The organism is Vibrio hepatarius (assembly GCF_018860525.1).
Taxonomy (GTDB): Bacteria; Pseudomonadota; Gammaproteobacteria; order Enterobacterales; family Vibrionaceae; genus Vibrio; species Vibrio hepatarius_B.
The window spans coordinates 57,672-99,949 of the sequence record NZ_JAHKPM010000050.1; the positions used below are offsets into that span (position 1 = coordinate 57,672).

Genomic DNA, 42,278 nt, shown 5'->3' on the forward strand with positions numbered 1-42,278 from the left:
TGCTAGTTGGTATATACGTGCATGCTCTCAAGCTATGGATAAAAGGTGCCCCATTTTATTCTCATCCCAAATATAAGCAGAGCGATGAAGCTCAATCCAATAGAAGTGCAAAAGTTGAAAAATAATTAGGAGCTGACTAAATGATTAATTCACAAACGCTACCTTTGCCAAAGCCATTGACGTCAATGCAGAAAACAGCGAGAAATATCGCGTTTACTTGTCTAAATAGGCTTCAACATGGCTCATTAACTGTGATTGAATCATTTGACTCGCAGGTGTCTGAAGGCGCAATGAATTATTTTGGTAGTCATGTTGACGAGAGAAATAAGGCTGTTATCGAAGTAAAACACCCCGCTTTTTACGCCCGACTGTTAAAGGGTGGCAGTATTGCGGCAGGTGAGGCCTATATGGATGGGTGGTGGGAAAGCCCAGATCTTACAACTCTGATGAAGCTAATGGCAATGAATTTATCTACACTTGATGAGATAGAAAAGAAAAGCAGCCTACTATCAACCATTATGTATCAGTTGGGTCATTGGCTAAATCGTAATACGATGTCTAACTCTGCCAAAAACATCCAAGCTCACTATGACTTGAGCAATGACCTATACCAAACATTTTTAGATAGAGAAATGCTTTATTCTTCAGGTGTTTACAATAAAAACTCAGATACCCTAGAACAAGCCCAAATTAATAAGATGGAACGTTTGTGCCAACAACTCAACCTCAGTGAGAACGATTCAGTTATTGAGATCGGAACAGGGTGGGGTGCAATGGCCATATACATGGCTGAACGATATGGCTGTCACGTTACAACTACTACCATTTCAAGTCAGCAGTACCAGTACGCAAAGGAGCAGATCGAGAGTAGGGGGCTTGACGGTAAAATCACACTGCTTAAGAAAGATTATCGCTTACTTGAAGGCAAATATGACAAGCTGGTATCCATTGAAATGATAGAAGCCGTGGGTAAGCAATTTTTGAATTCATACGTCGAAAAGTGCCAATCATTACTTAAATCTGGTGGCTTAATGGCTATTCAAGCAATTACTATTGCCGATCAACGCTATGCTGATTACAGCAGCGGTGTCGACTTTATCCAAAAATACATCTTTCCAGGCGGGTTCTTGCCCTCTATCACCGCTATTACTTTTGCGACAACAAAACACACAGACTTAGTTCTCAGAGATTTGTTTGATATCGGTCAAGATTATGCTCGAACGCTCAAAGACTGGTATATACGCTTCAACCAAGCCGAAAAGCAGGTATTGACATTGGGGTTTGATGACAGGTTTATCCGGATGTGGAATTACTACTTTTGCTATTGTGAGGGAGGATTTCAAGCTAGATCTATTAGTACTGTTCACATGACGTTTCAACGCCCCTAGCGATGAGAAGTTTAAGGTAAATATATGAAACGTTTTATTATTATTTCCACTTGGTTCCAGATAATATGGTTTTGTGCTGTGTTGGGTAATTACGAGTGGCAGTACCTGAGCTTATTATTTGTTGTGGGAACAATAGCAATTTCTGTTGTAAAAACGGAGATGAATTGGTTTAAGTGGTTAGGTATCGTTGCGGTTGGAGTTGTTATCGATTTTTCCAATACGGCTTTGGGCCTATTTGAGTTTCAGTATGAAGGCTTTCCTTTATGGCTTATCGCTTTATGGATGATCTTCGCTTGGTATGGGTATTTTTTGTACCCACTAGTGAGCCAATACCCCTCATTAATCGTATCAATAGTTGGAGGGATCGCTGGAGCACTTAGCTATCTGGCTGGAGAGAAATTTGGCGCAGTTACTTTTGGGCTGCCTTTCTTTACAGTTGCATGGGTGTTGTTTCTCGAGTGGTTCCTTATTATCGCATTGATACTAAGGATATATGGGTATGAAGTTCGTAACAATGGTGGGAATTTACCTAACGCTGATAGGTAGTGTAAACGCTTCAGTTGCTTTAGGAAATAATACTAAAGGTTGGGATACTTGGTCGAGCGTAGGACAGGCCCAGTTGACGATGTTTTTCTTCGATGTATATCAATCGCAGCTTTTTAGCCCTGATGGTGGTTATTTAATTGATGAAGATATTACCCCACACCCTCTTGCATTATCTATCACTTATCAAAGAGATATATCTCAAAAGCAGTTGCTTGATGCCACTGTTGAACAGTGGGAGATGCTTGGTTATGAGCAAAGTTTAACAAGCCAATGGGAACGAAGACTTGGAACAATATTTCCAGATATCAAAGAAGGAAGTAATCTTACCTATGTAACTGATGGCTTTCAGGGGAAGTTTTATTATTCCCAAGCGGGCGATGTTGTCGAGTTGATTGGTCATATTGAAGAAGAAGATTTCAACGATGCTTTTCTTGCTATTTGGTTGTCCCCGGAGACTGAGTTCCCGACTTTAAGGAAGAATTTAATTGGGAGATATTAATGTTGAAGCAGATAAGGCGTGTTCTCGTTTCATTTTTTACTTGCCTAACCATAGTCGCCTGTACAGCTGACATAGATGATTATAGAGATACCCAGCCTAATTTTGAGCTTTTTGAATACTTTAATGGAAAATCAACGGCATGGGGTATGATACAAGATTACACTGCACTTCAAACTCGTCGTTTTGAAGTGTCAATCATTGGTACGGTTGATGGTAATACACTAACCCTCGTCGAGGATTTCGTGTTCGATGATGGTGAAGAGACGCAACGAATCTGGCAAATTGAGCGTCTTGCTTCTGGTCAGTATCAAGGCAGGGCAGATGATATTATTGGTATCGCTACAGGTATAGTAGAAGGTAACGCACTTCGCTGGCAATATGATTTTGAGCTTCAACTTGAAGATTCGAGTGTCGTGGTTGCTTTTGATGATTGGTTATATCGCCAAGATGAAAATCATGTTTTCAATCTAACCAAAATTAAGAAATTTGGTATTGAGGTTGGACAAATAACATTACTTTTCCAAAAAGTATCTCAATAGCTGGGGCTCGATATGTAACAAAGAAAAAGGATGGCGTGACAGCCATCCTTTTTATATTGGTTCTTTAAAGTGCTTAAAGTTGATCTGTTAGCTCAATCGCTTGACCGATGTAGTTTGCAGGCGTCATTTTCTTAAGACGCTCTTTTTCTTCTTCTGGTAATGCTAACCCATCGATAAACATTCGCATAGCTTCACCGTCAACACGTTTGCCACGAGTCAATTCTTTGAGTTTTTCGTATGGTTTTTCAATGCCATAACGACGCATTACTGTTTGAATTGGCTCAGCAAGAACCTCCCAGTTTTGATCAAGTTCAGAAAGAAGCGCTTCGCGGTTAACTTCTAATTTACTGATACCCTTAAGTGTCGACGTATAGGCAATGATCGCGTAGCCAACACCAACACCCAAATTACGTAATACAGTTGAGTCAGTAAGATCACGCTGCCAACGAGAAATGGGTAGTTTTTGTGCTAAATGAGCAAAAACGGCATTTGCTAGCCCCAGATTTCCTTCTGAATTTTCAAAGTCGATTGGGTTAACTTTATGCGGCATGGTTGACGAGCCAATTTCACCTGCGATTGTTTTTTGTTTAAAGTGACCAAGAGCAATATAACCCCAGATATCTCGGTCAAAATCAATCAATATAGTGTTGAATCTCGCAATAGCATCAAATAACTCTGCAATATAATCGTGCGGCTCAATCTGAGTTGTGTACGGGTTCCAATTAACGCCAAGGGATTCCGTAACGAACTTCTCAGAAAACTGGTGCCAGTCTAATTCTGGGTAGGCTGATAAATGGGCATTGTAATTACCCACTGCTCCATTAATTTTTGCTAGGATTTCGACATTAGTAATTTGTCTGTACTGACGTTCCATTCGGTAGGCAACATTGGCCATTTCTTTACCCACAGTAGATGGCGAAGCAGGTTGACCATGGGTTCGTGATAGTAAAGGAATATCCCGATATTCAACTGCAAGTGCTTTAACCGCGTCGATTATGTTGCGTATTTCTGGAATAATAACGGTTTCACGAGCTTCTTTTAGCATCAGTGCGTGAGAAGTGTTATTGATGTCTTCAGAAGTACATGCGAAATGAAAGAACTCATTGACAGCATGTAATTCAGGAAAATCTGCGACTTTTTCTTTCAGGAAATATTCAACGGCTTTTACATCATGGTTTGTCGTACGCTCAATATCCTTTATACGACGTGCATCGGCTTCAGAGAAATTGGTAGCGATCTCGTTTAGGAATTGGTTTGCCTCTGCGCTGAAAGCTGGTACTTCTGTAATTTCAGTAGTATCAGCAAGTTTTTGTAACCAACGAATTTCTACGATAGTACGGTATTTGAGCAGGCCGTATTCACTAAAAATGTCGCGTAGCGCAATAGTCTTGCTTCCATAACGGCCGTCTACTGGCGAAACAGCAGTCAATGCTGACAGTTCCATGATGTTCTCCTGAATTGAATGTCTAAATGTCGTGAGGGTTATACCAATAACTAATGCAATTGTCACGCATATCGCGCAAACGTTTGCTTAGAGAGGGTTTTTATTGAAAAATTCAGCTCATCTTTGCTTGAATCGTGATTTTTATAATCTTGCCAATAGTATTTGAGCTTGTTCAACCATTTTCTTTCTTCCGAAAATAAGCTGTCGTCTTTTGCCACCGACTTGGTGCCACAAAACGGTGCTACGAATACCTGATAGCAACAGAGCTCTAACTTTATCCTGATTACTTGTTTGTTGTAATACAGACGGTGTACCCGTTACTTGTATTCTCGGTCCTATTGGGCTGATCACATCAAGGTATATACTGGCTAAATTGCTAAGCATTTGAGCGTCGAGTAACTCAAAATGGTTGAGCTGTCTTTCAAGCATTTGGATGCGATCACCCAGCTGGGACATCGCATCTTTACGTGCCCTTAATTTACGCTCAAGAGCCATCAAACTGATGATGTAGCGAGTTATCTCACTACCGGATGGCGTGCTGTCAATGCCTTTTACGAGATATTCAAGGCCTATTTTTAAGTTTGATTCTTCACCGTAAACACCCAAAGTATTAACTGGGTTAGTGTTTAAGATAGCTTTTAATGATGCTTCAAACGCGTCAGAGTCACAGTGACCATTTTGCGCGACTTGTTGGACAAGTGCCACAGCTTGGCAAATTCCAGCAAATGCAATAGTTCGGTCGTAAAGTGCATTAGTCACAGATATTACTCCTCAAATACGTTGCTTAAATACGTTCTTTGATGATGCCACCACCGAGACATACATCCCCTTGGTAAAATACTGCCGATTGACCGGGCGTGACAGCAATTTGAGGTTCATCAAAGATGACTTTAATTGTAGTGTCATCGATTGGAATTATGGTGCATGAAATATCAGTCTGGCGATAGCGTGTTTTCACGGAACATTGTTGTGGTGATGTGATAGTTTGACGATTAACCCAATGGAGCTGTGATGCAATTAAGCCTTGAGACTTTAATAAAGGATGATCAGCACCTTGGACAGCAATAAGAACATTTCGCTTTAGATTTTTATCTGCAACATACCAAGGTTCTTCGGTACCTGTGCCACCTTTTTGGCCACCTATGTGTAACCCCTTTCTCTGACCAAGTGTATGATACATTAGGCCTTGGTGTTCGCCGACAACTTTACCTTCTGGAGTCTCAATTTTCCCAGGTTGAGCAGGTAGATAACGTGATAAAAAGTCAGTAAATTTACGTTCACCAATAAAACAAATCCCGGTTGAATCCTTTTTCTTTGCCGTAATAAGGCCTTGTTCTTCGGCTATTTTTCTCACTTCTAGTTTGTCTAGTTCACCTACAGGGAAAAGGCTACGAGATATTTGCTCGCAGCTTAAAGTATACAAAAAATAACTTTGATCTTTGTTGCCGTCCAAACCTCGCAGCATTTTTATTTCTTCCAGATTGTCTGAAAAAGTCCGACGTACATAATGACCCATAGCAATGAAATCGGCGTCAAGCACTTCATCAGAAAATTCAAGAAAAGCTTTGAATTTTATTTCCTTATTACAAAGGATATCGGGATTTGGAGTTCGGCCAGCCTTATATTCTGCTAGGAAGTATTCGAATACATTGTCCCAATATTCTGCAGCAAAGTTTATTTTGTGCAGGTGGATATCTAGTTTGTCACAGACTGCTTGCGCGTCTGCTAAATCTTCAGCAGCAGTACAGTACTCTTCATTGTCATCTTCTTCCCAATTTTTCATAAACAGACCTTCAACCTGATAGCCCTGTTGCTTGAGAAGGTAGGCGGAAACGGATGAGTCGACTCCACCAGACATACCCACGATGACTTTCTTTTTACTGTTATCAGTACAGTTCTGAGACATTACAAAACACCACATAAATTAGCTGGAGGCAAATCTTAACAGAAAGCGTTAAAAGGTGACAGGTTCTCGAATCAAATCACAAATCATTTCGATATTTAGTAAAGCTTTTGAGCAAATGGTTTAAAAAAATGAGCTGATTATATTTGATTAACAAGAGCAAACGTTTGCTCTTGTTGTAGTAGTTGCCGAGTTTGATAGTGCGCGGTAGAATCCAGACCCTTTTTACCTCTTACTCAGAATAAGTTTGTTATGAAGTTCCCAGGTCAACGAAAATCTAAGCACTATTTTCCTGTGCATGCCCGAGATCCCTTGGTTAGTCAGTCTCAACAAAATAAGAAAGTGTCGAGTACTCATATCATAGGTATTGATCAGACTTTGGTTGATATTGAAGCAAAAGTTAATTCGGAACTTATTGATAGATATAAGCTGAGCAAAGGGCACTCACTGGTTATCGATGATGATACAGCTGAAGCTTTATACAATGAACTGAAAGAAAATAATTTTATTACCAATGAGTATGCAGGTGGCACTATTGGTAATACATTGCATAATTACTCGGTGCTTGCTGATGATCGTTCAACACTTTTGGGTGTAATGAGTCAAGATATTAGAATCGGTAGTTATGGCTTTAGGTATTTGTGCAACACTTCAAGTCGTATGGATTTAAATTATCTGCAGGGAGTTGATGGCGCTATCGGTAGATGTTTTGCCTTAATTTCAGATGATGGTGAGCGGACATTTGCAATTAGTGAAGGGCAGATGAATCAACTTCACGCAAGTAATATTCCGGAGTCTATCTTTAGAAATGCATCTGCATTAGTGCTCACTGCTTACTTGGTTCGTTGTAAAGATGGCGATCCGATGCCAAAGGCAACGATGCAAGCTATTAAGTATGCTAAAAAGTATAGCGTTCCTGTTGTTTTAACCTTAGGCACTAAATACGTTATTCAAAATGACCCTATTTTTTGGCAGGATTTCTTGCGTGATCATGTGAGTGTAGTGGCGATGAATGAAGATGAGGCAGAAGCATTAACCGGCGAATCCGATCCGCTTATTGCATCGGATAAAACGTTGGAGTGGGTTGATTTGGTATTATGCACTGCTGGGCCAGTGGGTTTATTCATGGCTGGTTACACTGAGGATGCAGCTAAACGAGTCACTTCTTTACCTTTACTGCCAGGTAGTATTGCTGAATTTAACCGTTATGAATTTAGTCGTCCGGCTGAAAAGTCAGCTTGTGAAAATCCAATTAAGGTTTATTCTCATATTTCACCTTATATGGGGGGACCAGAAAAAATTAAAAACACAAATGGAGCAGGTGACGCAGCCCTTTCTGCGTTACTGCATGATATGGCCGCAAATAAACACCATAAAGAAAATGTGCCTAATTCTAGCAAGCATGCCCATACTTTTTTGACATACTCATCATTTTCACAGGTATGTAAATATTCTAATCGTGCTAGTTATGAAGTATTAGTTCAACACTCTCCACGTTTATCAAGAGGATTACCTGAGCGTGAAGATAGCTTAGAAGAAGCATACTGGGAACGTTAACTTATTGATGATAATAAAAAAGCCTCAAATTATGAGGCTTTTTTATTATTATATAATTACATATTTAAAATGTATTTATAAATTTAATTAGATTAGGAAGTTATCTAAAGATTTACCTGAATCTAATTTCTCTTGGATTGCAGAAGGAGTGCGGCCTTGACCAGTCCAAGTTTTCTGCTCACCATTATTATCAACATACTTATATTTTGCAGGGCGAGGGGCACGCTTGGACTTTTGCTTACTTGCTGATTCTCCAGCTAGAGCAGAAATAACCATATTCTTATCTAGTCCAAGCTGCTTAATTTGATCAGCAATATCAGCTAATTTAGCTTCTTGCGCCGCTTTTTCAGCAAGCTCTACTTCTTCTGCATCTTTACGTTCAGTAACGACTGTTGATAGTTTATCAAGTGCTTCTTCAAGTTGTTCCAGTGTTAGCTCACGAGCAAATGCACGTAGGCTACGAATGTTTAATAAAGTTTTTGTTAGTTCCGACATATAGTTTCTCACTTAATTAAGGAGCCGATGGAATAAATATTAAACCCGTATTATCTGCAATACAATATTTTCTAGTTAAATTCTTATAAAAAGTTATTATTTAATGTCTTAACATTAGAATAATGAGACCTTTCTTATTAACTGATTAAAATTTGTTACATAAAATATCGAAGCTTTTGTGATTATGACAATACTTATTGCCAATAAGTTTCATAAGAGGGTGACAATTATTTACACAATTATGTTATTAAGTGCTACCCACTTCGCTGAGAATTATCATGATAGTAACAAATCTTCAGCAAATTACTTTTTTACCGTCTATTAATCATATTTTTGACTGAAAAAACATGAAAGGATACTAATTGCATAATTAACAAAGATGTTTCTTCATGATTTTATCAAACATTCTATTATAGCACCTATGTATAAATAAGTAGGCATATTCAATATTTATTAAAAATCCAATGCTAGTGTTGGTAGTTATTCAACTGAATGTGTTGAAATCAACGCTTAGATAAGTACAATGGCCCCACCTAATGTGGTGTTTACCTAAACGGTCGTTAATTACTTGACGTCGTTTTTAAACGTTAAGCATCGCGGTAGAGGCGCAAAATAAATCAGTATGACTTGTTGGGGTGATGCCAATGAACAAGTTCGAAAGGTTGTTTTGCCGAAGTGAGCTTCTATATCAAAAGAACTTGCTGGTGTTACACCTGAAAAGGGTTAACACTGCCATAGTCTATATTTTTTAACACTATGGAGCGCTACTGTAGGGCCAAGGCGAAGTATTTGCTCGCCTTTCGCTTCGTTCAACACTTATTGCTCTGGATTATTTCCTTCAATTTGTTTGCAGTAGATCTCTAACCATCTATTACTGGTTTTTGAAGATCATGAATTTAACTGACTTTGCATCATCTCCTATATCGCTCTTACCACCTTTAGTGGCTTTGAGTTTGGCTATCATTACTCGACATGTACTTTTATCATTGGGGGTGGGCATTGTTCTCGGTGCTACACTTCTAAGCGATTACTCAATCAGTAATACAATGAGTTACATGATCTCAACGGTGTCTAATGTATTCGTTGAAGATGGTGGTATAAATACTTGGAATATGAGTATTCTAGCTTTCTTAGTCTTATTAGGCATGATGACCGCACTCCTTACCCTGTCTGGAGGGACTTTAGCCTTTGCTGAGTGGGCTCAGTCGAGAGTAAAAAGTAAGCGTGGCTCAAAACTGCTTGCTGCTTTTTTGGGTGTTTTTATTTTCGTTGACGATTATTTCAATAGTCTGGCTGTTGGTGCTATTTCTCGCCCAGTAACTGATCGCTTTTATGTTTCTCGTGCAAAACTCGCTTATATACTTGACTCTACCGCAGCACCAATGTGCGTAATTATGCCTGCATCAAGTTGGGGTGCTTATATAATAACGATTATTGGTGGAATCTTGGTTTCGCATGGTGTTACTGAATATTCAGCACTTGGTGCGTATGTTCGTTTGATACCAATGAATTTTTATGCGGTCTTTGCGTTGTTAATGGTTTTTGCTGTTGCTTGGTTTGGGCTCGATGTTGGTAAAATGCGGAAACATGAAATCGCAGCATCGCAAGGTTATGGATATGGTCAAGAGCAAGCCGAAAACGTTCAGCAGGCACACGAAATAAATGAAGAATTGGATATTGCCCAAAGTGAAAAGGGTAAGGTTACTGATTTAGTTCTACCAATCGTTTGTCTCATCATCGCCACTGTTGCTTCAATGTTGTATACGGGTGGGCAATCTCTGAGTACTGATGGTAAAGAATTTACTGTTCTTGGTGCATTTGAAAACACAGATGTTGGAACATCGCTGGTTTATGGTGGTCTCGTTGGGTTAGCTTTGGCTTTATTCACAGTCTTCAAACAAAGTATTGCTTTGGTCGAAATATCTCGTACTTTATGGATTGGCGCTAAATCAATGTTTGGTGCGATTCTGATTCTGGTATTTGCCTGGACCATTGGTTCAATTATCGGAGATATGAATACGGGTAAATATCTATCAACGCTCGCACAAGGTAATATTGCTGTTCACTGGTTGCCAGTTATCCTTTTCCTACTCGCTGGTTTGATGGCTTTTTCTACAGGAACGTCTTGGGGGACATTCGGTATTATGTTGCCTATTGCTGGAGATATGGCAGCGGCGACAGAGATAGGTTTAATGCTACCTATGCTAAGTGCAGTTCTCGCAGGTTCTGTGTTTGGTGATCATTGCTCGCCGATCTCAGACACGACCATTCTATCGTCGACTGGTGCACGTTGTGATCATATCGATCATGTTTCTACTCAGTTGCCATACGCGTTGTCTGTTGCTGCAGTATCAAGTATTGGATTTATCGCTTTGGGGATGACTTCCTCCGTAGGCATTTCATTCGCTATTTCCTTTGTGGCCTTTGTTATCGTATGTGTATTACTCTCTTCATTGTCTAAATCGAAGATGACAAGTTGTGCTGATTCTTAAGTATACTCAGTTTTAAAGGGAGCAAATGCTCCCTTTTTATTTGTCCTATACAAATTTAGAAAATCTTTAATTTTTAGTTGAAAAATAATTTATCCTTGGTTAATGTGGTTACCAAGCAACCCAACTGAATAATTTATAAGTATGCGTAATTTTGTAATGAACATTCATCACCATCATCACCCAATATAGTCTTTCGGGAGATGTGCGCATACCCGGGAGGCAAGAGGCTCCCGGTGGAATAAATCGCTAAAACAAGATTTTAACCCTCGGGAGATAACACTCCCGAGGGTTTTTTGGTTTTTTGGTTTTTTGGTTTTGATGATTTGAGATTAGTTTTATACAGGGATATAAGTAATGACAACACAGCGTTTGAGAATAGCGATTCAAAAAAAAGGCCGTTTAAGTAAAGAATGCCAAGAGTTACTAAAAAAGTGCGGGGTGAACTTTAATATCATGGGCGAACGCCTGGTTGTTCATTCTTTGAACATGCCGATTGACCTTCTTCTCGTCCGTGATGACGATATACCTGGTCTTATTATGGATGGTGTTGTGGACCTTGGCTTCATTGGTGAAAATGAACTTGAAGAAGTACGTTTAGATCGCAAGGCACTTGGTGAGCCTAGTGCGTTTATTCCACTTAGACGCCTTGATTTTGGTGGTTGTCGTTTATCTATAGCAATAGATAAAGATGAAGAATATAACGGTCCTCAAGATCTCGCAGGGAAACGTATTGCTACCACTTATCCTCAACTTCTTAAGGCTTATATGGATGAACAAGGCGTGACATTTTCCACCTGCATGTTGACGGGTTCAGTAGAAGTTGCACCGCGCGCTGGATTAGCAGATGCCATTGCAGATCTCGTTTCCACTGGAGCAACTCTAGAAGCGAATGGCTTGAAAGAAGTCGCCGTGATTTTTAAATCAAAAGCGACACTGATTCAACGAACGGGTGATTTTGACTTAGACAAAATGGCCTTAATAGAAAAGCTTCTCACTCGGATGCAAGGTGTACAGCAGGCAAAAGAATCCAAATACATTATGTTGCATGCGCCTGTAAGCCAGCTTGAACAGGTGAAAGCCTTACTCCCTGGTGCCGAGGATCCCACGGTTCTTCCGTTATCATCAGACAAAGAAAAAGTAGCGGTACACCTCGTTAGTACTGAAAATCTGTTCTGGGAGACCATGGAACAGCTTAAGGAACTCGGGGCCAGCTCGATTTTAGTTCTACCAATTGAAAAAATGATGGGGTAGTGATGATGAAAACCGTCGTTTGGCAATCGTTGAGTGAGTCGCAGCAAGACTCGATTTTGAAACGTCCTGCAATGCTTGAAGGTGCAAACATCACTGCGGCAGTTTCTGGCGTAATTGCACAAGTTAGGGAGGGTGGCGATACAGCTTTGTTAGCACTCACCGAGCAATTTGATCGTATTAAACCAGAGACAATACGTGTTTCTGCTGCTGATATTGACCAAGCTTCAGAGCGACTTTCGATCAAGATGAAAGCTGCACTTGAGCAAGCTTATGAGAATATCTTTAAGTTTCACAAAGCACAAAAGTCTCAGCCGATTAAAGTTGAAACTCAAGTTGGTGTGGTTTGTGAGCAGTTAACACGCCCAATTCAAAAAGTCGGTTTATATATTCCAGGCGGCAGTGCGCCGTTACCATCAACGGTTTTGATGCTTGGTGTACCGGCTAAAATTGCAGGTTGTCGTAAAGTTGTTCTTTGTTCTCCTCCACCTATTGCCGATGAGATTCTTTATGTTGCCAAACTGTGTGGTGTTGATGAAGTATACAACATAGGGGGGGCTCAAGCTGTAGCTGCGATGGCTTACGGGACAGACACGGTGTCTAAAGTCGATAAGGTCTTTGGTCCTGGAAATGCCTATGTCACAGAAGCAAAACGTCAAGTAAGTAATGATTTTCGTGGTGCTGCGATTGATATGCCAGCAGGACCATCAGAAGTGCTTGTTATTGCAGATGAAACAGCTGACCCCGATTTTGTTGCAGCCGACTTGTTAAGTCAGGCGGAACATGGCCCAGATTCTCAAGTAATACTCGTCACACCTTCACCTATCATTGCAGATCAAGTTATCGATGCGATTCAATGTCAACTCAAACAACTATCGCGCGCAACAATTGCTGAGCAAGCTCTAGCTTCTAGCTTAGTTATTATCTCAGAGTCTTTAACTCAAGCCGTTTCAATCTCAAACTATTACGGTCCTGAGCACTTAATTGTTCAAACTAAGAACCCTCGTGAGCTGCTTCCTTTATTGGATAATGCGGGTTCAATTTTTTTAGGTGAGTGGTCTCCAGAATCAGCAGGCGATTATGCATCAGGAACAAATCACGTTCTGCCAACATATGGATATACGCGTACACACTCAAGCCTAGGTTTGGCCGACTTTTCCAAGCGAATGACGGTTCAAGAGTTATCTGCACAGGGTTTACAAAACCTAGCTTCGACTGTGGTAACAATGGCAGAAGCCGAAGGATTAGATGCGCATAAACGTGCGGTAACTATTCGAGTCGACAAGTTAAATTTGAAAGGATAAAGACAGTGGAAAAGCTAGCAAGAAAACGAGTCCAAACGCTTACACCATATTTGTCAGCTCGACGGATTGGAGGCACTGGAGACGTGTGGTTAAATGCCAATGAATCACCATTCGATAATGAATATAGAACGAATTTCACCCGCCTTAACCGGTATAGTGAATGTCAGCCGCAAGCGTTGATATCCACCTATGCGGCTTATGCCGGCGTAGGAAAAGAACAAACTTTAGTTTCCCGTGGTGCTGATGAAGGTATTGAGTTGTTGATACGAGCGTTTTGTGAACCGAGCGAGGATGCAATTTTATACTGCCCGCCGACTTATGGCATGTACTCAATCAGTGCTGAAACTCATGGTGTCGAGCAAAAAACGGTACCATTAACGTCTGATTGGCAGCTTGATTTGTCAGATATTGAAGCCAATCTTGATAGAGTTAAGCTCGTGTTTGTTTGTTCGCCAAACAACCCCACGGGAAATTTAATCAAGCGTGAAGATATAGTTTCTTTACTCAAGCTAACGAAAGATCGAGCAATTGTAGTTATGGATGAAGCTTACATCGATTTTTGTCCAGAAGCATCAATGGTTGATTTGCTCGATCAATACCCTAATTTGGCAATTTTACGTACCTTGTCGAAAGCGTTTGCACTTGCTGGTCTGCGTTGCGGATTTACGCTTGCTAACGAAAAGATAATTAATATTCTACTTAAAGTTATCGCACCATATCCAGTCCCCATTCCAGTTACTGATATTGCTATACAAGCGTTGTCTCAAGCTGGTTTAGCCCGAGCAAAGTTTCAAGTACTCGATTTGAACGCTAATCGTGCTTATATGCAGGTAGGGCTTTCGATGATCCCTGACCTAGACGTTTTTGAAGGTTGGGGGAACTACTTATTGGTTAAATTCCCAGATGGTGACGCTTTTTTCAAAGCAGCTTGGGACACGGGGATCATCTTGCGTAATTCACCCATTGAGAATTGTGTACGAATTAGTATCGGTAACCGTGAAGAGTGCGAGAAAACCCTTGGTTTTATAAGAAACTACTACTCATAAGTAGTCATGAATTCATTGTACTCACAGAAGAGTGAGTGCTAAAAATTGTAATAAGGAAGTTCGAGTGAGCAAACAGAAAAAAATCCTTTTTATTGACCGTGATGGTACCTTAATTGTGGAGCCGCCAAGTGATTTTCAAGTCGACCGCTTAGACAAGCTAAAACTAGAGCCATTTGTCATTCCAAGTTTATTATCCTTGCAAGATGCTGGGTATAGGCTTGTTATGGTGACCAATCAAGATGGCCTAGGTACGGACAGTTACCCACAAGAAGATTTCGATGCACCACACAATATGATGATGGAAATTTTCGAGTCTCAAGGTGTGATGTTTGATGATGTACTGATTTGTCCGCACTTTGAAGAAGATAACTGTTCATGTCGCAAGCCAAAGCTTGGGTTGGTAAAAGAATACCTGCAAGCAGGTAAAGTCGATTTTCAAAACTCTGTGGTCATTGGTGATCGCCACACGGATCTTCAACTAGCGGAAAACATGGCCATTCGGGGTATTCAATACAATCCAGAGACCATGAATTGGAAGCAGATTTTAAAAGACCTGACGGTAAAAGCACGCATTTCAGATGTAGTACGTACCACCAAAGAAACGGACATTAAAGTTACCGTTAATCTTGATGAGCAAGGTGGTAATGATATCTCAACTGGCTTAGGTTTTTTTGATCATATGCTGGATCAAATCGCGACTCATGGTGGGTTTCAGATGGTGTGTAAAGTGGAAGGTGATTTGCACATTGATGATCACCACACAATTGAAGATACTGCTTTAGCCCTCGGTCAGGCGCTAAAAGAGGCGTTAGGTGACAAGCGTGGAATTGGCCGTTTTGGTTTTAGCCTGCCGATGGATGAATGTTTAGCACAATGTGCGCTTGACTTATCTGGGCGCCCTTACCTGAAGTTTGATGCCAAATTTGGCCGTGAGCAAGTCGGCGACCTATCGACTGAGATGGTTGTGCATTTTTTTAGATCGTTAACTGACACATTAGCATGCACGCTGCATCTATCTTCATGTGGTGATAATGATCACCACATCATTGAAAGTCTATTTAAAGCCTTTGGTCGAACATTACGCCAAGCAGTCAAAGTTGATGGCAAAGAACTACCAAGCAGCAAAGGTGTTCTTTAAAGGAGAGTCGTGCAATGACTGAACAGAAAGTTGTCATTATAGATACAGGCTGTGCCAATGTGTCTTCGGTAAAGTTTGCCATTGAGCGTTTGGGTTATAGCGTCACTATTTCAAAAGATCCTCAAGTGGTGTTATCAGCTGATAAGCTATTTTTGCCAGGGGTTGGTACCGCAAGTGAAGCGATGAAAAACTTAGCAGAACGTGATCTTATCTGTTTGGTTAAACAAGTAGAAAAGCCGTTACTAGGTATTTGTTTGGGGATGCAGCTTTTGGGTAAAGTATCGCAAGAGAAAGGTCAAAAATCCGATGATCGAGTCGAATGCCTTGGGCTTTGTGATGGTGAAGTAATACGACTCCGTGCAGGCGATTTGCCATTACCTCATATGGGCTGGAATACAGTGTCTGCAGAAAGAAGTCACCCTCTTTTTCAAGGTATTGATGAGGGCGAATATTTTTACTTTGTGCACAGCTTTGCAATGCCAGTCTGTGAAGATACTATCGCGCAAAGTACTTACGGTAATCCGTTTACGGCAGCAGTTCAATGTGGTAACTACTACGGTGTACAGTTTCATCCGGAACGTTCTTCAAGAGCGGGTGCCAAGCTTATTCAAAACTTCTTAGAACTATAAAGGGACGTAGTGTGATTATTCCAGCTCTTGATTTAATTGAAGGCCAGGTCGTTCGCCTTTATCAAGGTGATTATGGCCAAGTAACCGAATACAAAGTCGATCCAGCAGAGCAGTTCAACTTATACCATCAAGCAGGTGCAAATTGGCTTCACTTAGTTGATTTAACGGGTGCCAAGGACACGACTGCGCGCCAACTTGAGCTTATTGCTAAATTACTTGCAAGTACGCCAGCCAATATCCAAATTGGTGGTGGGGTTAGGGAAGAACAAGATGTGGTTGATTTATTAGAAGCGGGTGCGCAGCGCGTTGTTGTGGGTTCTACTGCGGTAAAACATCCAGAGCTTGTAAAAGGTTGGATGGAAAAATATGGTGCTGAAAAAATCGTTTTAGCGCTCGATATCAACATTGACCAAGACGGAATCCGTAATGTTGCGATTTCTGGCTGGCAAGAAGATTCAGGCATTACCATCGAAGCCTTGATCAACGATTTCTTAACCGTTGGGCTCAAACACGTGCTCTGTACTGACATCTCTCGCGACGGCACGTTAGAAGGCTCAAATGTTGAGCTTTATGTTGATCTATGCCGACAGTATCCACAGGTTCAGTTCCAGTCTTCTGGCGGTATCGGTTCATTAGCAGATATCGAAGCATTAAAAGGCAGTGGGGTTGCTGGTGTGATTGTTGGTAGAGCGTTGCTTGATGGTAAGTTCACAGCGAAGGAGGCATTTGTATGTTGGCAAAGCGAATAATCCCATGCCTTGACGTACGTGATGGGCAAGTGGTGAAGGGGGTTAAATTTCGCAATCACGAAATTATTGGTGATATCGTACCCTTGGCGAAACGGTATGCTGAAGAAGGCGCTGATGAACTGGTATTTTACGATATTACTGCATCAAGTGATGGTCGTGTAGTAGATAAAAGCTGGGTGGAGAGAGTTGCTGAAGTAATTGATATCCCATTTTGCGTTGCTGGAGGTATTAAATCAGTACAAGATGCAGCACGTATTCTTAAATTTGGCGCTGACAAAGTCTCTATTAATTCTCCAGCATTAGCAAACCCAGAATTGATCACTAAACTTGCCGATAAATTTGGCGTTCAATGTATTGTCGTTGGGGTTGACTCATACTACGACGAAGAAACAGGAAAATATCAGGTTTATCAGTTTACTGGCGATGAGGAGCGCACCAAAGCAACCCAATGGGAGACGAGTGATTGGGTGCAAGAAGTGCAGAGCCGTGGTGCAGGGGAAATTGTATTAAATATGATGAACCAAGATGGAGTACGTAATGGGTACGATATCAAACAACTAAATACGGTCCGAAAAATATGCAGAGTACCGCTCATTGCGTCCGGTGGTGCTGGTACAATGGAACATTTTGCACAAGCGTATCAGCGAGCAAATGTTGATGGTGCGTTGGCGGCATCCGTATTCCATAAGCAGGTCATCAATATTGATAAATTAAAACAATATTTAAAACAACAAGGTATAGAGGTGCGTTTATGAATTTCAAAGCAGATGAAGCTAGGTTGCTGGTGGGACGAATTAACTGGGAAAAAGTGAATGGCCTAGTACCTTCTATTGTGCAAGATTTCCAATCGAGCCAAGTTCTGATGATGGGATACATGAATCACGATGCTTTGGAAAAAACTTACGAAACTGGTCAGGTGACGTTTTTCTCTCGTACTAAAGAACGCCTTTGGACGAAAGGAGAGTCTTCAGGCAATGTATTACAGCTCGTTAATATGTCTTTGGATTGCGATAATGATACCTTACTTATTAAAGTTAATCCTATTGGACCTACATGTCATTTGGGAAATACTTCTTGTTGGAATGATGATACTAAAGAAGAGTCGCAAATGGTGTGGCTTAGCCAACTAGAACAGTTGCTTGCTTCGAGAAAAAAAGCCGATCCAGAATCATCCTATACTGCCAGTCTTTATGCTCGTGGTACTAAGCGTATTTCACAAAAAGTGGGTGAAGAAGGTGTTGAAGTTGCACTTGCGGCAACATCGGGGGATAAGGCTGAGTTAGTCTGTGAGTCGGCAGATTTGGTGTACCATTTGCTGGTGTTACTTCAAGATCAGGGACTTTCGCTGAATGATGTTATCAACAAATTAAAACAGCGACATAACTAGCTAAATTCGTTACCTAATCTACTTATGTGGTGACAAGATCACCGATTTTAGGCTATTTACCTTCTGTACATAGTATTGTCGAATGGAAGGTAAATAGTGATTATTTAATACTTTCTACTAACTGATACTTATAATACTAATAAATCAGAGCCTATAATTGCCTTAAGCGTTTATCGAGAAAGAGATAATGAGAAACTACTTAAAGGCAACTCCACTTTTGACAAGACTTGTTCTCACGTCTATTTCATTTGTTCTACCTGTAGTGCTTGGCACTATTCTTCTGTTTGTTTTGGCTCAGAATAGCTTACAGCGTGAAATGAACCGTTCTCTTGAATCTGGAGTGGTATTACTTGATAGACTTCTCTGGAATGCAGATGCGGCCGCGCAACGTGCGTATCCTTTTACTCAAGGGCAATGTGATGAGGTCTTACCTTATATTCGCGATTTGGTGGTGATCATTCCAGATGTCAGGATGCTCACTCTTATTAAAAATGGGAGAATATATTGCAGCTCTTTACTTGGAGAAGTCGATACGCCATTACCAGACTATAAGCTAGTTGATAATTCCCTGGTTCTTATGCCAAGTTCTCCGATAACGCCTAAAGAATCGGCTCTGAGTTTCGTCATGACGAATGGAGAGATTAGCGTTGCGTCTTCCATCTCTGGATATTATTTAAAAAACATTTTGACCTTGACTAGTCAAGAAAAAATGATTCACCTACAAATTGGTGAGACATGGATAGATAAAACAGGTCATGTCAGTACAAGCCCAATAAAAAGTACCTTAAGAGTAAACTCTAAACATTATGCTTATTCTTTGAGCGTGTGGCTTTCAGGAGATGATTATTTAGATTTTATGGTCTCCCACAAACAATCGGCAATGCTTATTTTGATTGGATTTTGTGCGGTAATGGCTTGGTATACGTACTGGATCACTGGTAAGCCTGAGTCAATGAAAGACAAAATTAACCGAGCCATTTACAACAAAGAGTTCGTTCCCTACGTTCAGCCTTATGTCGATAGCGATTATAATATTGTTGGCGCGGAAGTATTAATGCGTTGGAACGATCCTCAAGAAGGTCTTATACGTCCTGATCTTTTTATTCCATTAGCGGAAGAGTCGGGATTGATTATCCCCATGACTAAATTAATTATGGCTCAGGTAGGGGAACAACTGTCGTTACACCAAGATTTGTTGGGAGAAGGGTTTACTGTCTCATTTAATATATCGGCAAAGCATTGTATTAACTCTGACCTACTTGAAGATAGTTTGAGTTTTCTCAACGCTTTTTCACCGGGGAAAGCTCGATTGTGCTTAGAGCTTACAGAGCGAGAGTTAATAGAAAATACTGAGGAAGCTCAAAACTTATTTACGGCATTACATGAAAACAATATTCAGTTAGCAATTGACGATTTTGGTACCGGGCATTCGAGCTTGCGATATTTACATCAATTTCGGTTTGATGTGTTGAAAATCGATCAAAGTTTCATTCGTATGATTGGTAATGACTCTGTATCTGCCCATATCGTTGAAAACTTGCTGGATCTAGCCTCTCGGCTTGGAATGAAAACGGTGGCTGAAGGTGTAGAAACACTTAAGCAAGTCGAATACCTTGCCCAGCATAAGGTTCACTGCCTTCAAGGTTATTATTTTGCTAAGCCGATGCCAATTAAAGCGTTTATCGATTCAATATCAAACCAGTCGTAAACAGGTGTAATATTACATTTCAAATACAAAGTAATATGCATAACCAACCACTAGAGCTGGAAGTGCAGAATAGAGAGTTGCAACCAGCGCGGCTTTTGGTGCAAGTGCAATAGCAGGGAATAGAGCATCACCATCATTTGAAATTGCATTAGCTAACTGAGTTGAAAGTGGTACCGCCCCTGATATATATAAACTAGTGACAAGTATTTGTGGACCACACCCAGGAAGGATCCCCACGGCAAGCCCAACGAAAGGCATCCATACTCCCCAGCCAGAGAACGCGCTGACAAGATCAATATCACCAATTGTTGTTAATAGCTCAAAGGACATGAATGCCAAGATTACCCAAGCTGTAACAAAGTTGGTATCTTGAGCTGCTTTTTGCAATGGGTGTGAGGTGATGGTTTTCGCATCCTCAGAAACGGTAGAGCGGTAATCTTTTATTTCTTTTGTTAATGACCATAGGAGCATACTAATCACAATAAGAACGGCTCCAATCCATTCTACAGTTTCAGCAGGAAGCACCAGCAATTGGTTGATATCAACTTGAAAGGATCCTAAGAAAGCGACTATCGTGGCGGGAATGATAAGCCATTTCCAAAATGCTCCTTGGAGGTTAATGGCTTTTTTCTCGAAGTTAGTCTGTGGGCTGGGATCTGACTGGCAAGTATACTTAATATCAGAGGTTTCTCTGTTTTTGGGGCGTAAAAAACTGTCTGGATGGATAGCATTAACTGCCCAGCCAGTGATACACCCTATGACAATACCTATTGCGACAACGAGTATACCGATATCGGGCTTACTGGCGAGAAGCAAAAAGGCCGCATCCCCCATTGTTGATGTCAATACAGCGACTATCGCTCCAAACCCAACTCGGCCACTGACAAATTGAGTTGTCACTATAATAGCGCCTCCGCATCCAGGTAGGGCACCGAGCAGTGATGCAAATAATACTTGGCAATGACGGGAGCTTTTATAGAGGTTGACTATCTTGTTGTCTTTATTCATCCAAAGAGAAAGATAATGATAGATAGCAAGAGTAAAGGCGACATAAGCAGAAACAGCCCAAAAGGCATCAGAAAGCGTTGTTACTGTTAAGGATCGAGAAGATTCATTAAGTATTAATGCGATGAGAGTGGCAGGTAGCAGGAGCCTTTTGTATGCAGGACGAAACTGAGAGAATTTAAGCCAGCTAGGTATAGAGAAGGAAAGTCGAATCGAATTCATTATTTACTAAATCTAAATGATAATGGTTATCAATTTAGATTTGTGTGCCACTATTTGCAACCAAAATTTGTGATTTAGCTATTTATTTTTTCTAACCCATGACAAATTTCAAAATTCAGGTAAAGTATCTGGCTTTGTGGGTAATTGCCCAGTATGGGTTTATTGAAGTCGTATAGGAAAAAAGATGATTCTAGTTGTAGGTCACAAGAACCCTGATAGTGACAGTATTTGTAGTGCCTTAGTGGCAACCGAACTACTTAACGCGCGTGGTGTTGAAGCCATGCCGATCCGGCAAGGTGAAATCAACCGCGAAACTCAGCATATTCTTGATGTTGCTGGAGCCGAACTGCCAGAGCTTCGCACCTCTGTAGCAGGCGAAAAAATTTGGTTAGTTGATTATTCTGATCTTGCTCAAGCACCGGATGATGTGGCTGAAGCTGAAATCTTGGGTATCGTAGATCACCATAGATTAGGTGATGTGATGACCATTAACCCGATGGAAGCTTGGATTTGGCCTGTTGGTTGTACCAACACTATCCTTTTCAATATGTTTAAAATTGAAGGCCATGAGATTTCACCAAAAATTGCTAAGCTGATGATGTCGGCTATTTTGTCTGATACTGTTGGTTTTGCTTCACCGACATGTACCCAGAAAGACAAAGATGCAATCGAAGAATTGGCTAAAATCGCCGATGTATGTGACATCGATGCTTTCATTAAAGACTTGCTGATTGCGAAAACCAATATTGAAGGACTCTCTGCTGCACAATTGGTAGAGAAAGATCTCAAGGGTTACCCATTTAATGGTCGTGACGTTGTTGTTGGTCAGGTTGAACTCGCCACATTAGAACAAGTTGATGATATGATTGGTGCACTAGAGTTGGATCTCGAACGTCGATGTGCTGAAGAGAACTTAGCTTTTGCAGCCGTGATGTTGACAGATATTACAACGGCTAACACTCGCCTATTATACAGAGGTGAGTGGGCAGAAAAGCTGACCAAGCATGAACGTGACGGTATGCTAATGATGGAAAATACTTTGAGTCGTAAGAAGCAAGGTTGGCCTTGGCTTCAAACTGAGCTAGTTTAAGCGACTCGGTCATTGATCATAGCACCCACTTCAACGTGGGTGTTTTATTGAAGGAATAAGTAAATGCCGCAACCACTCTCGCAGCAAGAGATAGAATCTGTCCAGAAAATGCTTGAAGATGAACGATTTAATTACGCAGTAAACGAAATCGCTAAGCACAAAAATGTTTGGATTCTCACTGACGAACATGGCTGTGTAATGCTCAATACAGAAGATGAAGACTGTGTACCAATCTGGCCGCATCAAGAGTTTGCTAACCAGTGGGCTAACGGGGATTGGGAACACTGTAAAGCGGAATGTATTTCTACTGCCAAATGGTTTAGCCGTTGGACTCATGGCCTTGAAGATGATGAGTTGTCAGTTGTGGTCTTTCCAAACCACAATGAAGAAGGCTTAGTACTTTTCCCAGAAGAATTTGAGTCAGAGTTAAAAAAAGCCGATAAAAAGCACAAGCGCTAGTTTGCTGTAGCCATGTTATTAAATATTAATATCCGACAAGTTGAAATAATTCTGTCGACTTAGCTATAGTAACCGCTTGGGTTAGCACACCTTGGCTCTGGTAGCGGCTAAGTATGGCGTCGACGGCTTGCTGAGTTTGAGCTAAGTTCATACCAGACCTTAATTCCGGCTCGTAGAGCATTTTTAATAAAATAACATCTAGGGGTGAGAGCAAATTCTCAGGTGTTTCATCATTAAAAATGGATGGGTAAGCCGCTTTTGTATCATTTGGAAGTCCCAGTGTTTGTGTGATTTCTTCGACAATACATGCAAGTAGCTTCCCGTGTTCTCTTGCTTGGTCAACAGGGATGATGATGACAGCAGAGTCAATTTCATTGGTTACTTTATTTGTTTGATAGCCAGCCTTACATATTGCACCATGAGTGTATTTTAGAGCACCTGCTCCGAGTTCTTTTTCAATATCACCTTCCCATTTTGATTTCTGGGTATATACCCACACAATATTTGCTTTGTCTCGTTTTGTGACTCGTTTGATTGAATGCCCAGTGATAGTAGATAAATCTCTCAGGTGGGTATTGGTTAATTGGTCATGTAGGGCTTGGTCAGCAACTTTATGTTGGACCCAAACTTTAATTGGTTTCTCCCACTTAGTGAGATGTCGAGTTCCTTGAGAATATTCATTCTTTAGCGCCACTTCTAGAAAGGCTTGTTTGACAAAGTTCGGGTCTAGCCAAGTCTGCGTCAAAGCATAACTGCTTTTAGCCGTACTACAATTGAGTAGGAGACCCATCGCTATCCTTAGCATAAGGTTTTTCATTGGCTAAATCTTGCTACCTGAAGCAGGTTGCTTTATTAAAGTGGCTTTCAACCAGTCGTTGAGTAATCACGTTGGCTGGACAGGTTAAGATTTGTTGAGTTTCTCCAGCTTCGACTACTTGACCATCGTGCATGACCATGACTTTATCAGTAATATGTTTCACCACACCTAAATGTTGTGATACATAAATAAATGATACCCCCATCTCTTCTTGTAGTTCTAAAAAGAGGTTAATGATCTGGGAACGCATTGCCATATCTAAGCCATTAAGTGCTTCATCAGCCACAATAACGGAAGGTTGTAAAATTAATGCACGTGCGAGGCATATCCGTTGTTTTTGTCCGGCAGCCAACATTTGAGGATAAAAATAAGCGTGCTCGGGAAGTAAGCCAACTTTGAGCAATACATTTTTCACTCTTGACACCCGTGCCTCTGGCGTCATTTCTGTATTTCTTTTAAGCGGCCCTTCAAGAATGCGCCCAATTTGGAGGCGTGGATTAAGTGAAGTATTAGGATCTTGAAAAATCATTCGAATCAACTTACACCGTGTGGAATAATCTTGGTGTTCTAATCGTTCGCCATTAACTTTTATCTCGCCTTTTGTTGGTTCGATGACACCTGCCAACATTCGCGCTAGAGTCGACTTACCTGAGCTATTTTGACCAATTAAACCTAGGGTTTGCCCAGCTTCTAATGTGAAACTGACCGGTTTAACAGCTTGGTAGACTTTTTTATGAAACAACCCTGACCTAGTGACAAACGTTTTGCTTAATTCGTTGACTTCCAGCAATGAACTCATACTTTATTCTTCTCCATATTTAGAGGGAAATGGCAGGCGAATTTGTGAGTTTTTACTCGGTTCGTTTTGGGCATTTCGACGCATTGGCGTTGCGCGTACGGGCAGCGAGGTCCAAGTCTACATCCAATAGGTAAGTGCTGCAGTGGTGGAATTGTTCCAGGTAAAGATTCCAACTTTTGTTTGTGGGGAATTTTTTCACTGAAGTCTGGCATTGCTTTAAGCAGAGCGACAGTATACGGGTGTTTGGGTTGGCCGAGAATTTTTTTTGTGTCAGCTGATTCAACAGACTGACCACAGTACATAACGGTAATTCTGGTTGCCCATTGCGTTATCGTCGTGAGATCATGTCCTATCAGCATGATTGAAGTGTTGTTGATTTGATTCATACGACTGAGTAAGCGTAAGATTTGTGATTGTGTTATGGGATCGAGATCATTGGTCGGTTCATCAGCAATCAGTAATTTTGGTTTTGCAGCTATTGCCATTGCAATCATGATCATTTGGCATTCGCCGTCAGTCAGTTCATATGGGTAGCTCGACATAATGTCAACATGATTCTTTATGCCGACTTTATGAAGTAGGGTAATGGCTTGTTTTTTTCGCCACTTAAAACGTTCCCACCATTTACCTGAGAATGAATGAGAGGGGATGGATTCAATGAGCTGGCTCCCCACTTGTTCAGAGGGGTCTAAACAAGTGGAAGGCTCTTGGAATATCATTGCGATATCTCTCGCAATAACACGGCGACGTTCTTTTGGTGTAAGTTGCAACAAATCAATGTTGCCTAAACGCATTCTGTCAGCGGTCACTTTCCAATTGTCTTTACAAACACCTACAATAGCTTTGGCTACAAGACTTTTACCAGAGCCTGATTCACCTACCAAACCACGAATTTCACCTTCACTCATCGTTAGGCTCATTCGATCTACCGCTTTCATTAATCCCTGCGGTGTCTCGATTTCAATAGTTAAGTGACGAATATCCAGTAGTGGCATTATTCTATCCCCGCATTGAGAGCTTGACGGACTCCTTCGCCGACAAGGTTAATGACGATGACGGTAAACATAATTGCCAGTCCTGGTAAAGTGACGGTCCAAGGTGCAAGATAAATAAGTTCTACAGAGTCACCGAGAACGGCACCCCATTCAGTGCTAGGCGCTTGTGCTCCTAAACCAAGAAACCCTAACGCGGTAATATCTAAAACAGCAATAGAAAGTGCGAGTGTTACCTCTGCTGCAATGACAACAAGAATATTGGGTAAAATAGAGTTCCAAAGAAGATAAAAATCATTTGCCCCATCAAGGCGCGCGGCGATGATGTAATCTTTTTCAACTTCTGTATGTACAGCGATATATATGGAACGAACAAACCTGGGAATTAAAGCCAAACATATCGCGAGTAGGATATTGAATTCACCAAAACCGAGGAAAGCAACAAATATGATGGCTAAAAGGAGTGAGGGAATGGACATTATGGTGTCGAGCAGGTGGTTGAGTACACTAGACAATAAACCCTTTGTCATCCCCGCTAGAATGCCGATTAAGCAGCCTACTATTGTTGCGACAAACGCAATGATCACTGCTGCCCCAAATGTTAACTGAGACCCTACGATTAGGCGCGATAATATATCTCGCCCTAAATCGTCAGTACCAAGGAAGTAATCAACAGTCCCTGCAGGATTCCATGAGGGTGGAATAAGCAATTCCCCAGTCTGAGCTTGTGGATCGTGTGGAGTGAGCCAGGGTGATGTTAGGGTTATAACGATAACAATGCCTAAACACCAGAGGCCAAACATTGCAAGTCCATTTGAGCGATAGCTACGCCAAAAGCGCTCAAATTGAGTAGGAACGCGCTCTTCCTGATAAATGTTATCGGTTAGCATACCATTCTTTCCTTACTAATGGATTCACCATTGCGCCCAATAAATCCGACAGTATATTGGCGGTGAGAACCAATGTAGCAACTACCATCACCCCAGCCTGAATTGAGACATAATCTTGATTGGATAAAGCATCTAGCAGCCATCGACCAATTCCGGGCCAATTGAATATTGACTCTGTAATAATTGCCAATGTCAACATACTTGATAACTGTACACCGATCTTAGGTATGATAGGTGGGATGGCATTTCTTAATACATGCTGGGTAACGATTTCATGAGTGGCGAGACCTTTTATTTTCGCTGCACGGATGTAATTTTGACTCATGACTTCAGCCACAGAAGATCGCATTAAACCAATCACTTGCGTTGTTGGCGTGAGTGCGAGTACTAGGCAAGGTAAAATTAGATGCTCAAGCACGCTTTGAAGTGCATGTGCGCGATATTCTCCTTGAGTCAAAGAAGCATCGAGGATAGCAAACCCTGTGAAATGCTTGATTTCGTATAAAAGGTCATATCGCCCCGCGACTGGGAACATCTCAAAATGGAATGAAAATGCCATGATCATCAATAGAGCAACCCAGAAAATAGGAGCGGAATAACCAGACATGGAAGTAAATGAAATAGCGGTATCAATCCATTTTCCCTGTTTCATTCCAGCAAGGGTGCCAATTGGAATTCCGACCAAGAGAGAGAAAACAAAAGCAATAAGGCAAAGCTCTAGGGTTGCTGGAAATACGATTGCTAGCTCGCTAGATATAGGAACACCGTTTTTAGTCACACCAAAATTTAGGTGCATTAACTCGCCTATGTACGTCATCCAACCTTGCCAAAAACTCTCAGCAAGCCAAGGAGAGTCGGGATCTAACCTAAGCAGGCTAAAGCCAACCATAGACAGTATTAATAACGTAATAATAAATAAGTTGATACGCTTAAGTGTATAGAGAAACATTATTTTACCCTCTCTACCGTATCAAAAGGCTGTACGTTAAATGGGCTAATTTTAAACCCTTTTAAAGAAGAGTCGAAAGCTTGAAACTGCATCCCATGGCTAAGTGGAATAACAGGAAATTCTTCGTTGAGAATATTTTGAGCTTGTTTGTATAAATTGAGTCGATAGCGCGGTTTATCGACCTCAAGGGCAAGATCAAGTAGAAAATCGAAATCTGCGTTGCACCAACTAGACACATTCAAGCCAACTTTTTTGGAGTCGCAGGACAACAAAGGTCGCAGAAAATTGTCTGGATCGCCTGTATTAGCAATCCAACCAGTGAGGTATAAGTCAACATGTTGGTTGTTTGCGACGTTAGAACGGTCGAAGCGATCGTCTGTCAGTAAATTCAAGGTTATACCTATATCGGCAAAATTTGCTTGAATTAATTCGGCGGTTTTTCTTGGGCTAGGGTTGTAGGCTCTTGGTTCTAATGGTACCGACATAGTTAACTCTAGCCCTTTATCAAATCCAGCTGCTTTCATCAAGGCGATAGCATAATTCCTGTCATAGCGAATTTGAACGTTGTCTTTTAGGTAAGCCCAAGAGTTTGGTGGCAATACTGAATAAGCTTGGCTACCAGTACCGTAATAGACTGATTCAAGGATATTTTTGCGGTTAATTGCATAGTTCAGTGCTTTTCTTACACGAGGATCGTTGAGTGCAGGATTAGTTGTGTTGACAGCGATAAAGGAGATGTTCATTGCCGGTTTTACCATCAATTTGATATTTTTTTGTTGTTTGATAGTAGGGATCTGACTAGAAAGAGGGGAATTTAACACATCGCATTCGTTTCGTAGCAGTTTTGCTAATGTACCAGTGCCTCGATGAGAAATATCAAACACGATCTGACTCATTTTGGGTTGACCTCGCCAGTAGTTTTTGTGTCGCTTGAGTCGTATGAGGTCATTAACCTGATAATCGTACAAATAGAAAGGACCAGTTCCTACAGGATGGCTGTCTATCCTCGTTTTATCATCTGCTATAGTTAGCCCTCTGGCATATTCTGCTGAATGAATAACAGCGTGGCTGGTGGCAATATTTGATAAGAAGGTATTATCTGGGCGGCTTAACGTGAAGCGAACTTGGTACGGTGAGATTGCTTGGACATCTGTCAGCAGGTTTTGGAAATCAATACCACTAAACCAAGGATAAAAGCCGCCCCCTACATTATGGTAAGGATGCGCAGCATCAATAATACGTTGAAAGCTGAATACTACATCTTGGGCGTTTAATGGTCGTGTTGGAGAAAACCAAGGGGTTGTTTGAAAGGAGACATTCTTACGTAAGTTAAAAATATACACTGTCCCTTCTTTATTTACTGACCAACTAGTAGCAAGGTTTGCAACTGGTTTGAAATTATCAGGGTCAAGGGTTAAAAGTGTGTCGAAAACTTGTGGGCTTAATGTTTCCGAAGTGATACCACTTTCGACCAATTGCGGATTAAAACTGTCGGGTCCACCCTGACCGCAATAGACGAAGCCAGTTTGACGAATTTTACTGTGATCAAGGCCCTCGCCACAGCCGGCAAGTAAGGTAAGACCACATAGACTTAATGTCAGTTGAATAAATGCTTTCATAGCGAGAACGACTGTCATGGACAAATCACAATATAACTTGTCATTATGCCCTAATAGTTCAGTAATTTACCAATAATAGTTTCAGCTCTACCAAATAAGTTAGGTAATAGACGAGAGGTCATACTTTCTTATCATACCTCTAAGCTGATGATAGCTCAGACCCAGCATATCGGCAGCTTTACGTTGGTTAAACTTACTTTGTTTTAACGCAGCTTTTAGCAAAGCGATGTCTTGCTCCTGTTGCCAAGTTTTATAATCTATAGGGAAAGTAAAATTGTTAATGCTCGATTTGATGTCAGGATTGGTGCCGTGAGTGTCTTGTTCTTCTGCTTTCCATTGACTTAAAAAGGGGTTGAATATTAGGTCTTCGATGGGCTCATATTGGTGTCCGTTTTGATAGACGCCTCGTTCAACGACATTCTTTAATTCACGTATGTTTCCGGGCCATTGATAATCAATGAGTGCCTGCTGAATACCTTTAGAAAAACCAACAAAATATTCAAGTTCGAGTTCACGGCACATTTTAATGGCGTAATATTCTGCTAGTAAGAGGATGTCTGCTTTTCGTTCGCGAAGTGGGGGAAGGTGGATGACATCAAAAGCCAGCCTGTCTAGAAGATCTGCTCTGAAATGACCTCGAGCTGCCATTTCGGGTAGATCGGTGTTGGTCGCGCAGATAAGACGAACATTGGCATTGAGTAGTTGATGCCCACCGACTCTTTCGTATTGACCGTATTCAATCACTCGAAGCAGCTTTTCTTGAACTAAAAGAGGCGCAGTGGCAAGTTCATCTAAAAAAAGAGTGCCATTTTCTGCTCGTTCAAAGCGTCCTTTATGTAGCCCTTTTGACCCTGTAAATGAACCTTGTTCATGACCAAATAGTTCAGAATCAATCAAACCCTCGCTCAATGTTGAGCAATTAAGTGAGATAAGTGGTTGGTCCCAACGTTTTGAAAGGTAATGCAAACGTTGGGCGATAAGCTCTTTACCCGTTCCTCGCTCACCAATGATAAGAACTGGGCGATGTATAGAGGCGAGTTTTGATACCTTGTCTAGCACTTCTAGGAAATTGGGAGACTCGCCGATGAGGTTTTGCTGCATTATAACGCATTCCGTAGGTGAAATTTACCTAATATTGGCTAAATTCATCAAAGATTGATAGTACTTTTAATGCTTGCTTTATTAACTAATTGTTTTATAAGAATTAATAAGTTGGCACATATCTTGGTTAATAGAAGTTGGTCACATTTAAACTGATAATTCAAGATAACCTAGGGATATGGTCGCTGGGGCATCAGATAAGGAGCTAAGTTATGGGTATTTTCTCGCGTTTTGCAGACATCATCAATTCAAATATAAGTGCACTATTGGATAAGGCAGAAGATCCAGAAAAAATGATACGCCTCATAATCCAAGAGATGGAGGATACACTAGTAGAAGTACGCACTAATTCAGCAAAAGCCATTGCTGACCAAAAAGAATTATCGCGTAAAGTGGGTATTATCGATCAACAGATCAACGAATGGCAAAATAAAGCAACTTTAGCCTTGACTAAGCAGCGTGATGATTTGGCAAGGTCGGCATTAATAGAAAAGCAAAAACTGCAAGATATGCTCAAAGGAATGCATACCGAGCAGAATCTAGTGGTAGAAACGATAGAAAAGTTAACCGGCGAGATTGCTAAGCTGGAGAGTAAAATCACAGAAACTAGAGCTAAGCAGCAGGCTTTGGCGATTCGTTCACAGACGGCTTCAGGACGTCGTGATGTACAAAAACATTTGCATACAGCTCGAAGCTCTGAGGCGATGGCTAAGTTTGAGCAGTATTCTAGAAAAATTGATGAGCTTGAAGCTGAAGCGGATGTTTATGCTCAGTCTGGTAACGCTAAGTCGTTAGATCAGGAATTTGCTGAACTTAAAGCGCAAGATGATATTGAAAAAGAACTCGAGACTCTGAAGCAGCAGGTAAAAGCCAAAAAATGATTGGCTACCGCTAAGTGAAGTATTTATAGTCAAATAGAGATTCGTAACCTGATATTTTTCATTTATAAAACAGCACACTGATAAAGTTCATTGTTGCTTGGTTGACGGCAAAGTCTCACGCTAAGCAAGCATTATTTAGGAGTTCCATATGTCATCATTTTTTATTGCTGGGCCTTTAATTGTTTTCTTGATATTTGTGGCGCCACTCTGGTTGATATTACATTATCGCAGCAAGAAAAAAGCCGCAGGTGGCCTTTCAGAAGATGATTTTAACCGGCTACAGACGCTGTCAGAAAAAGCGGATCAGATGCAAAAACGTGTTGAAACCCTCGAGCGAATTTTAGACACAGAAACACCTAGCTGGAGACGTCGTTATGAATAATAGAGAGCTGTATCGAGATACTTACAATGGCAAACTTTCTGGGGTATGTGCAGGGCTTGCCAATTACTTTGGCTGTGAAGTTTGGCTGATAAGGATTTTGGTGATCTCTGCAGCTTTATTAGGTGGTAGCTTTCTTGTATTGCTCGCATATATAGCCATGACACTAATGTTGGAGAAGCAGCCAGAAAATTATGTGATGTCGTTGAAAGCCGAGCAGGAACATAAGCTAAAAAGCAAACCTTGGCAGCAAGGACAAACACCTGACGTGTTACTTAACACACTTGAAAAAGACTTTGATATTTTGGAGGGACAAGTTCGTGAGTTAGAAGCGTATGTTACTTCCGAAACTTTTAAAGTCGACAGAGAATTTAGCCGTTTGTAAGTCAATAATGGGAACTAAGGTGACACTTCCCAGAAAATAGCCAATTATTATAATAATTTACTGGTAACTGGCTGGCAGTCATATAATCATTCATCTATCTTTGGGTTTGTTGACTTTTAGGGTTGGTTTTAATTTTTTACAAAAATCAATCTTGAACAGGAAACAGGCCCTAATATCTCTAAGTGACTATTGGATGACTGATTATGCAATCAAAGTTTTTGCTTCTTACTGCTGCCACTTTATTAAGCGGTTGTGGTAAAGAGTTACCTCCTGTTCCTGAGCCAGAATCTAGGCCCGCAAAACTTTTCACCGTTTCAGTCGGCAACGCACAATTTGAAAGACATTTCCCTGCTACATCTGAAGCAGGAGACAGAGCTGTTTTAGCTTTTCGAGTGCCTGGGCAGCTACAATCAATAGATGTGTTATCTGGTCAGCCTGTTACTAAAGGGCAAGTGCTCGCCTCTTTAAACCCAGACGAATATTCTTTGCTCGCCAAGCAAGCAGAAGCTCAGTTCCGTTTAGCGGACGTTCAATATGAGCGTTACAAAAAACTGCGAATTGATAAAGTCGTTTCTGAACAAGATTTTGATCAGGCTAAAGCGAACCATAATTCTGCGAAAGCATCATTAGAACAAGCGCAGGCCAATTTGCGTTATACAAAGTTAGTCGCCCCTTACAATGGAACAGTTTCTATTATACCAGCAGAAACCTATCAATATATTGCTGCCAAGCAAGGCGTGATGAATATTCAGACCAATCAACTGATAAAAATCCTATTTCAGTTGCCTGACCACTTACTTAATCGGTTTGCTTCAGGGGTCAATCTTACCGCTTCAATGAAGTTTGATGCGTTTCCGGACAACGATTACGTACTGACTTTCCAAGAAGTGGATACAGAAGCGGATCCGAAAACTGGCTCATATAAAGTGACCATGGTTATGGAGCGCCCACTAGATGTAGGTATTCTGCCCGGAATGGCGGGAGAGGTGAATGTTAAAGTTGATTCTTTAGGTGCTACGCGGATCCCGAATACCGCTGTTTTTGAACAAAATGGAGAAACCTGTGTTTGGCGCGTTGATTCATCCGGTGTGGTCGAGAAAGTGAGCATAGTGTTGGATGAAAAACGTCAAGTCAAACGTGGCCTTGAGGATGGGGACCGTATCATTATTTCTGGCGTGAATGACATTGAGTCTGGCATCAAAGTGAGAGAGTGGGTTAAGGAGAGAGGGCTGTAACATGAAGTTATTTATAGGTCTTAGTTTGCTCAGCTCAGCGATTGTTCTTACTGGGTGTGGTAAGGAAAACCAATACGTTGATTTTGGCATACCAAAAGTGAAGGCTGTTCAAGTAAGCACTGATGTCGAGCAAGATAATCTTTATTTCCCAGCGGTGGCCAATGCAGCGGAGCGCGCGCCCTTGAGCTTTCGAGTGTTTGGTGAAGTCAGTAAGCTCAATGTTAAAGAAGGAGATAGGGTTAAAAAAGGCGCTGTACTAGCCGAGCTAGACCCAACGGATTATCAACTGGACGTCGATAATGCTAGTGCCAAGTTCACCGTTATTGATAGCCAATACAAGCGTTCTAAACCTCTTGTTGCGAAAGGACTGCTTGCGAGATCTCAGTTCGATGAGATAGCCGCCAATCGGCAGATCGCTTTAAGCGAATTGGAGTTAGCTCAATTGAGGTTGTCATTCACTCAACTTTTGGCTCCGGTTGATGGCATAATTTCACGGGTAAATGTTGATCAATATGAAAACGTGCAGGTTGGTCAACAGGTCGTGAATATTCATAGTATTGACAACGTGGAAGTGTTGATTCAGCTGCCTGATAGCCTTTATACCAATCAGCCTGAACCGGAGACTCTTTCTCGTATCGAAGCATTAGTTAAAGTGCCGAGCGGCAATGAGTACCGAGCATCCATCAAGGAGTTTACTACTGAGCCTGATCCTAAAACCGGAACTTTCACTGTTACCTTGGCTCTACCCATGCCTGAGCAAGAATACATATTGGATGGTATGGCGGTAGAAGTCACAACTGATAGTTACCAAATTGGCTTGAACAGGAGTAGTGGAGTATTGGTGCCTATTGAAGCCGTATTTAATGCAGATGGTGATGATATAAATAGAAGTAACAAATTTGTTTGGCTGCTAAATGAAGACAGTACAGTGACTCGGCAAAAAATTCGAGTCAGTAAAGTCACTAAGGAAGATCTACAAGTAGTAAGTGGATTGACAGGCCAACAGCAAGTAGTCGTGGCTGGGATTTCAAGGCTAAAAGAGGGAATGAAAGTGGAAGTGATTAAGCAGGAGACTGGAAATGAGTGAACACGATAACAGCCAGTCTTCTCAAGATGAAAATGTCACTGGTGTAGCTGCATATTTCATTAGAAACCGCGTTATTAGCTGGATGATCGCGTTGATTTTCCTTATAGGCGGTATTTCGGCTTTTTTTGGTTTGGGACGTTTAGAAGACCCAGCATTTACGATAAAAGATGCCATGGTAGTCACTTCATATCCAGGTGCAACGCCTCAGCAGGTAGAAGAAGAGGTGACTTACCCTATAGAGAAAGCCATCCAGCAATTGACTTATGTTGATGAGGTGAATTCAATTTCCAGTCGTGGTTTATCCCAGATCACTGTCTCGATGAAAAACAACTATGGCCCAGATGACTTGCCGCAAATATGGGACGAATTACGCCGCAAGGTGAGCGATCTTAAGGTTCAGCTACCTCCAGGGGTCAATGAACCCAAAGTTATAGATGATTTTGGTGATGTGTACGGTATTTTACTCGCGATCACAGGCGATGGGTATTCGTATAAAGAGTTACTTGATTATGTTGACTATTTAAGACGTGAGCTGGAGCTGGTTGATGGTGTCAGTAAAGTGTCGGTTTCAGGCCAGCAACAGGAACAGGTGTTTATCGAGGTCTCGATGAAGCGCTTAAGTAGCCTTGGTTTAGCACCGAATACATTCTTCAATTTATTATCTACTCAAAACGTGGTTTCCGATGCTGGCGCAATCCGAGTCGGTGACGAATACATACGCATCCAACCTACCGGTGAATTTGAAAATGTTGATCAGCTTGGTGACTTGATCATCACAGAAAGTGGTGCCCAAGGGCTGATTTACTTACGAGATGTCGCCGAAATTAAACGCGGTTATGTCGATGTTCCCGATAACATCATTACCTTTAACGGCCATCTTGCGCTTAACGTGGGCGTTTCCTTTGCGCAAGGTGTGAATGTGGTTGAAGTGGGCGAGCGCTTTGATCGTCGGCTTGCCGAGTTAAAGTATCAACAACCGGTTGGTATTGATATTGCCGAAGTCTACAGCCAGCCGAAAGAAGTCGACAAGTCGGTGAGCGGTTTTGTTGTTAGTCTTGGCCAAGCAGTCGCAATCGTGATAATCGTATTGTTGTTTTTTATGGGTATTCGCTCGGGGCTGCTTATTGGTTTAATCCTATTGCTGACCGTGTTTGGTACTTTCATTTTTATGAAGTACTTTGCTATCGATTTGCAACGTATCTCGCTTGGGGCTCTAGTTATTGCTCTTGGTATGTTGGTCGATAATGCGATTGTAGTCGTCGAAGGTATATTGATAGGAACGCAAAAAGGGCGTTCGCGAATGCAGGCGGCAACCGATATTGTCACGCAAACTAAGTGGCCATTGCTTGGTGCGACAATAATTGCTGTGACTGCATTTGCTCCTATCGGCTTATCTGAAGATTCAACGGGTGAGTACTGTGGAACCTTGTTTACTGTCTTGCTTATTTCTTTGATGTTAAGTTGGTTTACCGCCATATCCTTGACCCCATTTTTTGCCGATATGTTTTTTAAAGGGCAAAAAATTAGCAATGATGGTGAAGATAATGACCCCTATAAAGGCATGGTTTTTGCCCTCTACAAAGGGTTTCTAGAGTTTTGTATGCAGCGTGCTTGGCTAACGGTTATTGTTATGATTGTTGGTCTTGCTGCTAGTCTCTATGGGTTTACTTTTGTCAAACAGTCCTTTTTTCCATCATCAACAACACCTATGTTCCAGGCTGATATCTGGTTGCCTGAAGGGACAGATATTCGTGCGACTAATACTAAGCTAAAAGCATTGGAAACTTGGCTCTCTGATCAAGAGGGAGTTGAACATATCACCACCACTGCGGGGAAAGGTTTGCAGCGTTTTATGCTTACTTACTCGCCTGAGAAAAGTTATGCAGCGTATGGTGAAATTACAACACGAGTAGAAAGTTACGAGCAGTTAGCAACATTAATGTCGAATTTCAGAGCTTATGTTGAGGATAATTTCCCTGAAATTAACTATAAGCTCAAGCAAATTGAGCTTGGCCCTGGTGGTGGTGCAAAAATTGAAGCGCGTGTGATTGGCTCCGACCCAACTGTGCTGCGGAGTGTCGCAAGGCAGATTGAAGATATTATGCATGCAGATCCTGGCGCGAATAACATACGCCATGACTGGCGAGAGAGGACAAAAGTACTAGAGCCGCAATTTAACGAAGGTCAAGCAAGGCGCTACGGCATTACTAAAGCCGATGTAGACGAGTTCCTTGCGATGTCTTTTTCAGGGAAATCTGTCGGTGTATACCGTGACGGAACGACTTTAATGCCAATTGTTGCTCGACTACCAGAAGAAGAGCGTATTGATATTCGTAATATTGAAGGGATGAAAATTTGGAGCCCAGCGCTAAGTGAATATATTCCACTTCAGCAAGTCACTTTAGGCTACGACATGCGTTGGGAAGATCCCATCATAGTGCGTAAAAACCGCAAGCGCATGTTGACTGTGATGGCTGACCCGGATTTGTTAGGTGAAGAAACTGCCGCAACCCTACAAAAGAGGCTGCAACCACAGATTGAAGCGATTGAACTTCCGCCTGGGTATGCTCTTGAGTGGGGCGGTGAATATGAATCTTCGGGGGATGCTCAGGCTTCGCTCTTTACTACTATGCCGATGGGCTACCTCTTCATGTTTTTGATCACGGTATTCTTGTTTAATACGGTCAAAGAGCCATTGATCGTCTGGCTAACCGTTCCACTGGCGATTATTGGGGTTACAACAGGGTTACTGGTATTAAATACACCGTTTGGCTTTATGGCATTACTGGGCTTTTTGAGCCTATCTGGGATGTTGCTAAAAAATGGTATTGTCTTGCTTGACCAAATAGAGATTGAAATGAGGTCAGGCAAAGACCCTTACCTTGCGGTGGTCGATGCGTCTTTAAGCCGTGTACGCCCTGTTTGTATGGCAGCGATCACCACAATATTGGGCATGCTTCCCTTGCTACCTGATATTTTCTTCAAACCTATGGCCGTGACTATAATGTTTGGGTTAGGGTTTGCCACCGTATTAACCCTGATTGTAGTGCCTGTGCTTTATCGAATTTTCCATAAAGTACAAGTGCCAAATTAATTAATGTTATTAGCGCCTCCTTAGCGAGGCGCTAATAACAACTGATGTAGGAAAGAAAATGGATACGAGGTGCGCTTGGGCAATGAATCATCAGCTTGAACGTGACTATCACGACAACGAATGGGGCATACCTGTTTATGACGACCGAGTGTTGTTTGAGTTTATCACGCTGGAAGGCGCGCAAGCGGGCTTAAGTTGGATAACTATTTTGAAAAAGCGAGAAGGCTACCGCGCCGCGTTTCAAAATTATGATATCGACAAACTGGCCAAGTGTGATGAACAAGCGGTCGAGCCCATTATTGGTCAATTTGATGTAGTTAAGCACAGAGGTAAAATCAACTCGGTCTTTAGTAATGCGCGCGCCGCAAAGGCTCTGATTAAAGAATATGGTAGTCTGTCGAATGCGTTATGGCAGTTTGTCGATGGCAAACCAGTAGTGAATCACTGGAGTGTGATGGAGCAAGTGCCAGTTTCAACAGAGCAATCAAAAGCGATGAGTAAATTTTTAAAAAAGCACGGTTTTAAGTTTGTCGGCGAGACGATTTGCTACGCCTTTATGCAAGCCGTCGGTATGGTCAACGACCATTTGCTCGAGTGCCCCAAGAGGGGATGATGATGGTAAAGCCTAGCTAGCGTAACATTTTGACAATCGGCTGCTGGCTTCTGCGTGACTAACAACGTTGCCTTCAGCTAATGCTCACTTGTTCCGTGCAATCCCCTCAAAAGTAGCTAATCGATTTTCTACGAGTGTTCGACAAAATAATTTGGCGGTGCGTAAGCGCCTCTATATTGGTTCATTGACTCTCAACTCAGTTTAGCACTGACATGAGCCTCATTGTGAGTATTGAAGAACTGCCATTTTAAATGTCCAATTTTTTCCCGAATTGTCACACCCCAGTTACGTTCAGAGGCTAAACTTGCATAGTGTTCAGTTCAAGGTTGGTGGAAGGTTTATGGAAAAAATAATTGCGATAACTGTTACTTTAATGTTGGTGTCATTCCAGACTTATGCATCTAATACAAGCTTTCTTACTTTTGAATTTCCGCCATTTAGCCACAAGATTAAAGGACAACCCTCAGGTCCATTCACGGATATGGTCAATGACGTATGTTTGGAATTGGGTAATGAGTGTAGTTTTAAAACATTTCCCACAAGAAGAGCTAAGCTTATGATATCAGAAGGAAAAGCTGATGGGATATACCCATTCGCTTGGTATGAGAATCGGGCGGAAAAGTTTTATTTCTCAGTTCCTTTCATGATGACTGAATATGGTATTTTCCTTTCAGTAGATAACAAAACAACCATTGCAAATGTAGAGGATCTTCAAGGTTTGCATGTGGGCGTTTTTGGCCCATCAAACACATCTAATTCTCTGGACGAGCTAAATGAAACATTGGTAGCTAAAGGCTTGAAACCAATGAAAATCATGATACAAAGAGATGAGAGTGGTAATTTAATTAGAATGTTGGATTCAAATAGAATTGATGCCTATTACAGCAACCGTTCGTTAGGGGAGTTTCGTGCAAAACAGTTTGGCATTGAAGGTATTAGATATACTTGGAAAGATAAACGTCTTTTGTATTTTGTGGCATTCCCTAAGTCAACAACAGATATAGAGTTTGTTGAAAAATTCAATAAAGCTGCATTGAAGATTTTTTCAAAACAAGGCTATTTAGAAAGCAAGTTAAATCCTTGGGCTATCTCCTCACCTCCGCTTACTGCCGAGACACTTAACGAATACGCTATACCACTTTAGGGAATTTGTGTGAGCCACTAAATGATAGAATCTAGAAAATGGCTCATTCACTTTCTCATTCTGGACACACACCAAAAGGACATTCAATTTATTTTTGACAATCGCACTGATCGAGCGCGTAATGTAGAAACACTTCTCTGCTAGCTCAGTGAGAGCACATCTTGTGCCATCAACCACTCATGCGTAACTTCATCTTGTGGTTTACCTTCACGGCACACTTTATAATCAAGTTCTGCAATAATATCATTGGAGAAGCGTAATGAATCTAAGGTCTTAAGCTGCTTTTCAGTGAAAAGATTTTTTTTGTCATCTCGAAGTAAAAGCAAGGCTCTATCTACAATTCCAAGCAGTCCTTTAGGCTCTTTAAGCTCACGAATATCATAACGATAGTGAAGAAATTGCGGCTTCCACAGTGGAACAATAACCCATTTTTTATTCGCGACTGCATCTTCAAAGGCACTTAAGCAATCGTCTTCACTGCCCGTAAAAAATTTATACCCTGCTTTACTTAAACCGTACTCTTCCATCATACGAATTGAGAAGCGTGTGATACCAGCTCCTGGGTTAATACCTTGAATCTTAGGTATCATTTTCTTGACCACTTCAGGCTTCAATAAATCCACCACTTCTGAGACCATATCTTTAGGCACGTAATCCGGTACACCCCACAATGCGTATGGCTCATAGTGAAGTCCAAGCTCGATTAATTGCTCAACCTCTTCAACATCTGATTTATAGATACCATGACTCGATGGTAACCAAGCAGAAGATAGCATGTCTATTTCACCAGTTTTCAGTTTTTCAAAATTTTCTTGATGAGGAGAGAAGATTCGCTCAACTTCGAATTTCATGTTTTTCAATACGTTGGTAACCAATGACGCTGTTGTACGATGAAACGACAGGTCTGTTACACCAATTGTAATTTTTTTATTCATTGTTCTTTTTCTCTTACCGTAACTGACATATGAAAAAATTGAGAAAGAACCAGAGGAACTAGTTCTATTGATTGGAATAGCTGACACATGGGCTGCATTAGGAAGCACTCTTTGCCTTGAAACAATGAGGCGTATGTTTATATTCGAGGAAGAGCTAAAGCACTTCTTTGATACTGATATATGGACAGGTAAACATCTAAAATATCTACCTTCTTTCCTGCAAGTAGAGTTAAATGTTGTCGTGGAACGCATCAACTTTGAACGAAGGATTGAAGGTCAGCGACTATCAAAACCTAAGTATGTCCAACAACTGGCAGTTCAAAAGGTTTTAAATCATTACGCAAAGGTGCTTCAGGAAATCAGCAACTATTATGCATTTACGATCCCTAACTTTATAAAGAAGCTATCAGAAATGCAGATGAAAGAAGCTGCGACTCAAGTAATTTTGGCAAATCTTCACAATTATTGGAAGTTACCTAGATGGTTCGAAGATATATCTCAGCTAATTAATAGATACAGAGAGTTTGAACATTACTCCGAAAAGCAGTATTTATTTCCAGAAATAGATATTGATGCTTTTAGAAAGCAACACGCCACAGCACGAGATGAAGCAATAGAGATGCTAGGTGAAGCTAGTATTATTGGGCATGTTTTTAGGCAAAAACAAAATGATGAACTACCAGATCATTTTGGGCACATATACTTCGAACTCGCCGAAGCTTGTATTGATGCACTTGAGCAGAATGATGAGGATAAGTTAAGTAAATCTATTTCAATGTTCATGCTACTAGCTTTTATGGCTTCCGACTCTAAATTCGTAGATCCTAAACTCGATATAAATGATGAGTTTCGATTACATCTCATTTCAACTGTATTGAACGATATAATGTCAGTTGTAGGATTTGCTATTTTATATGGAGCTTACTTCGAGAATTCGAGACTATCTGAAATGGCACTTGGCGAGTTCAATAAATGGATAGATAGGTTTCCAACCAAGAAACAATATTTGGAGAGGATGGTACGGCTTTCAAACCCTCGTTCGTTTAGCTCTAGTGCATCCCCAAGAGATATGATTCGTTTCAACTGGAAATCAGCTTTTGAAGATCGTACAAGGCAAGATGGATATGGAGACCAAATGGGTATGAATAGAGGAAAAGCCCATAAAAACAAAATAATTAGAGCGTTTCTTAGCAACTCATTTTCGGATGCTTCTCATCTGTTTATTGCTTTACATATCCTTCCGCAACTTGGCTCTGTTGATTTCGAAATAGGTCATGATATTTCCTCTCTTAAACGTTCTTTAGAAGATACTGAAGACAGTGAAGAGGATTACCTATGAAGCTTGTTAAAGGGAAACCAGAACATCATTTCGATACAGAAAATATGGGGCTCTTAGAAAGACTTTTCATTAGTCCTTTGAGAGAACGAGAGGGCTTCTACCAAGGAATGTTTAATCAAGATTTTTCTCAAATTTTTAAATCGATTCATCGAAGAAATGAAGCTCTTTTCAGTATAAAGTCTAATGATGACGTGCTAGCTGATAAATTGCTTGGAAATGTCAAAGGGAGACGTAGGCATCATTGTTTAGACGATACTGTACGTGAGTGGGTGGAGGAAATAGCTCAAAAATTAGTGCGTTTGAAAAGTGCACGCTATTTTCTTCATGAAGATGCAGAAAAAGAAGAACTACATATAGTGCCTTTAAGTTCAGTTAATCTGTTCCAGTTCTTGAATATATTCATCCAGCTTTTGCCAAAACGACGCAAAGAGCATTGGAATAGCGATGGAGAGTTACTACCAGCAGAGCTACGAATCTTAGATACAAGTAAACTTATTCGAATTGATATTTCCAGTGCCACTAAGCAACTTTTGTTAGCACAAAATAGGATATTGATCGCTCTAGATAAGCACCAATATGACAACACTGCATTTTTTCCCGAAGCCACATATAAGAACCCCATACCAAGAAGCGATTTTGACTTTAACTATTGGGTAGATACGCAAGATAAAGCACTGTATCGAGCAACGAGAGATACTGGCTGGACTGGCAGAAAACAAGACTCATCAAAGCGTTCAGATTTTTTCGATTGCTATCGTTTGCTCCGTTTTAAAAGAAACCAATTAATACTGCGCGACAACATACTTTTCCAATTAGGAAAAGAGCTTACAAGAGTTGGACAGCAGTACAATCCTGAGTTTGAGGTTGTAATCTCCCCTACTAATGCTTTGCCTAATATCGCTGAACTGGACAAATTGAAAGAGCAACTATCACAAGAAGAAGTTAGCTTCACCGACATCATTGACTTTTGCTACGAACGTAAAAGGACTTCTTAATGAAACATTTCTAAATTAATTAGTCTAAATGTAGCGTACGACCCACGACTTGTAGATACAGCTAGATTAGAAAATCGGCTCTTCTCAGCTTAGGTGAGCTTGATATTTGGGTAAAAAGTTGAGTGTGTATCGGGAACCGATGTTTGTCTGATCTTTAATTTGAAATAGTCTGTATC

General features: G+C 41.1%; 41 protein-coding genes, 1 riboswitch and 1 other annotated feature (1 of these 43 only partly in view). Of the genes, 28 read left to right on the forward strand and 13 right to left on the reverse strand.

The window, feature by feature from the left end; genetic code table 11:
- The 5 genes in view from KO511_RS14270 to KO511_RS14290 are tightly spaced (at most 24 nt apart) and all read left to right on the forward strand, a layout consistent with a single transcriptional unit that may run on beyond the window.
- A protein-coding gene (locus KO511_RS14270; protein ID WP_215988083.1) for a DUF1365 domain-containing protein crosses the window boundary here: on the forward strand, positions 1–125 show its 3' portion. 655 nt of this gene lie to the left of the window's left edge; only the last 125 of its 780 coding nucleotides appear in the window; its start codon lies beyond the left edge, outside the window; it ends in the stop codon at positions 123–125.
- A 15-nt stretch (positions 126–140) separates the two neighbouring features.
- Positions 141–1,388, forward strand: a complete 1,248-nt coding sequence (locus tag KO511_RS14275) for an SAM-dependent methyltransferase (protein ID WP_215988084.1) — start codon at positions 141–143, stop codon at positions 1,386–1,388.
- 24 nt (positions 1,389–1,412) lie between these two features.
- Positions 1,413–1,934 (forward strand): DUF2878 domain-containing protein, encoded by a 522-nt coding sequence (locus KO511_RS14280; RefSeq protein ID WP_215988085.1) that lies wholly within the window; start codon positions 1,413–1,415, stop codon positions 1,932–1,934.
- Entirely contained in the window at positions 1,888–2,433 is a 546-nt protein-coding gene (locus KO511_RS14285; RefSeq protein WP_215988086.1) for a chalcone isomerase family protein, read from the forward strand. Before KO511_RS14280 ends, KO511_RS14285 begins: the two co-directional genes overlap by 47 nt.
- Positions 2,433–2,972: a DUF3833 domain-containing protein gene (locus KO511_RS14290; protein ID WP_215988087.1), complete on the forward strand. Its 540-nt coding sequence runs from the start codon at positions 2,433–2,435 to the stop codon at positions 2,970–2,972. Before KO511_RS14285 ends, KO511_RS14290 begins: the two co-directional genes overlap by 1 nt.
- Before the next feature lie 73 nt (positions 2,973–3,045).
- Here the strand turns inward: KO511_RS14290 and purB are convergent, their stop codons facing one another.
- The 3 genes from purB to mnmA form a co-directional block, all read right to left on the reverse strand.
- On the reverse strand, positions 3,046–4,416 hold the full coding sequence (purB, locus tag KO511_RS14295) for an adenylosuccinate lyase (protein ID WP_215988088.1): 1,371 nt from the start codon (positions 4,414–4,416) through the stop codon (positions 3,046–3,048).
- Between the two features lie 141 nt (positions 4,417–4,557).
- Positions 4,558–5,175 carry a high frequency lysogenization protein HflD gene (hflD, locus tag KO511_RS14300; RefSeq protein ID WP_215988089.1) on the reverse strand — a complete coding sequence of 206 codons (618 nt, stop codon included), beginning with the start codon at positions 5,173–5,175 and terminating at the stop codon, positions 4,558–4,560.
- 25 nt (positions 5,176–5,200) lie between these two features.
- Positions 5,201–6,322, reverse strand: coding sequence for a tRNA 2-thiouridine(34) synthase MnmA (gene mnmA, locus KO511_RS14305; RefSeq protein ID WP_215988090.1), 1,122 nt, complete (start codon positions 6,320–6,322; stop codon positions 5,201–5,203).
- A 249-nt stretch (positions 6,323–6,571) separates the two neighbouring features.
- Between mnmA and KO511_RS14310 the strand changes: the two genes are divergently transcribed.
- Positions 6,572–7,876, forward strand: a complete 1,305-nt coding sequence (locus tag KO511_RS14310) for an inosine/guanosine kinase (RefSeq protein WP_215988091.1) — start codon at positions 6,572–6,574, stop codon at positions 7,874–7,876.
- Between the two features lie 87 nt (positions 7,877–7,963).
- On the opposite strand, the gene KO511_RS14315 is transcribed toward KO511_RS14310, so the two are convergent.
- A complete protein-coding gene (locus KO511_RS14315; protein WP_215988092.1) occupies positions 7,964–8,371 on the reverse strand; it encodes an H-NS family histone-like protein in 408 nt (135 codons plus the stop codon).
- A 592-nt stretch (positions 8,372–8,963) separates the two neighbouring features.
- Positions 8,964–9,146, forward strand: a riboswitch (Lysine riboswitch).
- A gap of 115 nt (positions 9,147–9,261) precedes the next feature.
- Between KO511_RS14315 and KO511_RS14320 the strand changes: the two genes are divergently transcribed.
- The 10 genes from KO511_RS14320 (at position 9,262) to KO511_RS14365 (ending at position 20,072) form a co-directional block, all read left to right on the forward strand.
- The gene (locus KO511_RS14320; RefSeq protein WP_215988093.1) at positions 9,262–10,863 is read left to right on the forward strand and encodes a Na+/H+ antiporter NhaC family protein; all 1,602 of its coding nucleotides are present in this window, start codon (positions 9,262–9,264) and stop codon (positions 10,861–10,863) included.
- 164 nt (positions 10,864–11,027) lie between these two features.
- Positions 11,028–11,161: a sequence feature (His leader region), on the forward strand.
- Between the two features lie 56 nt (positions 11,162–11,217).
- Positions 11,218–12,114: an ATP phosphoribosyltransferase gene (gene hisG / locus KO511_RS14325; RefSeq protein WP_215988094.1), complete on the forward strand. Its 897-nt coding sequence runs from the start codon at positions 11,218–11,220 to the stop codon at positions 12,112–12,114.
- Positions 12,115–12,119: 5 nt separating this feature from the next.
- Positions 12,120–13,415 (forward strand): histidinol dehydrogenase, encoded by a 1,296-nt coding sequence (gene hisD, locus KO511_RS14330; protein WP_215988120.1) that lies wholly within the window; start codon positions 12,120–12,122, stop codon positions 13,413–13,415.
- A gap of 5 nt (positions 13,416–13,420) precedes the next feature.
- On the forward strand, positions 13,421–14,461 hold the full coding sequence (hisC, locus tag KO511_RS14335; protein WP_215988095.1) for a histidinol-phosphate transaminase: 1,041 nt from the start codon (positions 13,421–13,423) through the stop codon (positions 14,459–14,461).
- 64 nt (positions 14,462–14,525) lie between these two features.
- Positions 14,526–15,599: a bifunctional histidinol-phosphatase/imidazoleglycerol-phosphate dehydratase HisB gene (gene hisB / locus KO511_RS14340; protein ID WP_215988096.1), complete on the forward strand. Its 1,074-nt coding sequence runs from the start codon at positions 14,526–14,528 to the stop codon at positions 15,597–15,599.
- A 14-nt stretch (positions 15,600–15,613) separates the two neighbouring features.
- Positions 15,614–16,228, forward strand: a complete 615-nt coding sequence (gene hisH, locus KO511_RS14345) for an imidazole glycerol phosphate synthase subunit HisH (RefSeq protein WP_215988097.1) — start codon at positions 15,614–15,616, stop codon at positions 16,226–16,228.
- A gap of 11 nt (positions 16,229–16,239) precedes the next feature.
- A complete protein-coding gene (gene hisA, locus KO511_RS14350; RefSeq protein WP_215988098.1) occupies positions 16,240–16,977 on the forward strand; it encodes a 1-(5-phosphoribosyl)-5-[(5-phosphoribosylamino)methylideneamino]imidazole-4-carboxamide isomerase in 738 nt (245 codons plus the stop codon).
- Positions 16,959–17,732: an imidazole glycerol phosphate synthase subunit HisF gene (gene hisF / locus KO511_RS14355; RefSeq protein WP_215988099.1), complete on the forward strand. Its 774-nt coding sequence runs from the start codon at positions 16,959–16,961 to the stop codon at positions 17,730–17,732. The genes hisA and hisF overlap by 19 nt, the downstream gene beginning before the upstream one ends.
- On the forward strand, positions 17,729–18,364 hold the full coding sequence (gene hisIE / locus KO511_RS14360) for a bifunctional phosphoribosyl-AMP cyclohydrolase/phosphoribosyl-ATP diphosphatase HisIE (protein ID WP_215988100.1): 636 nt from the start codon (positions 17,729–17,731) through the stop codon (positions 18,362–18,364). The genes hisF and hisIE overlap by 4 nt, the downstream gene beginning before the upstream one ends.
- 187 nt (positions 18,365–18,551) lie before the next feature.
- Positions 18,552–20,072, forward strand: a complete 1,521-nt coding sequence (locus KO511_RS14365) for an EAL domain-containing protein (RefSeq protein ID WP_215988101.1) — start codon at positions 18,552–18,554, stop codon at positions 20,070–20,072.
- A gap of 12 nt (positions 20,073–20,084) precedes the next feature.
- Here the strand turns inward: KO511_RS14365 and KO511_RS14370 are convergent, their stop codons facing one another.
- A complete protein-coding gene (locus KO511_RS14370; protein WP_215988102.1) occupies positions 20,085–21,299 on the reverse strand; it encodes a putative manganese transporter in 1,215 nt (404 codons plus the stop codon).
- Positions 21,300–21,483: 184 nt separating this feature from the next.
- Here KO511_RS14370 and KO511_RS14375 point away from each other — a divergent pair, with 184 nt between their 5' ends.
- Both KO511_RS14375 and KO511_RS14380 read left to right on the forward strand, forming a co-directional pair.
- Positions 21,484–22,389 (forward strand): manganese-dependent inorganic pyrophosphatase, encoded by a 906-nt coding sequence (locus tag KO511_RS14375; RefSeq protein ID WP_215988103.1) that lies wholly within the window; start codon positions 21,484–21,486, stop codon positions 22,387–22,389.
- A 63-nt stretch (positions 22,390–22,452) separates the two neighbouring features.
- Entirely contained in the window at positions 22,453–22,848 is a 396-nt protein-coding gene (locus KO511_RS14380; RefSeq protein WP_215988104.1) for a DUF2750 domain-containing protein, read from the forward strand.
- A gap of 25 nt (positions 22,849–22,873) precedes the next feature.
- Here the strand turns inward: KO511_RS14380 and KO511_RS14385 are convergent, their stop codons facing one another.
- From KO511_RS14385 to pspF, 7 genes are all read right to left on the reverse strand, one after another.
- A complete protein-coding gene (locus KO511_RS14385; protein ID WP_252724383.1) occupies positions 22,874–23,665 on the reverse strand; it encodes a DUF2927 domain-containing protein in 792 nt (263 codons plus the stop codon).
- Positions 23,666–23,678: 13 nt separating this feature from the next.
- A complete protein-coding gene (locus KO511_RS14390; protein ID WP_215988105.1) occupies positions 23,679–24,464 on the reverse strand; it encodes a peptide ABC transporter ATP-binding protein in 786 nt (261 codons plus the stop codon).
- Positions 24,461–25,459, reverse strand: coding sequence for a peptide ABC transporter ATP-binding protein (locus KO511_RS14395; RefSeq protein WP_215988106.1), 999 nt, complete (start codon positions 25,457–25,459; stop codon positions 24,461–24,463). The genes KO511_RS14390 and KO511_RS14395 overlap by 4 nt, the downstream gene beginning before the upstream one ends.
- Positions 25,459–26,346 carry a putrescine export ABC transporter permease SapC gene (sapC, locus tag KO511_RS14400; RefSeq protein WP_215988107.1) on the reverse strand — a complete coding sequence of 296 codons (888 nt, stop codon included), beginning with the start codon at positions 26,344–26,346 and terminating at the stop codon, positions 25,459–25,461. The genes KO511_RS14395 and sapC overlap by 1 nt, the downstream gene beginning before the upstream one ends.
- A complete protein-coding gene (locus KO511_RS14405) occupies positions 26,333–27,295 on the reverse strand; it encodes an ABC transporter permease (RefSeq protein ID WP_215988108.1) in 963 nt (320 codons plus the stop codon). Before KO511_RS14405 ends, sapC begins: the two co-directional genes overlap by 14 nt.
- Entirely contained in the window at positions 27,295–28,914 is a 1,620-nt protein-coding gene (locus KO511_RS14410) for an ABC transporter substrate-binding protein (RefSeq protein WP_215988122.1), read from the reverse strand. Before KO511_RS14410 ends, KO511_RS14405 begins: the two co-directional genes overlap by 1 nt.
- Positions 28,915–29,013: 99 nt before the next feature.
- Entirely contained in the window at positions 29,014–30,015 is a 1,002-nt protein-coding gene (gene pspF, locus KO511_RS14415; protein WP_171362112.1) for a phage shock protein operon transcriptional activator, read from the reverse strand.
- A 212-nt stretch (positions 30,016–30,227) separates the two neighbouring features.
- On the opposite strand from pspF, the gene pspA reads away from it, so the two are divergent.
- The 8 genes from pspA to KO511_RS14455 all read left to right on the forward strand — a co-directional run bounded on the left by pspA (position 30,228) and on the right by KO511_RS14455 (position 38,833).
- On the forward strand, positions 30,228–30,896 hold the full coding sequence (gene pspA / locus KO511_RS14420; RefSeq protein WP_215988109.1) for a phage shock protein PspA: 669 nt from the start codon (positions 30,228–30,230) through the stop codon (positions 30,894–30,896).
- A gap of 148 nt (positions 30,897–31,044) precedes the next feature.
- Positions 31,045–31,278, forward strand: a complete 234-nt coding sequence (gene pspB / locus KO511_RS14425) for an envelope stress response membrane protein PspB (protein WP_125321831.1) — start codon at positions 31,045–31,047, stop codon at positions 31,276–31,278.
- Positions 31,271–31,660, forward strand: a complete 390-nt coding sequence (gene pspC / locus KO511_RS14430; RefSeq protein ID WP_125321829.1) for an envelope stress response membrane protein PspC — start codon at positions 31,271–31,273, stop codon at positions 31,658–31,660. The genes pspB and pspC overlap by 8 nt, the downstream gene beginning before the upstream one ends.
- Before the next feature lie 203 nt (positions 31,661–31,863).
- Entirely contained in the window at positions 31,864–32,895 is a 1,032-nt protein-coding gene (locus KO511_RS14435; RefSeq protein ID WP_215988110.1) for an efflux RND transporter periplasmic adaptor subunit, read from the forward strand.
- Position 32,896: 1 nt separating this feature from the next.
- A complete protein-coding gene (locus KO511_RS14440) occupies positions 32,897–33,982 on the forward strand; it encodes an efflux RND transporter periplasmic adaptor subunit (RefSeq protein ID WP_215988111.1) in 1,086 nt (361 codons plus the stop codon).
- Positions 33,975–37,076, forward strand: coding sequence for an efflux RND transporter permease subunit (locus tag KO511_RS14445; protein ID WP_215988112.1), 3,102 nt, complete (start codon positions 33,975–33,977; stop codon positions 37,074–37,076). The genes KO511_RS14440 and KO511_RS14445 overlap by 8 nt, the downstream gene beginning before the upstream one ends.
- Positions 37,077–37,134: 58 nt before the next feature.
- Positions 37,135–37,689, forward strand: coding sequence for a DNA-3-methyladenine glycosylase I (locus KO511_RS14450; protein ID WP_215988113.1), 555 nt, complete (start codon positions 37,135–37,137; stop codon positions 37,687–37,689).
- 340 nt (positions 37,690–38,029) lie between these two features.
- On the forward strand, positions 38,030–38,833 hold the full coding sequence (locus KO511_RS14455; RefSeq protein WP_215988114.1) for a substrate-binding periplasmic protein: 804 nt from the start codon (positions 38,030–38,032) through the stop codon (positions 38,831–38,833).
- Between the two features lie 140 nt (positions 38,834–38,973).
- On the opposite strand, the gene KO511_RS14460 is transcribed toward KO511_RS14455, so the two are convergent.
- Positions 38,974–39,768 carry a glycine betaine ABC transporter substrate-binding protein gene (locus KO511_RS14460; protein ID WP_215988115.1) on the reverse strand — a complete coding sequence of 265 codons (795 nt, stop codon included), beginning with the start codon at positions 39,766–39,768 and terminating at the stop codon, positions 38,974–38,976.
- A 133-nt stretch (positions 39,769–39,901) separates the two neighbouring features.
- Here KO511_RS14460 and KO511_RS14465 point away from each other — a divergent pair, with 133 nt between their 5' ends.
- Together KO511_RS14465 and KO511_RS14470 are read left to right on the forward strand one after the other, a co-directional pair.
- Positions 39,902–41,107, forward strand: coding sequence for a hypothetical protein (locus KO511_RS14465; protein ID WP_215988116.1), 1,206 nt, complete (start codon positions 39,902–39,904; stop codon positions 41,105–41,107).
- Complete coding sequence (locus KO511_RS14470) at positions 41,104–42,102, forward strand: hypothetical protein (protein WP_215988117.1); 999 nt, start codon at positions 41,104–41,106, stop codon at positions 42,100–42,102. Before KO511_RS14465 ends, KO511_RS14470 begins: the two co-directional genes overlap by 4 nt.
- The last annotated feature ends 176 nt before the right edge of the window (positions 42,103–42,278 follow it).

Excerpts from the sequence above, each read along its gene's own strand:
- KO511_RS14275 (WP_215988084.1), top strand. The coding sequence starts at position 141 with ATGATTAATTCACAAACGCTACCTTTGCCAAAGCCATTGACGTCAATG.
- KO511_RS14280 (WP_215988085.1), top strand. The coding sequence starts at position 1,413 with ATGAAACGTTTTATTATTATTTCCACTTGGTTCCAGATAATATGGTTT.
- KO511_RS14285 (WP_215988086.1), top strand. The coding sequence starts at position 1,888 with ATGAAGTTCGTAACAATGGTGGGAATTTACCTAACGCTGATAGGTAGT.
- KO511_RS14290 (WP_215988087.1), top strand. The coding sequence starts at position 2,433 with ATGTTGAAGCAGATAAGGCGTGTTCTCGTTTCATTTTTTACTTGCCTA.
- purB (WP_215988088.1), bottom strand. The coding sequence starts at position 4,416 with ATGGAACTGTCAGCATTGACTGCTGTTTCGCCAGTAGACGGCCGTTAT.
- mnmA (WP_215988090.1), bottom strand. The coding sequence starts at position 6,322 with ATGTCTCAGAACTGTACTGATAACAGTAAAAAGAAAGTCATCGTGGGT.
- KO511_RS14310 (WP_215988091.1), top strand. The coding sequence starts at position 6,572 with ATGAAGTTCCCAGGTCAACGAAAATCTAAGCACTATTTTCCTGTGCAT.
- KO511_RS14315 (WP_215988092.1), bottom strand. The coding sequence starts at position 8,371 with ATGTCGGAACTAACAAAAACTTTATTAAACATTCGTAGCCTACGTGCA.
- KO511_RS14320 (WP_215988093.1), top strand. The coding sequence starts at position 9,262 with ATGAATTTAACTGACTTTGCATCATCTCCTATATCGCTCTTACCACCT.
- hisG (WP_215988094.1), top strand. The coding sequence starts at position 11,218 with ATGACAACACAGCGTTTGAGAATAGCGATTCAAAAAAAAGGCCGTTTA.
- hisD (WP_215988120.1), top strand. The coding sequence starts at position 12,120 with ATGAAAACCGTCGTTTGGCAATCGTTGAGTGAGTCGCAGCAAGACTCG.
- hisH (WP_215988097.1), top strand. The coding sequence starts at position 15,614 with ATGACTGAACAGAAAGTTGTCATTATAGATACAGGCTGTGCCAATGTG.
- hisF (WP_215988099.1), top strand. The coding sequence starts at position 16,959 with ATGTTGGCAAAGCGAATAATCCCATGCCTTGACGTACGTGATGGGCAA.
- hisIE (WP_215988100.1), top strand. The coding sequence starts at position 17,729 with ATGAATTTCAAAGCAGATGAAGCTAGGTTGCTGGTGGGACGAATTAAC.
- KO511_RS14365 (WP_215988101.1), top strand. The coding sequence starts at position 18,552 with ATGAGAAACTACTTAAAGGCAACTCCACTTTTGACAAGACTTGTTCTC.
- KO511_RS14370 (WP_215988102.1), bottom strand. The coding sequence starts at position 21,299 with ATGAATTCGATTCGACTTTCCTTCTCTATACCTAGCTGGCTTAAATTC.
- KO511_RS14375 (WP_215988103.1), top strand. The coding sequence starts at position 21,484 with ATGATTCTAGTTGTAGGTCACAAGAACCCTGATAGTGACAGTATTTGT.
- KO511_RS14380 (WP_215988104.1), top strand. The coding sequence starts at position 22,453 with ATGCCGCAACCACTCTCGCAGCAAGAGATAGAATCTGTCCAGAAAATG.
- KO511_RS14385 (WP_252724383.1), bottom strand. The coding sequence starts at position 23,665 with ATGAAAAACCTTATGCTAAGGATAGCGATGGGTCTCCTACTCAATTGT.
- KO511_RS14390 (WP_215988105.1), bottom strand. The coding sequence starts at position 24,464 with ATGAGTTCATTGCTGGAAGTCAACGAATTAAGCAAAACGTTTGTCACT.
- KO511_RS14395 (WP_215988106.1), bottom strand. The coding sequence starts at position 25,459 with ATGCCACTACTGGATATTCGTCACTTAACTATTGAAATCGAGACACCG.
- sapC (WP_215988107.1), bottom strand. The coding sequence starts at position 26,346 with ATGCTAACCGATAACATTTATCAGGAAGAGCGCGTTCCTACTCAATTT.
- KO511_RS14405 (WP_215988108.1), bottom strand. The coding sequence starts at position 27,295 with ATGTTTCTCTATACACTTAAGCGTATCAACTTATTTATTATTACGTTA.
- KO511_RS14410 (WP_215988122.1), bottom strand. The coding sequence starts at position 28,914 with ATGAAAGCATTTATTCAACTGACATTAAGTCTATGTGGTCTTACCTTA.
- pspF (WP_171362112.1), bottom strand. The coding sequence starts at position 30,015 with ATGCAGCAAAACCTCATCGGCGAGTCTCCCAATTTCCTAGAAGTGCTA.
- pspA (WP_215988109.1), top strand. The coding sequence starts at position 30,228 with ATGGGTATTTTCTCGCGTTTTGCAGACATCATCAATTCAAATATAAGT.
- pspB (WP_125321831.1), top strand. The coding sequence starts at position 31,045 with ATGTCATCATTTTTTATTGCTGGGCCTTTAATTGTTTTCTTGATATTT.
- pspC (WP_125321829.1), top strand. The coding sequence starts at position 31,271 with ATGAATAATAGAGAGCTGTATCGAGATACTTACAATGGCAAACTTTCT.
- KO511_RS14435 (WP_215988110.1), top strand. The coding sequence starts at position 31,864 with ATGCAATCAAAGTTTTTGCTTCTTACTGCTGCCACTTTATTAAGCGGT.
- KO511_RS14440 (WP_215988111.1), top strand. The coding sequence starts at position 32,897 with ATGAAGTTATTTATAGGTCTTAGTTTGCTCAGCTCAGCGATTGTTCTT.
- KO511_RS14445 (WP_215988112.1), top strand. The coding sequence starts at position 33,975 with ATGAGTGAACACGATAACAGCCAGTCTTCTCAAGATGAAAATGTCACT.
- KO511_RS14450 (WP_215988113.1), top strand. The coding sequence starts at position 37,135 with ATGGATACGAGGTGCGCTTGGGCAATGAATCATCAGCTTGAACGTGAC.
- KO511_RS14455 (WP_215988114.1), top strand. The coding sequence starts at position 38,030 with ATGGAAAAAATAATTGCGATAACTGTTACTTTAATGTTGGTGTCATTC.
- KO511_RS14460 (WP_215988115.1), bottom strand. The coding sequence starts at position 39,768 with ATGAATAAAAAAATTACAATTGGTGTAACAGACCTGTCGTTTCATCGT.
- KO511_RS14465 (WP_215988116.1), top strand. The coding sequence starts at position 39,902 with ATGTTTATATTCGAGGAAGAGCTAAAGCACTTCTTTGATACTGATATA.
- KO511_RS14470 (WP_215988117.1), top strand. The coding sequence starts at position 41,104 with ATGAAGCTTGTTAAAGGGAAACCAGAACATCATTTCGATACAGAAAAT.